This is a genomic window from Viridibacillus sp. d25.2 (assembly GCF_055456015.2).
This window is the reverse complement of sequence record NZ_CM196652.1, coordinates 4,267,274-4,324,944: the sequence shown is the minus strand read 5'-3', so window position 1 is coordinate 4,324,944 and position 57,671 is coordinate 4,267,274. Positions and strand designations below refer to the sequence as shown.

56 protein-coding genes, 1 other RNA gene, 1 pseudogene and 1 riboswitch (2 of these 59 running past the window's edge) are annotated in these 57,671 nt (G+C 35.7%); of the genes and pseudogenes, 39 read left to right on the top strand and 19 right to left on the bottom strand.

Annotated elements, in window-relative coordinates; translation table 11 throughout:
• Positions 1–337 carry the final stretch of a 3-hydroxyacyl-CoA dehydrogenase gene (locus tag ACZLO7_RS21140; RefSeq protein WP_464941295.1) on the top strand. The gene continues 560 nt to the left of window position 1, outside the view, so 337 of the gene's 897 nt are visible here — the last part of the coding sequence; its start codon lies beyond the left edge, outside the window; the stop codon is at positions 335–337.
• Between the two features lie 616 nt (positions 338–953).
• Here the strand turns inward: ACZLO7_RS21140 and ACZLO7_RS21135 are convergent.
• Positions 954–1,424: a hypothetical protein gene (locus ACZLO7_RS21135; RefSeq protein ID WP_464941296.1), complete on the bottom strand. Its 471-nt coding sequence runs from the start codon at positions 1,422–1,424 to the stop codon at positions 954–956.
• Positions 1,425–1,439: 15 nt separating this feature from the next.
• Entirely contained in the window at positions 1,440–1,826 is a 387-nt protein-coding gene (locus ACZLO7_RS21130) for a S8 family serine peptidase (RefSeq protein ID WP_464941297.1), read from the bottom strand.
• An 809-nt stretch (positions 1,827–2,635) separates the two neighbouring features.
• Here ACZLO7_RS21130 and ltrA point away from each other — a divergent pair.
• Positions 2,636–4,396: a group II intron reverse transcriptase/maturase gene (gene ltrA, locus ACZLO7_RS21125; protein ID WP_464941439.1), complete on the top strand. Its 1,761-nt coding sequence runs from the start codon at positions 2,636–2,638 to the stop codon at positions 4,394–4,396.
• Positions 4,397–4,633: 237 nt separating this feature from the next.
• On the opposite strand, the gene ACZLO7_RS21120 is transcribed toward ltrA, so the two are convergent.
• On the bottom strand, positions 4,634–5,080 hold the full coding sequence (locus ACZLO7_RS21120; RefSeq protein ID WP_464941446.1) for a helix-turn-helix domain-containing protein: 447 nt from the start codon (positions 5,078–5,080) through the stop codon (positions 4,634–4,636).
• Positions 5,081–5,592: 512 nt separating this feature from the next.
• On the opposite strand from ACZLO7_RS21120, the gene ACZLO7_RS21115 reads away from it, so the two are divergent.
• On the top strand, positions 5,593–6,249 hold the full coding sequence (locus ACZLO7_RS21115; protein ID WP_464941445.1) for a Type 1 glutamine amidotransferase-like domain-containing protein: 657 nt from the start codon (positions 5,593–5,595) through the stop codon (positions 6,247–6,249).
• A 251-nt stretch (positions 6,250–6,500) separates the two neighbouring features.
• Here ACZLO7_RS21115 and ACZLO7_RS21110 read toward each other — a convergent pair whose 3' ends face one another.
• Positions 6,501–7,736: an IS110 family RNA-guided transposase gene (locus ACZLO7_RS21110; protein ID WP_511261372.1), complete on the bottom strand. Its 1,236-nt coding sequence runs from the start codon at positions 7,734–7,736 to the stop codon at positions 6,501–6,503.
• 411 nt (positions 7,737–8,147) lie between these two features.
• On the opposite strand from ACZLO7_RS21110, the gene ACZLO7_RS21105 reads away from it, so the two are divergent.
• Positions 8,148–8,345, top strand: a complete 198-nt coding sequence (locus ACZLO7_RS21105) for a hypothetical protein (RefSeq protein WP_038185160.1) — start codon at positions 8,148–8,150, stop codon at positions 8,343–8,345.
• Between the two features lie 846 nt (positions 8,346–9,191).
• Here the strand turns inward: ACZLO7_RS21105 and ACZLO7_RS21100 are convergent.
• Positions 9,192–9,353 (bottom strand): helix-turn-helix domain-containing protein, encoded by a 162-nt coding sequence (locus ACZLO7_RS21100; RefSeq protein WP_464940907.1) that lies wholly within the window; start codon positions 9,351–9,353, stop codon positions 9,192–9,194.
• Positions 9,354–9,821: 468 nt separating this feature from the next.
• Positions 9,822–10,017, bottom strand: a non-coding RNA gene (ssrS, locus tag ACZLO7_RS21095) — 6S RNA.
• 115 nt (positions 10,018–10,132) lie between these two features.
• Here ssrS and ACZLO7_RS21090 point away from each other — a divergent pair.
• From ACZLO7_RS21090 to ACZLO7_RS21040, 11 genes are all read left to right on the top strand, one after another.
• Complete coding sequence (locus ACZLO7_RS21090; RefSeq protein WP_464940908.1) at positions 10,133–11,011, top strand: LysR family transcriptional regulator; 879 nt, start codon at positions 10,133–10,135, stop codon at positions 11,009–11,011.
• A 169-nt stretch (positions 11,012–11,180) separates the two neighbouring features.
• Positions 11,181–12,509 (top strand): LLM class flavin-dependent oxidoreductase, encoded by a 1,329-nt coding sequence (locus tag ACZLO7_RS21085; protein ID WP_464940909.1) that lies wholly within the window; start codon positions 11,181–11,183, stop codon positions 12,507–12,509.
• Positions 12,510–12,589: 80 nt separating this feature from the next.
• Complete coding sequence (locus tag ACZLO7_RS21080) at positions 12,590–13,342, top strand: amino acid ABC transporter ATP-binding protein (RefSeq protein ID WP_464940910.1); 753 nt, start codon at positions 12,590–12,592, stop codon at positions 13,340–13,342.
• 23 nt (positions 13,343–13,365) lie between these two features.
• On the top strand, positions 13,366–14,382 hold the full coding sequence (locus ACZLO7_RS21075) for an LLM class flavin-dependent oxidoreductase (RefSeq protein WP_464940911.1): 1,017 nt from the start codon (positions 13,366–13,368) through the stop codon (positions 14,380–14,382).
• A 42-nt stretch (positions 14,383–14,424) separates the two neighbouring features.
• Positions 14,425–14,712: a glutaredoxin family protein gene (locus ACZLO7_RS21070; RefSeq protein ID WP_464940912.1), complete on the top strand. Its 288-nt coding sequence runs from the start codon at positions 14,425–14,427 to the stop codon at positions 14,710–14,712.
• Between the two features lie 32 nt (positions 14,713–14,744).
• Positions 14,745–15,554, top strand: coding sequence for a transporter substrate-binding domain-containing protein (locus ACZLO7_RS21065; protein ID WP_464940913.1), 810 nt, complete (start codon positions 14,745–14,747; stop codon positions 15,552–15,554).
• Positions 15,555–15,582: 28 nt separating this feature from the next.
• Positions 15,583–16,287: an amino acid ABC transporter permease gene (locus tag ACZLO7_RS21060; RefSeq protein WP_464940914.1), complete on the top strand. Its 705-nt coding sequence runs from the start codon at positions 15,583–15,585 to the stop codon at positions 16,285–16,287.
• Positions 16,288–16,304: 17 nt separating this feature from the next.
• Positions 16,305–17,012 (top strand): amino acid ABC transporter permease, encoded by a 708-nt coding sequence (locus ACZLO7_RS21055; protein WP_464940915.1) that lies wholly within the window; start codon positions 16,305–16,307, stop codon positions 17,010–17,012.
• A gap of 24 nt (positions 17,013–17,036) precedes the next feature.
• Positions 17,037–17,552 (top strand): GNAT family N-acetyltransferase, encoded by a 516-nt coding sequence (locus ACZLO7_RS21050; protein WP_464940916.1) that lies wholly within the window; start codon positions 17,037–17,039, stop codon positions 17,550–17,552.
• 15 nt (positions 17,553–17,567) lie between these two features.
• The gene (locus ACZLO7_RS21045) at positions 17,568–18,167 is read left to right on the top strand and encodes a nitroreductase family protein (protein WP_464940917.1); all 600 of its coding nucleotides are present in this window, start codon (positions 17,568–17,570) and stop codon (positions 18,165–18,167) included.
• Positions 18,168–18,279: 112 nt separating this feature from the next.
• Positions 18,280–18,780 carry a flavin reductase family protein gene (locus tag ACZLO7_RS21040; RefSeq protein ID WP_464940918.1) on the top strand — a complete coding sequence of 167 codons (501 nt, stop codon included), beginning with the start codon at positions 18,280–18,282 and terminating at the stop codon, positions 18,778–18,780.
• A gap of 98 nt (positions 18,781–18,878) precedes the next feature.
• On the opposite strand, the gene ACZLO7_RS21035 is transcribed toward ACZLO7_RS21040, so the two are convergent.
• Positions 18,879–19,508, bottom strand: a complete 630-nt coding sequence (locus ACZLO7_RS21035; RefSeq protein WP_464940939.1) for a YfbR-like 5'-deoxynucleotidase — start codon at positions 19,506–19,508, stop codon at positions 18,879–18,881.
• A 321-nt stretch (positions 19,509–19,829) separates the two neighbouring features.
• Here ACZLO7_RS21035 and ACZLO7_RS21030 point away from each other — a divergent pair, with 321 nt between their 5' ends.
• The 8 genes from ACZLO7_RS21030 to ACZLO7_RS20995 all read left to right on the top strand — a co-directional run bounded on the left by ACZLO7_RS21030 (position 19,830) and on the right by ACZLO7_RS20995 (position 29,070).
• Positions 19,830–20,267, top strand: a complete 438-nt coding sequence (locus ACZLO7_RS21030) for a hypothetical protein (RefSeq protein ID WP_464940919.1) — start codon at positions 19,830–19,832, stop codon at positions 20,265–20,267.
• 428 nt (positions 20,268–20,695) lie between these two features.
• Entirely contained in the window at positions 20,696–21,175 is a 480-nt protein-coding gene (locus ACZLO7_RS21025; RefSeq protein WP_464940920.1) for a PaaI family thioesterase, read from the top strand.
• A gap of 146 nt (positions 21,176–21,321) precedes the next feature.
• Complete coding sequence (locus ACZLO7_RS21020) at positions 21,322–21,693, top strand: helix-turn-helix domain-containing protein (RefSeq protein ID WP_464940921.1); 372 nt, start codon at positions 21,322–21,324, stop codon at positions 21,691–21,693.
• A gap of 577 nt (positions 21,694–22,270) precedes the next feature.
• Complete coding sequence (locus tag ACZLO7_RS21015; protein ID WP_464940922.1) at positions 22,271–23,029, top strand: 3D domain-containing protein; 759 nt, start codon at positions 22,271–22,273, stop codon at positions 23,027–23,029.
• Positions 23,030–23,181: 152 nt separating this feature from the next.
• Positions 23,182–23,736, top strand: coding sequence for a superoxide dismutase family protein (locus tag ACZLO7_RS21010; RefSeq protein ID WP_464940923.1), 555 nt, complete (start codon positions 23,182–23,184; stop codon positions 23,734–23,736).
• Between the two features lie 104 nt (positions 23,737–23,840).
• Positions 23,841–26,420 carry a bifunctional lysylphosphatidylglycerol flippase/synthetase MprF gene (gene mprF, locus ACZLO7_RS21005; protein ID WP_464940924.1) on the top strand — a complete coding sequence of 860 codons (2,580 nt, stop codon included), beginning with the start codon at positions 23,841–23,843 and terminating at the stop codon, positions 26,418–26,420.
• Positions 26,421–26,681: 261 nt separating this feature from the next.
• Positions 26,682–27,437: an ABC transporter ATP-binding protein gene (locus ACZLO7_RS21000; RefSeq protein ID WP_464940940.1), complete on the top strand. Its 756-nt coding sequence runs from the start codon at positions 26,682–26,684 to the stop codon at positions 27,435–27,437.
• Entirely contained in the window at positions 27,430–29,070 is a 1,641-nt protein-coding gene (locus tag ACZLO7_RS20995; RefSeq protein ID WP_464940925.1) for a hypothetical protein, read from the top strand. Before ACZLO7_RS21000 ends, ACZLO7_RS20995 begins: the two co-directional genes overlap by 8 nt.
• Positions 29,071–29,083: 13 nt before the next feature.
• Here the strand turns inward: ACZLO7_RS20995 and ACZLO7_RS20990 are convergent, their stop codons facing one another.
• Entirely contained in the window at positions 29,084–29,374 is a 291-nt protein-coding gene (locus ACZLO7_RS20990; RefSeq protein WP_464940926.1) for a hypothetical protein, read from the bottom strand.
• A gap of 177 nt (positions 29,375–29,551) precedes the next feature.
• On the opposite strand from ACZLO7_RS20990, the gene ACZLO7_RS20985 reads away from it, so the two are divergent.
• From ACZLO7_RS20985 to nhaC, 3 genes are all read left to right on the top strand, one after another.
• The gene (locus tag ACZLO7_RS20985) at positions 29,552–29,692 is read left to right on the top strand and encodes a hypothetical protein (RefSeq protein ID WP_464940927.1); all 141 of its coding nucleotides are present in this window, start codon (positions 29,552–29,554) and stop codon (positions 29,690–29,692) included.
• 512 nt (positions 29,693–30,204) lie between these two features.
• Entirely contained in the window at positions 30,205–31,305 is a 1,101-nt protein-coding gene (locus ACZLO7_RS20980; protein ID WP_464940928.1) for an amidohydrolase, read from the top strand.
• A gap of 211 nt (positions 31,306–31,516) precedes the next feature.
• Positions 31,517–32,968 (top strand): Na+/H+ antiporter NhaC, encoded by a 1,452-nt coding sequence (gene nhaC, locus ACZLO7_RS20975; RefSeq protein WP_464940929.1) that lies wholly within the window; start codon positions 31,517–31,519, stop codon positions 32,966–32,968.
• A 43-nt stretch (positions 32,969–33,011) separates the two neighbouring features.
• Here the strand turns inward: nhaC and ACZLO7_RS20970 are convergent, their stop codons facing one another.
• Positions 33,012–34,256 (bottom strand): hypothetical protein, encoded by a 1,245-nt coding sequence (locus tag ACZLO7_RS20970; RefSeq protein ID WP_464940930.1) that lies wholly within the window; start codon positions 34,254–34,256, stop codon positions 33,012–33,014.
• A 96-nt stretch (positions 34,257–34,352) separates the two neighbouring features.
• Here ACZLO7_RS20970 and ACZLO7_RS20965 point away from each other — a divergent pair, with 96 nt between their 5' ends.
• From ACZLO7_RS20965 to rbsK, 4 genes are all read left to right on the top strand, one after another.
• A complete protein-coding gene (locus ACZLO7_RS20965; RefSeq protein ID WP_464940931.1) occupies positions 34,353–35,462 on the top strand; it encodes a mandelate racemase/muconate lactonizing enzyme family protein in 1,110 nt (369 codons plus the stop codon).
• 19 nt (positions 35,463–35,481) lie between these two features.
• Positions 35,482–36,165: a GNAT family N-acetyltransferase gene (locus ACZLO7_RS20960; RefSeq protein WP_464940932.1), complete on the top strand. Its 684-nt coding sequence runs from the start codon at positions 35,482–35,484 to the stop codon at positions 36,163–36,165.
• Between the two features lie 172 nt (positions 36,166–36,337).
• Positions 36,338–37,297 carry a nucleoside hydrolase gene (locus tag ACZLO7_RS20955; RefSeq protein ID WP_511261371.1) on the top strand — a complete coding sequence of 320 codons (960 nt, stop codon included), beginning with the start codon at positions 36,338–36,340 and terminating at the stop codon, positions 37,295–37,297.
• Positions 37,298–37,509: 212 nt separating this feature from the next.
• Positions 37,510–38,403, top strand: a complete 894-nt coding sequence (gene rbsK, locus ACZLO7_RS20950; RefSeq protein WP_464940934.1) for a ribokinase — start codon at positions 37,510–37,512, stop codon at positions 38,401–38,403.
• A gap of 137 nt (positions 38,404–38,540) precedes the next feature.
• On the opposite strand, the gene ACZLO7_RS20945 is transcribed toward rbsK, so the two are convergent.
• The 3 genes from ACZLO7_RS20945 to ACZLO7_RS20935 form a co-directional block, all read right to left on the bottom strand.
• Entirely contained in the window at positions 38,541–38,789 is a 249-nt protein-coding gene (locus ACZLO7_RS20945) for a YczO family protein (RefSeq protein WP_464940935.1), read from the bottom strand.
• Positions 38,790–38,836: 47 nt separating this feature from the next.
• The gene (locus ACZLO7_RS20940) at positions 38,837–40,126 is read right to left on the bottom strand and encodes an Nramp family divalent metal transporter (RefSeq protein ID WP_464940936.1); all 1,290 of its coding nucleotides are present in this window, start codon (positions 40,124–40,126) and stop codon (positions 38,837–38,839) included.
• 169 nt (positions 40,127–40,295) lie between these two features.
• On the bottom strand, positions 40,296–41,006 hold the full coding sequence (locus ACZLO7_RS20935; protein ID WP_464940937.1) for a Fe-S oxidoreductase: 711 nt from the start codon (positions 41,004–41,006) through the stop codon (positions 40,296–40,298).
• 725 nt (positions 41,007–41,731) lie between these two features.
• Between ACZLO7_RS20935 and ACZLO7_RS20930 the strand changes: the two are divergent.
• Together ACZLO7_RS20930 and ACZLO7_RS20925 are read left to right on the top strand one after the other, a co-directional pair.
• Positions 41,732–41,851: pseudogene (locus tag ACZLO7_RS20930) on the top strand (cyanophycinase); the annotation flags it as partial.
• Positions 41,852–42,792: 941 nt separating this feature from the next.
• On the top strand, positions 42,793–43,701 hold the full coding sequence (locus tag ACZLO7_RS20925) for a PhzF family isomerase (protein ID WP_464940938.1): 909 nt from the start codon (positions 42,793–42,795) through the stop codon (positions 43,699–43,701).
• A 285-nt stretch (positions 43,702–43,986) separates the two neighbouring features.
• Here ACZLO7_RS20925 and ACZLO7_RS20920 read toward each other — a convergent pair whose 3' ends face one another.
• From ACZLO7_RS20920 to ACZLO7_RS20905, 4 genes are all read right to left on the bottom strand, one after another.
• Positions 43,987–45,222, bottom strand: coding sequence for an IS110 family RNA-guided transposase (locus tag ACZLO7_RS20920; protein ID WP_511261350.1), 1,236 nt, complete (start codon positions 45,220–45,222; stop codon positions 43,987–43,989).
• Between the two features lie 537 nt (positions 45,223–45,759).
• A complete protein-coding gene (locus ACZLO7_RS20915) occupies positions 45,760–46,749 on the bottom strand; it encodes a DMT family transporter (protein ID WP_464939883.1) in 990 nt (329 codons plus the stop codon).
• 25 nt (positions 46,750–46,774) lie between these two features.
• On the bottom strand, positions 46,775–48,001 hold the full coding sequence (pepT, locus tag ACZLO7_RS20910; protein ID WP_464939884.1) for a peptidase T: 1,227 nt from the start codon (positions 47,999–48,001) through the stop codon (positions 46,775–46,777).
• Between the two features lie 35 nt (positions 48,002–48,036).
• Entirely contained in the window at positions 48,037–48,687 is a 651-nt protein-coding gene (locus ACZLO7_RS20905) for a lysoplasmalogenase (protein ID WP_464939885.1), read from the bottom strand.
• Between the two features lie 125 nt (positions 48,688–48,812).
• Here ACZLO7_RS20905 and ACZLO7_RS20900 point away from each other — a divergent pair, with 125 nt between their 5' ends.
• Positions 48,813–50,498 carry a threonine/serine exporter family protein gene (locus ACZLO7_RS20900; protein WP_464939886.1) on the top strand — a complete coding sequence of 562 codons (1,686 nt, stop codon included), beginning with the start codon at positions 48,813–48,815 and terminating at the stop codon, positions 50,496–50,498.
• Between the two features lie 154 nt (positions 50,499–50,652).
• Here ACZLO7_RS20900 and ACZLO7_RS20895 read toward each other — a convergent pair whose 3' ends face one another.
• Positions 50,653–51,384, bottom strand: a complete 732-nt coding sequence (locus ACZLO7_RS20895; RefSeq protein WP_464939887.1) for an NADPH-dependent oxidoreductase — start codon at positions 51,382–51,384, stop codon at positions 50,653–50,655.
• Positions 51,385–51,577: 193 nt separating this feature from the next.
• A riboswitch (SAM riboswitch) is annotated at positions 51,578–51,691 on the top strand.
• Between the two features lie 116 nt (positions 51,692–51,807).
• Between ACZLO7_RS20895 and ACZLO7_RS20890 the strand changes: the two genes are divergently transcribed.
• Positions 51,808–53,103, top strand: coding sequence for an O-acetylhomoserine aminocarboxypropyltransferase/cysteine synthase family protein (locus ACZLO7_RS20890; protein ID WP_464939937.1), 1,296 nt, complete (start codon positions 51,808–51,810; stop codon positions 53,101–53,103).
• A gap of 556 nt (positions 53,104–53,659) precedes the next feature.
• Positions 53,660–54,643, top strand: a complete 984-nt coding sequence (locus ACZLO7_RS20885) for a homoserine dehydrogenase family protein (protein WP_464939888.1) — start codon at positions 53,660–53,662, stop codon at positions 54,641–54,643.
• Between the two features lie 143 nt (positions 54,644–54,786).
• Here the strand turns inward: ACZLO7_RS20885 and ACZLO7_RS20880 are convergent, their stop codons facing one another.
• Positions 54,787–55,017: a DNA-binding protein gene (locus tag ACZLO7_RS20880; RefSeq protein WP_427752300.1), complete on the bottom strand. Its 231-nt coding sequence runs from the start codon at positions 55,015–55,017 to the stop codon at positions 54,787–54,789.
• Positions 55,018–55,124: 107 nt separating this feature from the next.
• Between ACZLO7_RS20880 and ACZLO7_RS20875 the strand changes: the two genes are divergently transcribed.
• Positions 55,125–56,009 (top strand): DMT family transporter, encoded by an 885-nt coding sequence (locus tag ACZLO7_RS20875; RefSeq protein ID WP_464939889.1) that lies wholly within the window; start codon positions 55,125–55,127, stop codon positions 56,007–56,009.
• Positions 56,010–56,110: 101 nt separating this feature from the next.
• Here the strand turns inward: ACZLO7_RS20875 and ACZLO7_RS20870 are convergent, their stop codons facing one another.
• Positions 56,111–56,275 (bottom strand): hypothetical protein, encoded by a 165-nt coding sequence (locus tag ACZLO7_RS20870; RefSeq protein WP_464939890.1) that lies wholly within the window; start codon positions 56,273–56,275, stop codon positions 56,111–56,113.
• Positions 56,276–56,417: 142 nt separating this feature from the next.
• Here ACZLO7_RS20870 and ACZLO7_RS20865 point away from each other — a divergent pair, with 142 nt between their 5' ends.
• The 3 genes in view from ACZLO7_RS20865 to ACZLO7_RS20855 are tightly spaced (at most 2 nt apart) and all read left to right on the top strand, a layout consistent with a single transcriptional unit that may run on beyond the window.
• Positions 56,418–57,110: a response regulator transcription factor gene (locus ACZLO7_RS20865; protein WP_464939891.1), complete on the top strand. Its 693-nt coding sequence runs from the start codon at positions 56,418–56,420 to the stop codon at positions 57,108–57,110.
• Entirely contained in the window at positions 57,088–57,261 is a 174-nt protein-coding gene (locus ACZLO7_RS20860; RefSeq protein ID WP_464939892.1) for a hypothetical protein, read from the top strand. The genes ACZLO7_RS20865 and ACZLO7_RS20860 overlap by 23 nt, the downstream gene beginning before the upstream one ends.
• 2 nt (positions 57,262–57,263) lie before the next feature.
• Positions 57,264–57,671, top strand: the 5' portion of a protein-coding gene (locus tag ACZLO7_RS20855) for a HAMP domain-containing sensor histidine kinase (protein ID WP_464939893.1). The gene runs 1,860 nt beyond the window's last position; 408 of the gene's 2,268 nt are visible here — the first part of the coding sequence; the start codon lies at positions 57,264–57,266; its stop codon lies beyond the right edge, outside the window.

Genomic DNA, 57,671 nt, shown 5'->3' with positions numbered 1-57,671 from the left:
AGGCTACATTTTGAACTCATTACTTGTACCTTTATTAGATGCAGCTGAAATGCTACTAGTCAAAGAGGTTTCCGATCCAGAAACAATCGATAAAACATGGATGATTGGTACAGGTGCTCCACTTGGACCATTCGCTATTTTAGATATTGTAGGTATTAACACGGCTTATAACATTGTAGAAGCAAAAGCTGCTACAGGTGATGAAAACTTAAAAAAATTGGCTGAGCTCTTGAAAACTGAGTATATTGACAAAGGAAAATTAGGACAAGCGACTGGTGAGGGTTTTTACAAATACCCTAATCCAAATTTTGCGAAACCTGATTTTCTTAAGGGCTAATATTTAACGGGAAAATAAAAAGCTATGCATTCAGTATTTTTTACTGAGAGCATAGCTTTTTTGATTGGTAGAATCAAGGTTACCCAAACAAGCCTGAAAGTTCCATCATTCAGGTTGCTCGAACAATTGGAATGTATTAAGTCCAATAATAGTTCCTCTTTGCACTAAATTAAAAATATAGAAAAATATATATATAGAAGACCGTTGATTTCCGCTACGGTGGACGCTTTCCGCGGGCGGGCGCCAAGCCGCTTCGTCGCTACGCTTCTGCAGGGTCTTGGACTGTCCCGCTTTTCCCGCAGGAGTCGCCACCTTCGCTCCAATCAACTACACATGCTATATAAATAAATCTTTTGAAGAGATGAAAAATAATGGCGAAGTTCAAAATGGTATAAAAGAGGATCTTAAGTAACCAAAATATATAAAAATAACAACAGACTTTAAAGGGATGAGCATTCTGAATGCTTTCGTCGACAAATAGAAAAAAACACTGACAATTTTGTCAGTGCTTTTACTATATGTTGTGTTATTAAAGTTAAAAACATAAGCCGCGTATGCCGTAATTTTTTAATATTGAAAGTTTTAAACCACTAAACATAGCTTGGAAAATTAGTTATTAAGTAATGATTTCACTTTGAATTTTATTATATATAGGTGTGTATAAATCGACATCTGCTTCAGTAGATAGCGAAACTATTAAACTATACCGCATACGGTTTTCAACTTTTCCTAACCATTTTCTTTCCCGCCACCAACCAACAGCAGGGAATATACCGATTAGATTACTAGTAGCTAATTCAGCTGCAGTTCCTTCCCAAGTATCGAAATGAATTGAACCAACATTTCTTTGTTGACCTAATAACCATTTGACATTACTACCTGTTGCAGTTTCTCCCTCATCTTCAGAGGTTACAGCTTTGTTAATACTTCGTAAGAATTCATTTTCGGTTTTTGAACCGTTTAATTCAAATCGGAGAAGACTTGATGGATATCTATATTGATTTTTCCATCCTTTTTCACCGGGACCTGGCTCGATAAAATAAGATAACGTCACCTTAAGCTTAACATTAGTTTCACCTAAATCCAATAATTGCTGCTGTGGTCAAGGGAGCTTATGATTATGCATTTCATTTGTTGTAGGTTTTCCTCTAACATTTTTATAAGGTTGTAATTCAGATTCAATTACCAAATTCACACTATTATCAACTGAATTTAAAGCACGGTTTAGATTCGGTACCCCATAACCACAGCTTCTTAAGAGGTTTCTATAGTCTGTTTTACTACCTGTGGTTAAAAATTGTCTCTTCATCGTAGCAGTCCACTCGGCAGAATGCAACATGAGAGCTCGTACAGTTTCAGGCCATAACTGTGGATATTTATTGTAGATTTTAGCAGCCATCCATGAGGCGTGTGCCGTAACTTCACTTGTTGCATTTATATAGTGTAATTGCCGCGTGAAAATATCATGGTAAGTTGTTAATGTTAACAAACTTGCCGAATGTTTATTACAATCTATATATAAAGATTGTGAAGAAATGTACTTAAACTAACGGGGCAGCGCGACAAGTTTTGTTATAAGCACTAATGTGTGAAAAAACAAAGGATTCCTTGGGGAATCCTAACTTTATAACTGAGGATAGAAATGATAAAACCATGTATTTTGAAACTATCCCATTAAGATTCCTGCATGCGTCATAAGGGACAGATTATGGGGTCTGAAGCTCAGGTGAAGTCGGCAGAACAAAGGCTGAAGCCACTCCTCACGGAAAAGGTATGCCAATGGATATGCCGGATGGCTGAAAAACTAAATATGGTGAGAATTTTCTTGTGGAAAAGAACAGACGAACTTCCGGATGTACGGGTCTAAAGTTAGAGCATAAGGAAACTTGTGTACCATCCAACGATGGAGTGAGTGACGTGGAGTAAAAATTGCTTCTATGAAACACGTTATACCGAACAATGGCGGTATCCAGCTCACAGGCTTACAGGAAGCACCTAAGTTTAGAAGAAATATAGCTAGGTTATAAGGGACTTGGAAAATAAGGAACGTTGTCTCAAGGGCTGTCACCCGAAACGGTTGCTATAAGCGATATGGCGAAATGCATTTGTCCTTATGAGGGTAGGGGTACGACCAGTGAGACCTCTGTAATGGAGTTGGAGGAACAGCCCCAAGTCTAGCGATAAGTAATAATTATTTTTCAACTGTGCATTGCACCGGTCGGGTAAGAACGTGGGAACATCACTTCAAAGAGGAATGATGCCACAGTGCAAGCTCTACGATATTGGGATTATTACGGGATGACAGACACCTTTACAGACTTACATCAACGAGCCAAAAATAAAGAATCATTCCATCTGCTATACGACATCATCACGTCGAGGAACAATATTTTATTAGCGTATCGAACAATCAAGTCAAATAAAGGGTCGAAGACCCCTGGAACAGATGGTAAAACTATTGTAGACATAGAGAAACGATCAGAGAACGATTTAGTAGAAGAAATACAAAGTAAGCTGAAAAATTATCGTCCAAAGAAAGTCAGACGTAAACTAATCGAAAAAGATAATGGCAAGATGCGACCATTAGGTATTCCATGCATTCTGGATAGAATCATACAACTGTGCTTTAAACAAGTGTTAGAGCCTATTGCAGAGGCTCATTTCTATAATCATAGCTATGGGTTTAGACCTTTACGGTCTACTCATCATGCGATGGCAAGAATTCAATTTCTAGTTAATCGGTCGAAACTCCACTACGTTGTAGATGTGGATATAAAAGGGTTCTTTGATAATATCAATCATACCTTGCTTATTAAGCAGTTATGGAATTTAGGTATTCGGGATAGACAGGTCCTTGCCTGTATATCCAAAATGCTAAAGGCTGAAGTGGATGGAGAAGGTATTCCGACAAAGGGTTCTCCACAAGGTGGCCTACTTTCACCGTTATTGTCTAATATTGTACTAAATGAATTGGACCAGTGGATTGCGGACCAATGGGAACTATTTCCCCTCCATAAATCACTTAAAACTAGAGGTCAACTTCTTGCAAAGAATCGAACTCACTTAAAAGAAGGCTACATAGTTAGGTATGCTGATGACTTTAAAATCATCTGTCGAGACTGGAAAACTGCCGAAAAGTGGTATCATGCAGTTAAATTATTTTTAAAAGAACGTTTAAAACTTGATATTTCACCAGAAAAATCGAAGATTATTAATCTGCGCAAGAATGAGTCTGCGTTTCTTGGTTTCACAATACGTGCCAATCGTAAAGGAATAAAGCGAGTTGCACATACGTTTGTCAAAGCTGAAAAGATGCAGAAAATTAAGGCGGATGCAAAGAAACGAATAGAAATACTCCGAACATCGCCAACTACTCAAAATGCTATGCGCTTTAATAGTTTTGTCTTAGGGTTACACAATTATTTTAGCAGAGCTACTCACGTCAACTTAGCGTTCTCACGACTTGCCTATGAAATAGGTGCATCTATGTACAATCGTCTTAAACCCGTTGGTAAATATGAACATCCTAACAATCCTCCACCTGTGTATAAAAAGTTCTATGGCTTAGGCTCTAAAACTTATAAAATCGCCGGGATATACCTCTTTCCTCTCGGAATCATCAAAACTAAAAATGTGATTGGCTTTACTCAAAGTATAACCCCATTTACCGAAGAAGGTCGAGTGCAAATATCCACACGGTTGAGTAAAGATATAAGACAGGAAATAGTATTGTTAATGGAATCAAAAATATCGACACGGAGTGTCGAATATATGGATAATCGGATTAGTAGATACAGTATGAAAAAAGGAAAATGTGAAATAACTGGCATGTTCCTACAAGCACAAAATGTCTACTGTCACCATTATATACCTAAGTATCTTGGTGGAAGCGACAAATTCAATAATCTACGTATTCTCCAAAGAGAGATACATGAATTAATCCATATGACCGACAAAATTAAGGCGAATACACTCATAAAAACTTTGGGCATCACTGAATCGATGTTAGAAAAAATCAATAAATATCGAGAAAAATGTGAGCTAGAAATAATCAAATAACCCAAATCAACAAGAGTAACTTGAAACTTATAATTAATAATACCATCGCTAGATGGAACGCGGTATGCTTGGAAACTGGCACGTTCCGTGTGGAGTAGGGGAAAAGCTGGAGATAACTTCAAATGCTTACCTATTACTAACGTTTTGTTGAAGAAGATATATACTGAAAAAAGTCCCTTCAGATAGTTTGAGGGGACTTTCCTATATAATTAGTGTATAAATCTAAATCCAAAATGATTATCTATATTTTTTGCCTAGAGATTCGCTGCCAATCGCTCCAATGATAGTCATAAAAAACGGTCCAATTTGAAATAACAGAGAATCCTGTAAGAACACAATATTTAAATCAAATAACTTATTACCTATTAAGATTAATATCTTAGCTAGTATGATTAAAAATCCAATCATTAGAAGAATATCAAAAAACAATTTCCACCTTGGATAGACTAATTTTTGGCTATCTTTTATGAGTTTCTCTTTCAAAGAATTATCCTCCTTTACTAATTCATCAAGTGTAATATCAAATATTTCACTTATCTTAATTAACAATTCAATACTAGGGTAACTTTCTCCACGTTCCCATTTGGAAATAGCTTGTCTACTAATATTAAGTTTTTCTCCAAGCTGTTGTTGTGACATATTATGCTTTTGACGTTCTTCTTTTATTTTTGAAGAAAAATACATATGATCAACTCCTATCCTCAGTATATTTATTTGCATTAAAAAACTAAAGAACCGCATCGTTGCAAAGGTGTAAACTATTAGTTTCCCCTTGGAAACAGCGTTTGTTTTTGTTTATAGACCTTCATTCACCTGTTAATTATTACAAAAAAGAAGGATTTAGTGGTCTTTACTTAAATGAAGAAAAGTCTTTTTATGTCGCTAAACTGGCAGTTTAGTCAATGTCTTTTATGGGGTTTTCTTAATTATAAGAGTTCTTTTTGTTATTTCGCTAAGAGCAACATCCTTTTAGTAACTGAAAGGAATTCTAGAGTTTGTGAAATAATGCACTTAAGCTAACGGGTGCTTTGCTTCAATAAGAAGTAGAGCCTGTTTCTTATTGAACTAACGGAGCAGGATAGTTGAAGAGTGTTGTTTAAATTGTGTTTAACAATCGGGCATATTGAGAGTGACAAGAAAACAGAATGAGTGACGCAAGGAATAAATGTTATTTACACTTTGCTGAGGGGGTACTTATGAAAATTCACTATTATTTAGGTTGGTTTGATAATTTTTTTCCAGAAGATCTGGGTGGGGTGTTACAGGAGGATATAACTGATAGAAAATCGCTGGCTATGATTAGCTCGAATCCTTCTATTTATGAAGATGATGGCGCTACTGAACGCTCGTGGCTCGATCAGGCTGGTATTATGTTTGATGAGTATCATTTAATTAATTACCGCGTACAGAAGGAAGATGCCCAAACGATAATTCAAAATGCTTCCGTCATTTTCTTGTTGGGTGGTAATATTCTTAATCAAAATGGTTTTTTGATGGAATATGAATTATCGGATTCGATTAAAAAAAACAGGGCCGTTGTGATGGGAGCAAGCGCTGGAGCAATCAACATGTCCGCTAAATGGTTATGCTCGAAAAACTTTGGAGATGAAGTTGAAATGAGCTCTGTTTACGACGGAATCGGTCTTGACAATTTTTCCGTCCTGTCTCATTTTGACCTTGAAAATAACATTGCACTGGTTCAAAGCGAACTATCTCCCCTATCGGAAGAAATAAATATTTATGCGTCAAACAAAGATTGCGCTGTACGTGTAAAAGGAGACAAAATCGACGTTTTTGGCAATGTTTATTTAATTTCCAACTCAAAGATTCAGAAATTGGATGAGACGCTCTAGTTGTAGCAAAACGCTATGGCTTAATTGAATTAATTTCTTTATGCACCGTCTCTATTTTAAATTAAGTGAAGGAGAACTGGCGCGAGTGTTGAATATGCGTCTATTTTTTCTACTTCAACTAAACCAGCTAATAGAATGTCAAGTAAAACATTTTTAATCGAAAAACACTTCATGTTATACTAAAAAGCACAAGATAAATAACCCTCCGAATTTAATTTGGAAGGATTTTGTTTTATTTTAAAATACTGTAACTAAATAGTTTCTTGGAACGGTGTTTTCGTTTTTAAAATCGCATAAATCCAGTGTAAAAGCTTATTAGCACAGGCAATAATAGCTACTTTATACGGTTTACCTTCTTCGCGTTTTAAATCGTAGAAGGCTCGTAATCGTTTATTTCGTGCAAGGGTTTCATCTGTTGTTTTCTTTTTACGGCTATCTCGAATTGAACAACGGACGGCTGTGTAAAGCATGTGGCGAAGTCTAGCTGAGCCGCGTTTGGTAATGTGATTTTTCGTGCCTTTAAAGCGCCCTGATTCAAACACACTTGGGTCTAGTCCCGCAAAGGCTACTAACTTTTTTGGATGATTAAACCGGTCAATCTCCCCAATTTCTGAAAGTATCGTGGACGCGATTTTTTCACCTATACCGGGAAGCGATTGGATTAATTCATATTCTTCGAGTTGTGCCGCCAATTGATTAATCTCACGCTCTAACGTAGAAAGCTGTTGTCGGTACGCTTGAAGTAAATCAATATACATATTCAGACTGACGAGAAGGCTTTGATAAAGCGTTGACTGAAATGGGTTACGTTCCGCAGCGGCGATTAATAACTCAGCTCTTTCATACGCCCAATTAAATGAACGCGCTTTACAATGCTTATCAATAAATTGTGCAAGCTTATCTACACCTGCTTTTAAGGCAGACTCCGATGTAGGGAAGGACTGTAAAGTCCTTAATGAAATCTCAGCGTATAAATCACCAAAAACGCCTTTATACTCTGGAAATACTTGATCTAATACAGCTTGAAATTGAAGCTTTGTTTGAACCATAATTCCTGTCATATTTTCGTGTTGCCTTGTTAGATGCCGAAGGTTTAAAAGCTGAATACCACGCTTTTTCTGAGGCTCTAAATCCTCTTTGTAATACAGTTCACCTAAGTGATAGGCATCAATGGCATCTGTTTTAGTTTTTCGTAAGTTAGAGCTTTTTGCTCGATAAGATACCAGTGGATTTACGATTATGACAATGTACTCTCTTGCCTCTAAAAACTGTACAACTGGGGCATGATAGTGACCTGTCGCTTCTAAAACAATAGGTGGTTTCATCCCTGTTTGATTCTCTACATCTAATAAATAAGAGTGTAACTCTTCCAATCCTTCCACCGTATGGTCCACTTTCACACTGCTTTTATAGGGAATTTTTTTATCCAAGAACATTTGAACCTGACTTTCACCTTTTGCGACATCCAGACCTACTACTGGATTCATAGTTTATCTCCTCCTCATGTAGTGTATTGACCGGTAACCTCTATCTAGCTTGTTATTCATATCTTCGCTTGTTATACGGGATCACTATGTCCCAACCAGCCTAATCATGTGTTAACAAGTAGAGGGCGAACAGTTTAGTTGTCGGGATCAAGTCCCACGGGTGCTTCCGTTCTACCCCGGCTACTATCAATCTATAAATTGAATAAAAAATAGTCAACCAGATTTCTCTGGCTGACCTTATAATACGAACGGGGTGCTTTACTTGAAGATCATTGAGTTGCATATGCAGCTCTTTTTTCTTTATTGAATTAACGGGGCGTATAGAGGGATTAACGACGGAAAAACATTTCTGAATGAAGTTTTTGAAACTTGGTTTTACTTATAAACGTATATAGATTGGAGGTGAAATTTATGGAAAAGAAAATAGGTATTTCTCTGTCTGTTTTACTACTCGGTTTCGTTGTAAGTTATATCTTAACATCAGCATTCGCGCATTACGGGATTAATACATCATCGTTAATAACTGGATTGCTTATTGTCTGTGTTACTGTTTCTCTGATTTCATTGTTTGAAAAGATTTTTCCCGGGAGACCAGAAGAAGCAAATTAATAACATAATCTATTAAACCTAAGGGAGTAGTTATACGAAGGACTGTTCCCTAAGATTTGTTGCACAGTTTGACCACAGTCTTCCGCAATAGGTGCGATTGTTGAATTAGCGTTGCTGTTCTTATTTAACTAACGGAGTGCTTTAGTGGAAGATCTTTGAGCTTTTCAGAAGGCTGCTCTTTTTTCTTATTCAACTAAAGAGGCAGTTTAGTGCAACAAGGAGTACCTTCAAAATTATGGGGATATACAACGCTAAGTTAAGAAATGGGACCAAACGACGCTTTGGGAATTTAAAACATTTAAAACCTAATAAAATCCATTTTTTAAAGGTTCTTTTGATACACAATTAAACGAAAATACATCAAAGGGAAGACAACTATTTTCAGTATTTAACGGTATTTCTTCGGAAGCTGCGGACGCTAATGCAAGTTGGACACAACTAGGCTATGAGGAGTCTTTAATTGATGGTAATACTGTATATAAAATTGCGGTGGGAGGAAAATACTCGCAAAGTGGTATTATTGCTTCACATATCATAGAGATGGAATTTCATTGTGATATATATGGAGGAATTAGTTAGAAACCCTAAGTTACTATAACAGAATTTTATCGTTGTATAAATTATACAAAATAAATTCAAGAACATTCCCAAATGAAAATTTTGGGACGAAATTAAACACTTAAAACGTTGTCATACCAATACTCTCACGATCTCCAAAGAAAACTACCACTTTACAACTAATACTAAATGAATTATTAAGAAAATGCCCACCAGATATTATAGGTGGGCATTATTTTTTATTCATATGTAAATTATGTTTTTAATGATTTTACTTTTACGTCTTTATCAGTTAGCTAACCAATCCATAATTACCGGGCGATAGAATAAAATACATCCTCTAACTCTTTTGAAAGGGATTTCTCCCGTGCTACACATAGTATAAATAGTCATTTTAGATACACCAATTAGTTCAGCAACTTCTTCGACTGTCAGTATCATTCTCTCCATTCTAAACTCTCCTCTCTCCTTAAATACGCTAACGTAAACAATGATTTTTTCGTTATTCCAATTGATTAGGAACCTATATAAAAGATAAGGTTTAAACGTTTTTCCTTAGAGCGTTATAAAATAATAAATTTTATCATTGTTTCTTTTCCTTTATATTGTATTCTGCATTTTAGAAACTTCGCTAATCTAGGATACTTTGACTTTTTGGAACACTTTTCAAACTAGGAAGTGTGTACGAGAGTATTACTTGAAGGGGGAAACAATGGATATAAAAGAAGTGACACTTTTCAAATGATTGGAATTATCCAATATACAGAGGTTTTGCACTGATAGGATCTGTTCGTAAATTACGTAAAAGTAATTTGGAAATTTGCACCAGATTTGCAACATCGGAGAAATATGCACAAAAAAAAACACCTACCAAAAGGTAAGTGCTTAAACGTTGAAAAACGTTGATATAATGCAATTTAATAAGCCGCGTATGCCGTAATTTTTTAATATTGAAAGTTTTAAACCACCACTCCTCAAAGTGGGTGTTCGCAGAGGTTTTCGTGTTTGTCCGCATTAACAATGGAATGCGGCATGCCAGTCCTTCCTCAATTAAAACTCCCTTTTACAGCTTAAAGGTTAAAACTTAATATGATTACGAACAATGCAGCTTGTATTCATATAATACTGCAAAATTGATAGAACTGCAAGAATGATGATTGCATAGCAATTGCTTTCTTTTTCAAGTACACTAAAGACTGAAAAATCGAATAATAAGAGGAGGTAAATAGATGAATATTGATCATTTAGAAGCCTTTATGTATGTCGTACATTTGCAAAGTTTTCATAAAGCATCTAAGGCTTTATTTTTATCACAGCCTACGGTCACGGCACGGATTAAAACATTGGAACGTGAATTGAATACGGAATTATTTGAAAGGCAAGGAAGAGGAGTAATACTAACTCAGAAAGGGAAAGATTTTATTCCTTACGCACAGCAAATAATTCAAACATTTAATGATGGAAAACAGCAAATGAAGCATCGGAAGAGCGAAGATGAAATTGTGATTGGGGCAAATATAATTACTTCTCAATACTTTATTCCATTTGCTTTATCTTTTTGGAAAACGCAAAATCCTGAGCGTCGCTTTAAATTTGTTTCGGCTACAAATGATGTGCTACTAGAAAAATTATTGAATAAGCAAATTGATATGGCTTTTATGAAGCAGTTAACAAGTGAAGGTATTCAGCAAGATAGTATGCTTGATAATTCTGTAAGACTAATTGTTAGTCCGGGACATCCGTTATTAGATGAGCAAATGATAACCGCAACAGCACTTGCAGACGAACCAATGGTGTTTTTTGAGTGTGGTGCTTTTGATTGGAACTTGGTTTATAAATTATTTGAGGTAGAACAGGTAGAACCGCGTATTGAATTTAAAGTAGACCATTTAGAAGTAGCAAAATCACTCATAAAAAATAAACACTGCATTGGTTTTTTACCTTATTTATGCGTGAAGGATGAGCTTGCAAGAGGAGAATTAGTAGAAATAGATACTGCTCATTTGTTGTTGATTAAGCAACATGTCTATTTAACATATTTTCAAAGTGAAGCGGTAGAACTACTTCGTAAGGATATAAATCGCTCTATACATGCGTTTTTAGAATGAAAAATAGATTGATAGAAATTTTTAATCAATTATTAATTTTTCCTATCATTATTGCCCTTGTCAGCACTATAATAAAAATGTTAGTATTATCCACAATTAGAAAACGTATAATTCCTATAAATTAACTAGTAATTAAAATTATGCGGAATTGAAAATGGGAGGTATTAGTATGGCTGAAAAACGACAAATCAAATTTGGTGCAATTATTCATGGTGTTGGTGGTAATATTTCAGGCTGGCGTCATCCAAAAGTATTAACAAATTCAAGTGTAAATTTGGATTTTTATACGCAACAGGCACACAAGGCGGAGGAAGGAAAGTTCGATTTAGTATTTATAGCAGATGGTCTATACATTAATGAAAAATCAATTCCGCATTTCTTGAATCGTTTTGAACCTATAACTATTTTGTCAGCGCTAGCTACAGTTACTTCAAAAATAGGTCTCGTTGGTACAGTCTCTACTTCTTATAGCGAACCGTTTACAATTGCGCGTCAATTTGCATCACTTGATCATTTAAGCAATGGTCGTGCAGGTTGGAACGTTGTAACAACTCCATTAGAAAATACAGCGTTAAATTATAATAAGACTGTTGCTGAGCATCCTGACCATGCAAAACGTTATCGAATTGCTGAGGAATATTTAGAAGTTGCAACAGGTCTTTGGGATTCTTGGGATGATGATGCATTTGTTGGGGATAAAGAGAATGATCAATTTTTTGACCCATCTAGGTTACACCAGCTTAATCATCAAGGAGAATTTTTCTCTGTACAAGGACCACTGAATATAGGGCGTACAAAGCAAGGGCAGCCAGTAATTTTCCAAGCAGGCTCTTCAACAGCAGGAAAACGTTTGGCAGCTAAAGATGCCGACGCTATTTTTACAATGTCTAAAACATTGCAGGAAGCACAAGAATTTTATCAGGACGTAAAAGAGCAAGTTATAGCTTTTGGACGTAATCCGGAAGAAGTTGTTATTTTGCCAGGAATTTCTCCAATTATCGGAGATACGGAAGAGGAAGCAGAAAGAAAATATGAAGAATTAGCAAATTTAGTATCAATTGAACGGGCACTTGCTTACTTAGGACGTTACTTTGACCATCACGATTTTTCACAATATCCACTAGATGAAGTATTCCCTGAGTTAGGAGAAATAGGTGCAAATAGCTTCCGCAGTCATACAGAACGCATTAAAAGAGAAGCTAAAGAGCAGAGATTAACATTGCGTCAAATAGCTTTACGTGAAGCAACTCCTCGTACACAATTTATCGGTACGCCTGACAAAATTGCGGATTTAGTACAGTTATGGTTTGAGGAGTGCGGGGCAGATGGCTTTATTATTGCAGCCACATTCCCAGGAGCATTGGATGATTTTGTAGATAAAGTGGTACCGATTTTACAACAGCGTGGCATTTATCGTGAGGATTATGAAGCTGATACTTTGAGAGGGAATTTAGGGTTGCCATTCAAACAAAGCCGCTATATTAAGCAAACAGTATAAATTTTTTTAAGTTAAATACCTAGTTATTCAATGTGAATAATAATGATTGTTCGGAGAAAAGTCTTGAGAGGAGGTATTAGATGATTGAGATAAAAGAGTTACGCAAAAATTTTGGACATAATGAAGTGCTAAAAGGAATTAATATCAAAGTAGATAAGGGTGAGATTATTTCAATTTTAGGGCCAAGTGGATCTGGTAAGACAACACTTTTGAGATGTCTAAATTATTTAGAAAGTCCAGATGGAGGCACTATTACAATCGACGATATTTCTATTAATACAAGTAAAGTAAATAAAAAGGAAATAAATAATTTGCGAAAAAAATCTGCAATGGTTTTTCAAAGCTATAACTTATTCCAACATAAAACGGCTTTGCAAAATGTGATGGAAGGCTTAGTTGTTGTTCAAAAAAGAAACGTTAAAGAAGCGAAAAAAATTGCATTAGAGGTTCTACAAAAAGTAGGACTAAAAAGTAAAATAGATTCTTATCCTAGTCAATTATCTGGAGGGCAACAGCAACGTGTCGGAATTGCTAGGGCACTCGCATTAAACCCTGATGTTATTCTATTTGATGAGCCTACATCGGCTCTAGATCCGGAGTTAGTAGGAGAAGTATTAGATGTAATAGCTAAAATCGCCAAAGAAGGAAAAACGATGATTATTGTGACACATGAAATGAACTTTGCTAGGGAAATATCTGACAAAATTATTTTTATGGATAATGGTGTTGTGGTAGAAGAGGGAGCACCAGAGAATATATTTGTTGAGCAGAAGGAAGAACGTACAAGACAGTTCTTGAAAAGAATGACACCGGAATTGGATTATTCGATATAGGTGGAAAAGAGGGGGCTAAAACAATGAGTTATAAAATTGGAATTCTAGATCAAAGTCCAGTCATTGAAGGAGTATCTAATTATGACGTTTTGCAACAGACAGTGAAATTAGCACAACTGGCTGAAGAGTGGGGGTATGAGCGATTTTGGGTATCAGAACATCATAATTCAGTAGATGTTGCAGGCTCATCTCCAGAAGTGTTGGTATCCTACTTATTAGCTAAAACGAAAAAAATTCGAATTGGCTCTGGTGGTGTGATGCTTCAACATTATAGCCCATTTAAAGTAGCAGAAAATTTCCAAGTGTTGTCTACTCTAGAACCTGGACGTGTAGATTTAGGAATAGGCAAAGCACCAGGCGGGTTACCTTTATCAACGAAAGCCTTACAGTATGGCACTGTCAATAATGGTGAAGATTTTGATGAACGTTTAATATTCTTACAGCAAATATTGGATAACAAGGTTCCCGTAACACACCCATTAGCAGGAATTCAAGCAACTCCAATTCCGCCTGAAAAACAAGAATTATATTTATTAGGTGCTAGTATAAACAGTGCGAAGTTGGCTGCAGAGTTAGGGATTACATTTGTTTTTGCACGCTTTATTAATAGTGATGACACCATTATTGCTGGGGCGGCAAAAGTCTATCGTGAAAATAGTACGAATGGAAAATTCATTGTTGCTGTAGCAACAATTGCGGCACCAACTTCACAAGAAGCAAGAAAATTAGCAGAACACCAAAAAATCATTAAAGTACATCTAGCTAGTGGACGCATTTTGACTTTAACTTCGCACGAGGCAGCAGAAAAATTCGGCCAAGAGTCAGGTGAGGAATATGAAGTGAAGGAGTATGCAGCGAGTATAATTGCTGGCACAGCTGTTGAAGTGAAATGTACGCTGGATCAACTGCATGAACTATACAGTATAGATGAATTCATTTTACATACACCTATACCTAAAAGTGATGAGCGCTTAAAATCCTTTGAATTATTAAGTCCCAAATCTTTGGCAAAAATTGTACGTAAAGAAATCTCTATTTAATAGAGTATAAATAAAAAATAGTTTATTTTGGAGGTTTAAAACATGGCACAAAATATATCAATTATCGTTTGGTCAAAGGAAGGCTGTAGCTATTGTCATGAAGTGAAAAGATATTTAGCTGAGCAAGAGTTAATTTATAAAACAGTAGATATTACAAATAACGATCATTTACGAGATATTTTAGAGGCAAAATACGGTGTACGTCACGTACCTGTTGTGGAGCTTGGTCAAGGGAATGTGTATAGCGGAGTAACGGAAGTTGGAATAGAACATTTACAACTAGCACTAGATGAGTTTATAGTTGCGAATAAAAACCAAGTAAACAAATAGTAATAAAAAGAATTATTAGGGAGGTATAAATTATGAGGAGAGTATGGCTATTGGGACTGATATCTGTAATAGCTTTATTGAGTGCCTGCTCGTCAAAAGCAGAGTCAGTGGATAATCAAAAGGGAAGTTCAAAAAAGGTTCAAAAAATCATTGTTGGTACGGGTACTCAGTTTCCAAATATCTGTTTTATAAATGAAAAAGGTGAGCTAACGGGGTACGATATCGAAATCGTGAAAGCGATAGATGAAAAGCTACCGGAATATGAATTTGAATTTAAGACGATGGAATTTTCAAATTTATTATTAAGTTTAGAAACAAAAAAAATCGATCTTATCGCGCATCAAATGGAAGTGAATAAAGAAAGAGAAGAGAAATTCCTATTTAACAAGGAGCCTTATAATGTTTTTCCATTAAAAGTGACTATTCATCAAGATAATAATGATATTAAATCGATTGATGACTTAGCAGGGAAAAATATTAGTGTTACACCAACAAGTAATTCATCTGTATTTATAGAAGAATACAATAAAAAGCATAATTTAGGAGCAAAAATTAATTACGCGACTAATACAACCGATATTATCAATCAACTTAAAACAAGACGTATAGATGCTATTATTTCTACTCCATTTGCATCTAAATTTTACAATGAACAAGCAGATGCGCAACAAAAAGTAGTTGGGGATACATTACTTAATTCTAAAGTGTTTTTCTTGCTTAATAAGGACGAAACAACACTATCAGATAAAGTTGATGAGGCTCTTCAAGAGTTGAAAAAAGAGGGTGTTGTAAGCAAATTGAGCAAAAAATGGCTAGGGGCAGATTATTCAGTTGAATTTTAAATAATATTTTGGAAGGAAGAGAGTGTGGATGGGGAAAGTATTTGATCCGGTATTAATTATTGAATTTATCCCAACGTTAATAAAATACTTGGGAATTACTCTAGAAATTTTAGTTTATTCTACAATACTGGGAACTTTAATTGGCATAGTAGCTGCTATACCAAAATTGCTCCATATTCCTGTTTTAAAACAAATGATCACTTTATATATTTCATTTGTTAGAGGTACACCTATACTCATTCAGTTATTCCTTGTCTACTATGGGTTACCAGCAATATTAATGTTGTGGAACATAGATATTACAAGAATGGATGCACTCTACTTCGTTATTATTACTTATTCACTAAGCAATGGAGCTATTTTTGCAGAGGTATTTCGCAGTGCTATTTCAGCCATCGATTATGGTCAAACGGAGGCAGCCTATTCAATTGGTATGACGCGTATTCAAAATTTCTTTAGAATTATATTTCCACAAGCAATCAGAATCGCATTTCCTAATATTTCAAATTCAATAATTGGTTCTTTAAAGGATACTTCTCTAGCTTTTACAATTGGTGTAATGGATATGATGGGGAGGGGCGAGACGTTAATTGCTTCTACTGCACATGCTTTAGAAGTATACATTTCCTTAGCTATTGTGTATTACATTGTTGTAGTAGTTTTAGAAAAAGTATTTAAAATTTCCGAGAAGTATTTAAACCGTTATCAACCAAATGAAACGGCTACTATTTAAGAAGGGGGTAGAGTCGTATGACAATTGACTTTCCTTTTATCTGGATTGCATTCAAGGAACTTTTAAAAGCCGCTCCGTTAACTCTTATACTTACATTCATACCTGTTATTATTGGGTTTCTAATCGGTATATCTGTTGCGATGATTAGGGCATATAATTTGAAGTATTTAAGTCGAATAGTTAATGGCTATGTTTCTTTTTTTAGAGGTACCCCTGCAATTATGCATATTATGTTAATTTATTTTGGTGTACCGCTATTACTAGATATCATTATTGAATATTTACATTTGCCTATACAATCAAATTCTATACCTATTGCCTTGTTTGTCATAATTGCTTTGTCGTTAACAGCTGGATCTTATTTATCTGAGATTATTCGTTCAGGAATATCTAGTGTATCACAGGGACAAATAGAAGCAGCCTATGCAATAGGAATGAATACGTTTCAAGTAGTGAAAAGAATAATATTACCACAAGCATTAGCTCAGTCTATTCCTAATTTTACAAACTTAGTAATCGGCTTTTTACATACCACATCAATTGCTTTTCTTGTATCTCAAAAAGAGATTACAGGAGCTGCTAATATAATTGCCTCCAAAAATCTGAAGTTTTTAGAAGCCTTCATAGCAGCTGGTCTTTTATATTGGATTATTACTGCAATTATTGAAGCCGTATCTTACGTCGTAGAGAAAAAGGCAAAAGCCTATACCAATAGTGCACTATAGATATCTAGAAAGGGGCAATGAAAAATGGGGAGTATTATTACTATAGATTTATTGTTAGAACATGAAAAAGATGCAACACGTAAAGTTTTAGTGGAAAGCTATGAACAATATAAAGATAGTTATGAAAATGAGAAAGTATGGAATACGTATATTGGGGAGATTAGATCTTCATTAGACAACCCTAATCTTGATCGTATATTAGTTGCGAAAAGCAACGATAATATTCTAGGAACATTACAAATTTTTTCTTCATCTAAAGAAGCCTATGGACTGCCAGAATTAGAAATCCATACACCGATTGTACGTTTGCTAGCAGTACATCCTTCTGCCAGAGGAAAAGGTGTGGCAAAGGAATTATTAAGAGTAAGTATAGCGTATGCTAAACAAAAAGGGGCCAATTCTCTTTATTTGCATACGACAGATAAAATGTCAGATGCGATTAGATTGTACGAATGGCTTGGTTTTCAAAGAGATCAATCCAAAGAGTTTTATAAATTTAATACATTAGTGAAATGTTACAGATTTGATATAACGGAGTAGGGGGAGGCTTTCAAAGTGACACGAGATTTCTATACAGCAGTAAAAGAAAGACGATCTATATATGGCATTACAGATGAGTTCGTGATTTCAGACGAACGTATTGAGAAGATTGTCCAATTAGCTGTAGCTAACACTCCAACGGCTTTTAATTCCCAAACAGGTCGAGTTATTGTGTTATTAGGAAATAGTAATAAAGATTTCTGGAAAGTTGCATTTGAATCGATAAAAACTGAATTAGATAAAGGGCAAATAGGAAAAATAGAGGGGAAATTTAAAACATTTGCTAGCGGATATGGAACAGTACTGTTTTTTGAAGATTATGAGGTAGTAACTTCGATGCAAGAGAAGTTCCCACTACTTCATGAACAATTTACTGAATGGTCGCATCAAGCTTCAGGGATATTACAATACTTAATATGGACATCTTTAGAGTATGAAGGGTTTGGTGCTAGCTTACAACACTATATTCCGACATTTTCATCTAATATTAGGCAGCAATGGGGAATACAACAGGGATGGAAATTAATTGCCCAATTACCGTTTGGAAAGCCAATTGTAGCACCGAAGGAAAAAGAAATACAATCGCTCGACCAACGTATTGTTATTATAAAATAATTTTTGTTTTAAGAAATTTCTCATCATACTCTTGACCGAACCCGTTCGTCTAAAATAAACATATAATAGAGACATCATTATAAAAAGGAATTGAAAAATAGGAGTGGATAATATGTCTGAGCAGCAGCAAGCCTTTCGTAAAGCTTTAGGTAACTATCCTACAGGAGTTACAGTAGTGACAACTTTCAATGAGAACCAGGAACCTATCGGATTAACGGTGAATTCATTTGCATCTGTTTCCCTAGATCCGTTACTTATTTTATGGTCAATTGATAAAAAATCAAAATCATATAATGAATTTATGAAAACGAAAAAATTTGCTGTAAATATTTTAGCTAGTGATCAACAAGATTTGTGCAACCTATTTTCTAGTAAAGTCGAAAATCGTTTCAGTCAATGTAAATGGCAAAAGTCTGTACAAAGATTGCCCATTTTGGATGATACATTATCGGCGTTGGAGTGTGAAACGGTCCAGCAAGTTGATGCAGGTGATCATACTGTTATAATCGGGCACGTCATCAATATTGTAAATACAGAGAAGGAGCCATTGCTCTATCACCGGCGTAATGTAGGGGCAATTCCCGAAGAGTTTTATAAAATAGAAGCAAAGTAAAGGGCAAACTGTGAATTCCTAAGGTGTTTTGGGATTTACAGTTTTTTTATAAAATCAAGGTAAAATAAAAAAGCTCTTCGCCTTTTTATTTCCAAGGCTTAGGCTTTATTGATAATTTCATGGGTTAAATCGTAGATATCAATTTGCGTTTCTTCTGCGATTACGTCTGCTAACATAATATCTTTAAAGTATGCAACACTCGTTTGAAGTGGGATACGCAAGAGTTTTTCTAACGCTGTTTGATACATATAGACAAACTCTAAATCAGTATTACCTCTTTTTAGTTCTGCAAATGCTTCGTAGAATTGGTCAAGTTTATCTGCGAATTCAAGTAGGCGACCTTCTGTTGTAGCATCTTTTCCTTCCTTCATACGGTCGAAGAATATGGCCTGGAACTCTTCTGGAATTTCTGAGACAATAAATTTTTCCATCATTTTTTCTTCAACATGGGCTAACATTTGTTTGAGCTCGGGTGATGCATGTTTGACGGGTGTTTTGATATCACCAATGAAAACTTCTGCGAAATCATGGTTAATCGTTTTTTCGTATAGCGATTTCCAATCGATTTTTGCACCATTCATTTCCTCTAAGGTGCCGAAGAACATTGCGTATTGAGATACTTTCCAAGAGTGAGCTGCTACATTATGTTCCTCAAATTTGAAACGTCCGGGACAGCGAATAATTCGCTCTAAGTCGTTTAAGCTTGTAAAAAATTTATGAATACCTATAAAAATCCTCTCCTCTATATTAAGTATATACTGATCTGAAACCTTTTATGCGTTGTTTTCACCTACATATGTATCATACTACAGAAATAGAACGAAATAGTATAATTCACGATATCTTAATAAGTAATTTACAGTAGCTTAATACTACTGCAAGTGTACATTATTAAATAGAAGAAAGGCTGTTTTTTTACCTATTATTGAAGATTTAAGGGACTGAAATCTTTTGTTCATAATTCGGACATTGCACTCTAATGCCTTTTCAATTATCGTGAATATAGAAAGAAAATCGAAAAATAAATATTATTTTAAGGACTTAATCAAATGACTTATTCATTAATTGTTTTTGTACATGTAATTAGTGCCATTTTGTCGATAGGACCATTTTTTGTATTGTTACCAATATTAAAGAAAATGCGTACGACGCAAAATCACCATGCATTGGAAGCATATGTTGAAACGTTTTCAGCTGCCATTCGTATCGTGAAGCATGCAGGGCATGTTCTTGTAACAACTGGTCTGCTTGCTATGTGGCTTGGTGGTTGGAATTTACTTACATCATGGATAGTCATGACATTCGCCGTAATGATTAGCTCAATTGTCTTTTTAGCGAGTGCTTTCAAGCCAACCATTCGTACATTCAATACCCCAGAATTTAATCAGCAGGAATTTATCAATAAATTAGTGAAGTCTGTTTGGATTTATATAGTGCTGCTACTCATTATGTTGTGGTTTATGGTTGCAAAGCCAATACTATGGTAATAGAAATACGAAAGCTATCTATCATCAAATTTGATGAATAGATAGCCTTTTTTTATTATTAGAAATTTTAATGCTTGGGCCTCGGGGATTACTGCGGGTGAAGCTATAGCAAACTCACGGCTCTAGGTATGGGCCTACCTCCACTTACCTTACAACCAATTGTTGAAAACGCAGTGAAACACGGCATTCAAAATATGAGTGAAGACTGCCAAATCTTTGTAGGTTAAAAGGTCAATTCATCAACTAGATGAAGTGGTTTTTTGCTTTTGAATTAAATCGCATTCATTTTGTAAACTAATTATTATTCTAATAAACATAAAAATTTTCTCTTTAAAGCAGAAAAGTTGTTAAAAAGAAAAGGTTTAAGAATGTAGTTGTCGAATTGTATAGGAGTGGGATTATTTTGCAATAAGGGGGATGAATTGTGTATGAATAAGGTAGAAAAAATAGCTATTCAGGATGAATATCCAGATGAATTTGCTTGGTGCTATGGTTGTGGAAGATTGAATACTGACGGTCATCATATTCGCACAGTTTGGGAAGGTGAGGAAACCGTTACTTATTATGAATCGGGTGATAAATTCACTGCTATACCAGGATTCGTATATGGCGGATTTTTAGCTTCACTAATTGACTGTCATGGTACTGGATCAGCAGCATTGGCACTGCATCGAAAAAATGGGCATGAGCCAGGTGATAGTGTGGAACCACCTAGATTTGTTACCGCGTCATTACATGTGGATTACTTGAAACCGACGCCACAAGGGGTACAGCTAAAAGCTGTTGGTAAGGTAGAAGAAATTCACCCAAAGAAATTCAAAATTCATGTGAAATTATATGCTGGGGATGAGCATGTAGTAAATGGAGTAGTAGTAGCGGCTTATATGCCAGCTAGTTTTGTTAAATAATCATTTAATTTCAATATATATTTCCCACTAATATTAGTCATCAAAGTTAGTTTCCAACACTAAATTTCAATAGTACAAATACGAAAACTAAATAATAAAAGTAACTCAAAACCACAAAAGGAAACACATTTAAAGGAGTGAAAAAAATGTTTGATGCACAAGCTTTTGGAATGAAATTGAAGGAACTACGAGAGTTAAATGATTATTCGATGTTGTCATTAGGTAGGGAAATCGGCACATCTGCAAGCCGTATTAAAAGTTGGGAGATGGGAGAAAGTGTTCCATCTGCAAGCTGGATTGTAAAATTGAGTGGAGTGCTACAAGTATCGGCTGATGAATTACTTTTAAATGTAATGGAAGAGTCAGTTGAACAAAAAGAAGACAAAGACAAATTTAAAAAACGTAAAGTATTGCTACGAGATATTCATTTGTTATTGCCAGAACTTAATAAACAGGACTTATTAGAACTTTATACTTTGGCTGAATTAAAGGCAATGCAAAAAGAGGTTACTTCATAATTTATTAAATGTTTGCGATCATCAGGCACGATAACTAGTCCAAGATCGTATTGTATTTATTTATCACCTTCCATGAATCTTAATGGGAGGTTTTTTTTATGAAAAAAATGGAATAAACGTACTTTAAAACTAATTATTTATTTTAAAATAGAAATTCGTTTAAATTTTTTTACCTAAAAACGGATAATATCCTCTTGTTGTGTGTTTATTCTAAAAATAAACATGTTTTTTTGTAATATTTGAGCGCTTTTCCTTCTACTTTTACCCTCTATTTAATCAAAACACCCTCATTTTTCACGAAAAATAAAAAAAATATCAGACAATTTCTTTACTTTTTTTAGCAGAATACTTTTTAGAATTAGATATTTGAAATTATACTCCAATGTTCATTCTAGCAGTCATGGCAACCCTCTTGAATACTTCACAAATTTTTTTAACAGAAAAATGTATAAAATGACAGAAAATTGCCAACTATTGTAACAGGATTGATACCCCCCCTACATCTTTTAGAAATATTCATGAAATGTGGGGATGTTAGAGTTATTCGTGTTAGTGAAAAGGAGGTCGTTTTTTAACGATGAGAAAACAATTGATTGCACTAGCAGCAGGTTTTTTGATATTAGGATCTGCGACGGTGACAGCACAAGCTGCATCTGTTAGCTATATTGTAGAAAAAGGTGATACACTATGGTCTATTGCACAGGACAACGACGTTACAGTTGAAGACTTACAAGTATCTAACCTGCTAGATTCTTCTTTAATCTTCCCAGAACAACAACTAGAATTAGAATCTAAATCTGATGAAAAATCAGATGACACATATACTATTAAAAAAGGTGATACACTTACAAAAATCTCCGAAGAAAAGGAGGTTACTATAGCGGATTTGATGAAATGGAATGATTTATCAAGTGATTTAATCTTTGCAGGAGATAAACTCGCTTTATCTGCTACAGCAACTTCAGACATAACAAGAGTTAAACAAGCACAGCAAGCAAAATCAACATCTGCACAAACAACAACATCAACGCCGCCTCAACAAGGAGGTAAAACGATGACTGTACGTGCGACAGCGTATACGGCCTATTGTACAGGGTGTTCTGGTGTGACAGCTACTGGATATGATTTACGTGCAAATCCAGGAGCGAAAGTTATTGCAGTTGATCCTTCTGTTATCCCATTAGGATCAAGAGTTTGGGTAGAAGGTTATGGAGAGGCGATCGCTTCTGATACGGGGGGCGCTATTAAAGGAAACCGTATTGATGTTTTTATCCCAGATAATAATAAAGTTTATCAATGGGGCGTACGTAATGTCACAATCAAAGTTTTAGACTAAACTGCATAGTAATATAAAACGGTACCTCTCATGTCGAAAGTAGTTCGTCGTGAGGGGTGTTTTTTTATTTTTGTAAAAAATCGAGGGATTTGGCAATTATCATACATAAATTTCGACATATTACCCATGCTATATAAAAGGAGTGGTATTTAATGAGTGGAAAAAAATCGCAATGGATGCTATTAAGTATGACATTATTGCTTGGTGCTTGTTCGGCAAATAAAGAAGCTTCTCAGCCAGTAACTGCAGTTCCGGCTGAATCGGCACATGCAATGTTTATTAATAGTGAAGGAAAATCTATTGGTGAAGCAGTTTTAACTGAAACAGAAGAAGGTGTTAACATCGGACTTGCTTTACAAGGGTTAGAACCTGGTGAGAAGGCGATTCATATTCATGCAGTTGGAAAATGTGATCCACCCACATTCGAGTCGGCAGGTGCACACTTTAACCCAACACATAAGCAACATGGCTATCTTAATCCAAAAGGGTACCATTTAGGTGATTTGCCAAATTTACAAATAGATAAAGATGGTACAGTTGATTTGGAATTTTCGACTAAGGCTTTTACTTTGAAAAAGGGAGATAGTCGTTCCATTCTAGATGGAGATGGTAGTGCTTTTGTTATACATGAATCATCCGACGACTATAAAACAGATCCATCAGGGAATTCTGGTAAGCGAATTGCGTGTGGAGTTATCAAAAAATAGTCGATTTGTGAAAAAAATACGAATTTAAGCAACGAATTCAGCATTTTTTGCGTCACAACTGTATAGTAGTATTATACAAAGTTGATGTAAATAGGTGGTTGCGAATGAAACTAAACAAATCGACAATTTTTCAATGGCTGAAAATCATTCTTCCAGTACTATTAATGATTTTCGCTATTCATGAGATAGGAAAGATTCTTGGGAATGTTAATGGGCAAGAAATTGTTCGAGAGCTAAAGAATTTAGATGTCCGTACTTTAGTATTAATGGCAGCTGTTCCTTTAGCACTGGTATTCCCAATGTTTTTCTATGACTATTTCATTGTAAGGAAATTAAAGCTTAAAAGGCCGTTAAAACGTTTGATGAAAGAATCGTTAATTATTAACTCGTTCTCTAATCTAATTGGTTTTGGTGGCTTAATTGGTGTGCTATTGCGAACACATTATTTTAAGAAAAAAGAAGTGGATAGTAGCACATTTTTCAAGATAATTGCATCAGTAACCTTATTTTATTTAGCAGGTCTTTCATTCTTTGCTTGGGTGTTACCCATCTTCTATTGGGATTTTCCATTATTAAATGAACGGAAAATTTTAGTTGTTGCTGTTTCAATTATTGGTTTATATGTGCCCTTTTTAATTATCAAGGCAATTGTTCAATTAGCTAAAAAAACGACAACACCTCGTCATGTATTAGGTGATGTGGGCTTACTAGCTGTATCAATTTTAGAATGGTTAGGTGCATTTGCATTTATATACTTAATCAGTTATATGCTAGAAGTACCAATTAGTTTTGAAAAATTAATGCCGATTTTCATTATTGCTTCATGTGCAGGTATTGTGAGCATGATTCCAGGTGGTCTTGGATCTTTTGATCTTGTATTCATCTGGGGAACCCAAAGCTTAAATATACCTGAAGAATCTGTGTTATTGATGCTGTTATTTTACCGCGTCGGATATTATATTATTCCTTTTTTAGCAGGGCTTGCTTTGTTCCTACGTGATTTATGGGGCAAATTAAATGCTGGATTTAATAGTGTCCCCAATATTATTTTAGAACGAGCTAGTCATATTACTGCTACTGTCCTTGTGTTTTTATCTGGCCTTTTGCTTTTGATATCTTCGGCGGCTCCCGGAGCTATTGAACGAATTAAGTATGCAAAAGATGTATTATCTTTGCCAATAGTTAATGTATCTCACCAGGTAGCTGTAGCGACTGGATTTATATTACTAGCGTTATCGAATGGAATTTCATACAAGGATCGGCGCACATATCAATTCACATTATTCGTCTTATTATTTGCTGCAGCGTTGTTTATTTTAAAAGGTATTCAATATGAGCAGGCACTATTTATGATATTTGTAGCTGGACTATTATTTGTATCGAGAGATCGTTTCTATCGTGAAAGTTATATCGTTACGTGGGGCCGCTCAATTGTAAATGTTTCTATTATTTTGGTTATCACGGCTTTATATATAGGTATGGGTATTTGGGCGAAACCATCTGCAAAATATCCTATCCCAGAAAGTATGAGACCATACTTTATTACAGATTCAGGTGATTTATTTTGGAGTGCCTTTATCGCTTTGATTGTTGTGACCATAGTTGTGTTAATAGAAATTTGGTTAAGAAAGGTCACACAATTTAAAAAAATACCTTCAGCTCAACATGAAAAAGAAATATTTTTACATCTCAATAAATATGGTGGTAAAGAGTTATCACATCTCATTTTCTTGCATGATAAATACATTTTCTGGAATAAGGAGAAAACAGTCTTATTCCCTTATCAAGAAAGTGCTGATAAGTTAGTTGTTCTTGGAGACTTGGTTGGAGAAAAAGCAGATTTTGCGAAAGCGATTGAGGAGTTTGTTGCTCACGCTGATTATTATGGTTATACGCCAGTCTTTTATGAAGTGAGCGATCAGTTTGTACCTTATCTACATGGCTTCGGTTATAATTTCTTTAAATTAGGAGAAGAAGGCTTTATAGATATAGAGAATCTTGTATATTCCAAGGAAGAAGCGAAGACCGTTAGTAAGCTTACAAATAGTTTAGAGCAGAAAGGTTATTCTTTTGAAATCATACAACCACCTTTCCAAAAAGATTTGCTGACAGAATTACGTACCTTATCAGATGAATGGCTGGACAATCGGAAAGAAAAGGGATTCTCACTCGGCTATTTCAATGAAGATTATTTACAATTTGCACCACTCGCTATTGTGAAAAATGGTGAAGCGCAAGTTGTCGCATTCTCAAATATCATCCAGTTATACGACGAAGAACTGACCATTTCGATTGATCTAATGCGCTCGAAAAAGGCGGATTTGCCATCAGGCATTATCGACTATTTATTTCTCAATATTTTCATCTGGGCCAAGAGTGAGAATTTCAAACTTTTAAATGTTGGAATGACTCCACTTTCGCATATTGGTGTATCCAAGTATGCTACGTTAACGGAGAAAATTGCTGCAGAAATTATTTTTAATGGACAGGAATATTATAATTTCCAAGATGTTCAACATTTTAAAGAAAAATTTGCAAATACTTGGAAGCCAAAATATTTGGCTTATCGAAAACGAGCTTATTTGCCTTTTACAATGTTACAAATTATGATATTAATAGGTGACAATAAATACGCTACAATGAGAGAGCAAGTATCAGAAATTAAAAACTCTCGTAATCGATAAAGAATCATAAAACCTTAGAGTCATTTATACGATTCTAAGGTTTATTTTAACTTCTTTCAGCGGGTGTCCAAACACCCGCTGAAAGAAGTTAAAGCCTCCGGCGGATGTCACGGAATCGGAAAGGAGTTCTTTATGCAAGCACAAAGCCGATTCCGGACACAATTATGCTGAGGCATAGTTGATTTAAAGAAATGCGAAAATTCTTACAAAGGAGTGGTTTTGTTGATAGGTGAACCCATTTTACGATTACAAAATGTTGAGATGACTTTTGGTACTAAACAAGTCTTAAATGGTATTAATTTGGAAGTAGGTAAGGGAGAGATTATAGGGTATATCGGGCCAAATGGTGCTGGTAAAAGTACGACGGTAAAGTTAATGCTTGGACTAATAGAAGGCTACACAGGAAAAATTGAAATTTTCGGTAATGATATTGCTGATGGAGATTATACATATAAAAAACGTATAGGTTATGTACCCGAAACCGCAGAGCTATATGATCATTTAACGGCAGCAGAGTATTTGATATTTACTGGAGAAATGTATGGATTAGGACGTGAGGAGGCAGAGAAAAAGGCTTATGAGTTGATGTTTCAGTTTGGCTTAGAGAATGCCTTTCATCAACGCCTAACCTCTTTTTCAAAGGGGATGCGTCAAAAGGTGCTAATCATTTCGAGTGTATTGCATAACCCAGATTTACTGTTTTATGATGAACCTTTAAGCGGGTTAGATGCAAATAGTGTACTTGTTGTGAAAGAGATTTTAGCAAAGCTTGCTGAGGAGGGAAAGACTGTTTTTTATTCTTCCCATATAATGGAGGTTGTTGAGAAGATTAGTGATCGAATTGTGCTTTTAGTTAATGGTTTAGTAGTAGCAGATGGTAGTTTCGAAGAGTTACAACAGCAAGGCAAGGAGGGGACACTAGAGGAAATATTCAATCAGATGACAGGATTTAATCAACAGGTTGAAATTGCTGAGCGTTTTATCGAGATTGTGAAAGAAGGTCGAGTACATGAATGATTTTAAATCGTTAAAGGTACTCGATGTATTTCGGGGTGTTTTTGAGAAATTCGATATCGATTATCCTATTATGAGGAAACTTATCCAATTGAAACTGACGATGGATAGTCGTCGAATACCTGCTATTTTCAATGGACAAAAGCAGAAAAAAGAAGGCAATCAATTTATTAAATCACTCTGGGTATATCTTCTCTATGGACTTATATTGTTAACCCCGTTTTTATTTTTGAAAAATCAATATATGTTCGCATCGAGTATATTATTTACTATGCTAATGTTTATAACAATTACGACGATGGTGTCTGATTTTTCAGCGGTGCTGTTAGATGTACGTGACAAAAATATATTACAACCAAAACCAGTCAGTAATCGTACCTTGAATGCAGCAAAATTTATGCATATTGTGATTTATTTAGCGTTACTTGAAGGTGCATTTGTCATTGCTCCACTTGCTGTTGGTATATATAGATTTGGACCTCTTTACGGGCTCATCTTTATCGTTAGTATTGTTTTTGTTAGTTGTTTTATCGTTGTCATTACTGCTTTTACATATTTATTTATCCTGCGTTTCTTTAGTGGTGAAAAACTGAAGGATCTTATTAATTATGTGCAAATTTTTTTAGCTGTTGCAGTTATGCTTAGTTATCAAGTAATGGCACATTCATTTGAGTTAACTCAATTAAACTTGCAGTATACGTTTACTTGGTGGCATATTTTTTTACCGCCTCTTTGGTATAGTGCTTTCTTTGAAGTATTACTAAATCAAGATTACTCGATAAATATGCTTATATTGATGGTATGTGGTATTGTTATTCCTTTGTTGATGTTGCGGCAATATATTAAATTGATGCCAGTATTTGAGCGAAGCCTCTCAAAATTGTTGAGTGATTCTGTACGTACAAAAGGTAAGTCCCACAAATTTGAAGAATGGACTTCGAAGATTTTATGCCGTAATTCTCAGGAACGTACCTTTTATCGATTTGCATCACTAATGATTCGACAGGAACGAGAATTTAAATTGAAGGCATATCCACAAATAGGTTTTGCTATTGTTTTTCCATTTGTCATGTTTTTTAATGAGGTACGAATCTATTCTTTAAAAGAAGCCATGGCAAATGAAAATGTGTACCCTTTGTATTTTAGCGCACTCATGATTCCGACTGTTGTCCATTTATTAAAGTTTTCGGGGTCATATAAAGGTAGTTGGATTTTTAGAGCAGCGCCAGTTAGTAATGCGAAAATGTTTTATAGTAGTACACTAAAGGCAGCAATTATAAAGCTGTTCTTACCGACATTCTCCATCTTAAGTATTGTATTTATTGCCATGTTTTCATGGGCTATAATTCCAGATTTAATCATTATTTTATTAGTTGCGATTATGATGACATTGCTTTCATATGTACTTTTGAACGGAGAAACCTATCCATTTTCAAATTCACATGAGTCAACACAAGATAATAATACGTTGAAAATTTTTGTAGCAATGTTTGTCATTGGTGCATTTGTTTTAGTCCATTATTTAATCGCTATGATTCCATATGCTAAATTAATATATATGCTTATACTAATAATTGCAGTTGTTATTGGATGGCGTATTGTTTTCGGAGAAAAGAAAAATCACGGTCACTCTTAGAGCGACCGTGATTTTATTTTGTTTCTTTAAATGAGATTGGCGTAGGTTCTATAGTTAAATCTGGTTGGATAGGTTTAAATTCTAATAATGCATCTTTGGATAGTGAAGATGATGAACGAACTTGTTCAATTTCTAAACGAAGTTTTTCTGTTTCAGCTATGAAACTTTGTTGTTTAAGCTTTTCAAGCTCAATTTCATCTTGTAGTATACTGTGTTTTATTCTCAAGCGGTCGTTGAAAGATTTTGATGAAATAGCAACAATTGGAATTAGCAATGCGATAATGGGTACTATAAAAGGGCTCATGAGCAATCTCCTTTAAGTGTATAATGTTTACATTATTATACTGTAAATTGTTGGATTTTGATTCACATTTATTAAATGACAGAAAATTTAAATTAATTAGGTTGTAACGCTTGATTTTGTGTGTGGAAAATTGTAATATAAAAAAACCATAAAATTATTTTATTAAGGAGGATGCTAATGAAAGCTTCTAGATTTGAAACGTACTTGGTAGATCAGGATTTTGAGATTCAAAGAAAAGAAGAAAAACATGAAGAGACTTGCCCTTGCCCTGAGAATGATTTTGAGCAATATCCTGAAGGTTTTTTCACTGAGTTATAGGTATTGAACAGCCGCATTTAGCCCTTTCATTATATGGGGTAGGTGTGAAGCGGAAAGAATGAAAAATCCAGAAAAACGGTAAAATTAGTTAATTGGAGTGCAGGCGGCGACTCCTTGGGGAACTAGCGAACATCTTGAGACCCCGCAGGAGCGTTAGCGACGAGGAGGCTCAAGGTTCGCCCCCAGGAAAGCGTCCGCCGGAACGGAAATTAACGGCATCGAAGAAAAAGCCATGGCAGAAACGATTAATCGTTTCCGCCATGGCTAAAATTCATTTTATGGACTTTTTCGGTGCCCTCCATTTAAAGGCTGTTTTTTTGTAATGAGAAGGGACCTGGGGGTTATTAATAATTTTTGAGTCATCTTAATAGCTCCAGAAATGGTATTAAACCTTTTAAATTTTAGTTCATTTTCTATCAAAATTTTAACTGGAAATAATAATAGAACTGAAAACATTGGATGGAAATTTATTCTTCTTTACAGTATGATGTGATTCAGATGGGGTGTTTAACATGACAATTGATGAGCAAATAGTAAATTGGTTTGAATATTTTCATGCCAATCCTGAAATAAGCTGGGAAGAACATGAAACAACAAAAAAAATTGCATCTATTTTAGATGAGCTGAACGTTTCCTATAGACTTTTAGGTGATGTATCTGGTTTACTAGCGGAAATTGGTGAAGGGGAAGAAATTGTAGCAGTACGTGCAGATATTGATGCTTTATGGCAAGAAGTTGATGGTGAATGGTGTGCAAACCATTCATGTGGCCATGACGCCAATATATCGATGGTGTTAGGTGCGCTACTACATTTGAAAGAGCAAACATTAAGACACCGTATTCGTTTTATATTCCAACCCGCTGAAGAAAAAGGAAACGGTGCTGTTGCTGCTTTTGATAGAGGGGCGGTAGAAGATGTAACCCATTTATTTGGTGTTCATTTACGTCCTATTGAAGAACTTAAATTAGGGCAAGTATCTCCGGCTATTCACCACGGCGCGGCTGTATTTTTAGAGGGGAGTATTCATGGAACAGATGCTCATGGTGCACGACCACATCAAGGTCAAAATGCTATTGATGTTGTAGTAGCTATTCAACAAATGGTAAAAAGTATATATATATCGCCGTTTGAACCACACTCAGCAAAACTTACGAAAATTGTAGCAGATGGTGGAAGTATCAACATTATTCCAGGTGGCGCAAATTTTACTATGGATGTGCGTGCACAGAAAAACGGTGTATTAAAAGAGATACAATCACATGTTGACCATGGGTTAGAAGCAATCAAGCAACAATTTAATGTAGATATTACTTGGAACTGGGTGGATTTAACACCAGGTGCAGAAGTATCTCTGGAGGCTGTGGAAATTGCACAAGAGGCTATTATTGAAGTGCTAGGTAAAGAACATTTAGCGCCACCAGTCATAACACCTGGTAGTGATGATTTCCATTTTTATACGGTTTTGAAGCCGGAATTGAAAGCGACAATGATCGGTATTGGCGCTAATTTAGCACCAGGATTACATCATCCTAAAATGACTTTCGAAAAAGAGTCATTACTAGACGCTGCCAAAGTATTAGCGAATGTACTTTCAAAAACTCTAGTGAAATAATTTAAGAACCTATGCGAAGTAAATCTTTGCATAGGTTCTTTATTTTTTAGGAATATTAGTTAGGTGAATTTTTCTAGTTTATGTGCAGGAAATGCTAGCGCTTTCAAAAAAAGGTTTGACTCAAAAAGAAGTGGCTATTACTATTATTATAATAGTGTTTATTTATAGACTATTCTAAACAATTCATATTTTCACAAAGGGGTTTTGGGGGATGAAAAAGGAGATTAGTGCAGGTTGGGCTGGTTTAACATTTTTGATTATGATTATTACGATGTTAGTAACAGTCGTGGTGTTAGATCAAAGTCCACATGTGCCGTTGATTGTGGGGACAATTGTGGCGGCGATTATTGCATGGAAGCATGGCTATAAATGGATAGAAATTGAAGGCATGATGTATAAGGGGATACGTCTTGCATTACCTGCAATTGTAATAATTATGTTAGTCGGACTAACGATCGGTGCCTGGATTGGTGGCGGAGTCGTAGCAACGATGATTTTCTACGGGTTGAAAATTATTTCACCGGCATGGTTTTTAGTGACGATTATGATTATCTGTTCAATTGTATCACTGGCTATAGGTAGTTCATGGTCGACAATGGCTACAATTGGTGTAGCTGGAATGGGTATTGGTTTGAGTATGGGGATTCCTGCTCCAATGATTGCGGGCGCAGTTATCTCTGGCTCTTATTTTGGTGATAAAATGTCTCCACTTTCTGATACTACGAACTTGGCTGCAGGTTTAACAGAAACAAATTTGTTTGATCATATTAAGCATATGTTTTATACAACAATTCCTGCATTAATTATTTCGTTAGTTGTTTTTGGTATTCTAGGTCGTCAATTTGCATCATCTTCAATGAATATGGAAAAAATTGAAGGAACGTTAAGTGTTTTACAAGAAAGCTTTGTCATTACTCCGTGGTTACTATTAGTACCTGTTATTGTTATAGCATTAGTAGCGAAAAAAGTACCAGCTATTCCTGCTTTAATTGTTGGGATATTACTAGGGTTTATCGCTCAAATTTTCGTGCAGGGCGGAGCACCAGCAGACGCAGTGAATGCTTTGCAAGAAGGATTTAAACTAGAAACTGACAATGCAATGGTCTATGAATTATTTAATCGTGGTGGTTTAGATTCAATGATGTTCACTGTCTCAATGACTTTAGTTGCGATGACTTTTGGCGGTGTATTGGAGTACTCTGGTATGCTTCAATCAATGATGAATATTATTGTGAAAGCAGCAAAATCAACGGGTAGCTTGGTAGCTGCAACTATTGCTTCTTGTATTACAACGAATGCAACTTGTTCTGAGCAATATATATCGATTGTTGTACCTTCTCGTATGTTCGTTAAAGTTTATAAAGATAGAGGATTGCACTCTAAAAACTTATCACGTACTTTAGAAGATGGCGGTACATTAACTTCGGTGTTCTTCCCATGGAATACATGCGGTGTATTTATATTAGCGACACTTGGTGTAAGCGCTTTAGAGTACGCTCCGTATGCGATATTGAATTTTACAGTGCCAATTCTTTCAATTATTTATGGGTATATTGGGTTTTCAATAGTTAAGTTAACGCCGGAAGAACAGGCATTAAATAAGAGTAATGAAGCAAAGTTAATAGAGGAAGAAGATATAAATAGTGTACCTGCACTAGATTAATAGGCAAAAGCCTTCTAGAATTTTGAATGTCTAGAAGGCTTTTTTAATGATATGTGGAGAAATTCAGTTCATATAAACTACTTGGTCGACCTTGCTGATATGTCATTTCTTCTCCAACAATTTTGGCGTAGTTATGTTCAACAAGTTTTTTTAAGATCCGCTCTGTTGTTCGTCGTGTTACTTGTAAATGTTCAGATAAATCCTGAGCTGTAAATTGTAACGACCGTCTTGATTTACTAAAGGTCATAATTTTCGAGATGTTAAGAGGGCTAAGTTTTGTTTCTTTTGCCATAAGGACGATGTAAGGGTCTGTAGCTTGTAATGATAGTGTTGTGTTTGAGTTAGGGAACGGTCCTTGTAGTTCTTTGTTTTCAGTTAATATATAAATAGCATTAGGTGATGCATACTGCAACGCTTGCTGGGCATTTTTTTGTGCTTCTAAAATAGATTCACCGTAACCAAAGACGAGCTTCGCAAACTTCTCTGGTGCAATAAAGAAAGACTCCAGTTTGTTTTGGGTAAGTGCATTTTGTAAGTGTCCATAGGTTGTGAATAATTCAAACCTGGAAGCGTCTACTTGTTGATACGAAGAATGGATAATAGAAGTTAATTGTTCAACAGTTTGTAATGGATTGTATGAAGCTTCATGGAATTCTATAATCCCTGCAACGGCTTTTGCAGATTCAAATTTTGTTAATTGTGATAAAGATATAGATTCGTTTAGACGATGGATAATTGAACTTTTTGGATCAAGCATACGTATTACAGGAATGCCTAAAACCATTAATTCATCATAAATAGCGTGTATACTAGTTATGACTAAATCAATTTGTTTTGTTTGCCAAAGGGCGATATGATTTGTAAGTAATTGCTTAGTTGGTGTTGTTAATTCAATTTCTTGGACAAACGGTAATGGGCCGTCATACTGGATATCTTGTAAGACATTCTGTATAAAAGTAGAGCTCATTACATCAATAGAAAGTCGATCAATTGTGACATCATGTTTTGAAATAGCTGAAAGAATAGTTGTTGATATCATCGTTTCATCTTGTTTTATATATGTCCAAGGTATTGGCCATTGTTGTAATAAGTGTTTAGCATACAAATAAGGCAATGTACCTGCCAACAATAATACATCGCAAGGTTTCACTTGTTTCATTAAGTTAGGTGTTTCTTCTGGTGAATTGTAAATATAAAAATCTAATTGTATATGTGGTACTTCATGTGAGATAATATTGAGACGATTCATAAATGCCTTTGAACAAATGACTGCTATTTTTGTTGACATAGAATATGACTCCTTTGTTATATTTTTTTTATCAATTAACGACTATTTAACGACAACTATAACAGCTTGTAATTAAAAAGAAAAGAGTGAATGTAAATGAAAATTACTGAAATTGAAATTTTTGCAATTGAACTACCTTTAATTGAACCATTTATTATTAGCTATGACACATATCCATCAATGCCCTCTATTATCGTGAAAATGACGACAGATGAAGGCATTGTCGGTTACGGTGAGTCTGTACCTGATGAACACGTAACAGGGGAGACTTGGGAAAGTACTTATGCTGTATTAAAAAACCAACTTGCTCCATTAATGATTGGACAAAATCCAATGGCGTTCGAAAAAATTCACGCATTAATGGATAATGCAGTTTATCAAGTACCTGCAGCAAAAGCGGCGATTGATATTGCTTGTTTCGATATAGCAGGTAAAAAATTGAATGTACCGGTTTATCAGCTAATTGGTGGACGCTATCATGAAAAGTTCCCTGTAACACATGTTTTAAGTATAGGTACACCTGAAAAGATGGCAAATGAAGCACAAGAACGTGTGGAACAAGGCTATCGCTCATTCAAAATGAAGGTTGGAACAGAAGTCATGAAGGATGTAGAACGTATTCAAGCAGTGCGTGATCGTGTTGGTTTTGATATCGCAATCCGTGTAGATGTCAATCAAGGGTGGAAAAATAGTGCCACAACTTTACGAGGCTTACGAGCATTACGTGACGTTGATTTGGATTGGTTAGAGCAGCCTGTTGTTGCAGATGATATAGATGCGATGGTAGAAATAAAATCTAAAACAGACATACCTTTAATGATTGACGAAGGCTTACATGGGGTAAAAGAAATGCGTGAAATTATCGCTAAACGTGCCGCTGATAAAGTTAATATTAAACTGATGAAATGCGGTGGTATTTACCCAGCTATGAAACTAGCAGTAATGGCTGAAATGGCAGGAATTGAATGTCAAATTGGATCAATGGTAGAATCATCAGTTGGTTCTGCGGCTGGTTTCCATGTTGCCTTCTCAAAAGAAATTATGACAAGTGTTGAGTTAACAGGACCATTGAAATTCTCAAAAGATGTGGGTAACTTGAAATATGATGTACCATTCATTTGTTTAAATGGACGTCCAGGATTAGGTATTGATGTAGATGAGGCTGTCCTACAAGAACTTTGCCACTACTCGCATGTAGTGAAATAACAATTGGAGGAGGGCTTGAATGAAAAGTATATATAAAGGTCATTTAGGTGAAGTACCATTTGATATACGCATATTAGCAATGGAACATTTACCAATCATACTACAATTACAAACTATTGTGTATAATGCTTTACCAGATCAATCCGTTTTACAGCCTCTATCACAAGAAGAATTTGAATATATTCTTCTTGGCAACGGCTTAATGATTGGAGCATTTGTAGGAGAAAATCTTATTGCATTCCGCGCATTACTTGAGCCTGAAATTGACGATGAGCATCTTGGGCGTGATTGTGGAGTAAAAGAATCTCAATTACCACGTGTTTTATACCAAGAAATATCAAATGTTTCGCCTGATTATCGTGGATTTGGACTCCAACAGACATTAGCTAAAGTTATTATGAATCAGGTAGATGTAAAACGCTTTGACTATATTTGTGCGACAGTAAAGCCATTTAATATCCCAAGTTTAAAAGACAAATTTTCTCAAGGTATGGTAGTTGTAGCTTTGAAAATAAAATATGGTGGCAAGCTCCGTTATGTATTTTTCAAAAAAACAGTTGAAGAGATTTTGTCATTCACTGAGTCATGTAAAGTATTAATGAGCAGTACCAAAATGCAACAACAGCTATTGAAGGAAGGCTGGCTCGGTGTACAAATTTTTATGGAAAATGATGAATGGTTTGTAGAGTATAAAAAACTGTAATAAGTATAAGCCTCTTTCAATAAGGAAAGTGGCTTTTTGTTGAAAATATTTATAAATATAGACAAGAAAGTAAAACTTTTATGATACAAGTTGTAAAAAAGGTTACAATATTTATTAAAGTAAATATAGAACTACGAGATAATAGTAGTAACTGTATAGAGGAGTGAATCTATTGATAAAAATTCCTATAATATTAGACTGTGATCCTGGTATCGATGACACAATGATGCTAACACTTGCTTTTGCAAGACCCGAATTAGATATTCGTTTAGTAACAACTGAGGCTGGAAACGTATCACAAGATAAAACTACATATAATGCACTAAGTTTTTTAACTTATATTAAACAAGATGTTGAAGTCGCTAGAGGTCTAGATGCTCCTATGTTCCGTAAATTAGAAGTGGCTGAAGACATTCATGGCGAGGGTGGATTAGGCAATGTGAAATGGGCAGAGCCAACGTTACAAGCAAGTGAACGTTCAGCTATAAATGCAATGCGTGAAACGCTATTAGCTAGTGATGAGCCAATAATAATTGTGGCAACAGGTCCATTAACGAATGTAGCAGCATTATTATTTGCACACCCAGAAGTAAAACCGAAAATAAAATTGATTTCATGGATGGGCGGAGCAGCAGTAGGTGGTAATATGTCAGCAACTGCTGAATTTAATGCTTATGTTGACCCACATGCGGTAGAATTAGTTTTCCGTTCAGGTTTACCGATTGTAATGAGTGGTCTAGATGTAACGCATAAAGCATATATCACCCTTGATGAAATGGAACGATTAAGTAAGTCAGGAACTCCGTTTGCTGAAAAAGTTTCTGATATGATGAAGTTTTATACATTCACGCAATCACAAACACCATTCCATGCGCCAAATTTTGAGAATCAAATTCGCGTGCATGATGTGTGTGCAGTTGCTTACCTTGTAGCTCCATACTTATTTCAAGGCGGAGACTATTTTGTGGAAGTAGAGATGGAAGGACGTTTAACAGCTGGTTCAACAATTGTTGATTATGTAGGTAAAACAGGTAAGGCACCAAATGTAAAAGTACTACATACAGTTAATCGTGAAGGATTTATCGAATTATTCTTTAATGCTGTTAACACGATTGGTAAACAACTATCTTAAGTAAGAAGTATCTAAAAACTACTTAGTATCTATTTGGATATTGAGTAGTTTTATTATTTTGCGCCAATAAAAATAGTAATGTAATTTTGTATATCCAATATATAATTTAATAGCAAAGCATCGTGAATTGATAGAAATAAGTATGAATTTGAACTTTAAGTAATTGTAGTGTTTTCAAAAAACGAAATGCCAAAAAGGAGCCAAAATAGATTATGACAAAGAATATTATAGTAGCAGGTAGTATTAATATTGACCTTGTATATGAAGTACCTCGTATAGTAAAAGAAGGGGAAACTATTCATAGCACGAGTCATGCTATGTTTTTTGGGGGGAAAGGGGCTAATCAGGCAGTCACTGCGGGACAATTAGGTGCAGATGTTCGATTTATTGGTAGTGTTGGAGCGGATGACCACGGTGTTCGTGCAAAAGAAAATATGGAACAAAAAAATGTGAATACTGCAGCGGTTTCTTTACAAGGAGCGACTGGACAAGCAATTATTCAGTTATCAGATGAAGGGGAGAATTCAATAGTGTTATTCCCTGGTGCAAATTTTCTTGTGACACCAGAGCAAATCCAAAAATCTAAAGTCATATTCGAAAAATGTGATATTTTATTATTACAATTAGAAATACCGATGGAAGCTGTTGAAAAGGCGGCAGAGCTCGCTTTTACAAAAGGAGCGGAAATTATTTTAAATCCAGCACCTGCTCGGGATATTCCAGACTCCCTATTGCGAATGGTTTCGATATTAACACCCAATGAAACAGAACTTGAGTTATTAACAGGAATAACAGCAGATTCAGAAGAAAACTTGAGTAAGGCATGTTCAATAATGCTAGACAAAGGTGTTCAGGTAGTAGTCGTTACTTTAGGAAGTAAAGGAGCATTTTATATGACTTCCGAAGAAAGTGGATTTGTAGCAGCTGAAATAGCAGTAGCAGTTGATACAACAGGAGCAGGAGATTCCTTTAATGGAGCTCTAGCGGTAGCATTATGTAATGGAGATTTACTTACAGATGCTATTACATACGCTTCAAAAGTAGCTGCATTTGTTGTAACTGAAATGGGGGCTCAGCCAGAGATCCCGAAAAAATTCGGTAGGTAATTTGTTTTTTATGTATAGGATGTATTTAAATGTTAACTTTTGTCCACCTGAATACATTGAAGACGATGTGTCTCTAAACTTAAAAAAGCTGTGCAATGCACAGCTTTTTTATAATTTACTACCTTGTAAAATAGACTTTAAGCTTCGGTATCCTTTTTCGAACGCGAGTATTTCCTCTTCGTAGAGGAAGAAGATTTTGTTCCATGATGATTGTCTTCATCCTTCACTGTATCATTTAGCTCTTCAACAGGAATGGCGTCAACAGTTTGCATATCTTCATGCAAATCGAACAAGCTAATTGAATCTGTAGCAACAACATCAGGATTATCTAGATACGGCAAATCAGTGAAAATCTTTTTATCTGCAGGAATTTCAGGTCTCTCCATTTCATCACACTCCCTTATAAAAAGAAGTGTGCTCGAACTAGTTAAGATTATGCACCAAATGCCATTTGATAAAGTAAATATAAATTCAAGAAAATTACGATTGTAGCGACTATCCAACCAACAATTGTTGTAACTTTGTAGTTTACAAGCTCGCCCATAATTTGCTTATTACTTGTAAAGATGATTAAAGGAACGAGTGCAAAAGCGATACCAAATGATAAAATAACTTGGCTTAATACCAATGCATAAGTCGCATTCACACCAAATGCAATAATAGCAAGAGGAGGCAGCATCGTAATCGCTCGACGTAAATAAATTGGGATTTTCTTTCGAATAAATCCTTGCATTACGATATCACCAGCCATTGTACCAACTGAAGAGCTTGCTAGACCAGCAATCAATAATCCGAGACCAAAAGAAATACCAGCCATTGGTCCGAGATATTGTGTTAAGCCCTCAAAAGCCACATCAAGATCCTCAACAGCAATACCTTTTTTAAAGAACACTGCAGCCGCGATAATTAACATACTCATATTAATTGCACCTGCAATTACCATAGCAATTATAATGTCGATTAATTCAAAATGGAAAATTTTCCTTTTCTCTTCATTGGTACGTCCGATGACACGGCTTTGTGTTAATGCCGAATGTAAATAAATTGCATGAGGCATAACGGTTGCACCTAAAATACCTGTTGCAAGTAAGATGGAATCTATTCCCTCAAATCGTGGTGTGAACACCCCTAAAATGACACCGCCCACATCTGGCTTAGCCATAAATGTTTGAAAGGCGAATGCTGCCACGACGATTAGAACCATTCCGGATATACCTGCTTCAAACGCACGATATCCACGACGTTGTAACTCTAATATAGCAAATGAACCAGCCGCTGTAATAAGAGCTGCAGGGAGCATTGGAATACCAAATATTAAATATAATCCTAGAGCAGCACCAATAAATTCAGCTAAATCGGTTGCCATTATGACGAGCTCAGCTTGTATCCATAAAAATATTGATGTTTTTTTAGAAAAGTTTTCACGAGCAACTTCCGGTAAATTCTGTCCGGTAGCAATCCCTAATTTTGCAGAAAGGGATTGGATAAGGACAGCCATTAAGTTAGAAACTGCAATCACCCATAATAGTAAATAACCATATTCAGAGCCTGCAGTAATATTTGTGGCAAAATTGCCTGGGTCTATATAAGCGACAGCAGCGATAAAGGCTGGGCCTAGAAAGGGTAAAATGCGTCTAAAGCCTTTCACATCGCCTCTTAATACATCCTCGGCGGTAGGACCTTCGAAGCGTTTGTAGACAGTTTTCTCTCTAGCTTGCGTCATAGTTTCCCTCGCTCTCAAAAATGTTGTGTAAACAATAAAGTTTCCCGAAGGAAACTTTAGGTTTCTAAATTATAATCCTCAATTTGGAAATTGTAAAGAAAAAAATATTATAATTCTTATCAAAAACATCATTAAATTTCAGGGTTTCTTATAGTAAAGAAAGAAAGTCTTATTTTAAAGGGCAGAAACCACATTGTAACCATCCTTGTATGTCTTTTGAGAAACAACATGTTTTACGAACAGGAGTATTGACTAATTTAGATGGATGTTGACTGCCTGTATACTTTGCAAATAGAGAGCGTTTTAAGAATTTAGACCATACTTTATCATCCTCTAAAATATCTAAAACAATACGTGCTTGATCTTCAGTTCCGGGGTTAGAAAGGAGCGTATGGAAATGCCAAAGCATATAACCGAATATGTTTTCCCACAACATTAACGGGGAAACAGATGTAATTTTACGTAACTGCTGAATAATTTCATGACATTGTGTTAGTAAAATATGCGCAATTACTTCCTCTCGTTCTGAATCATCAACAACTCGCCAATCATCTTCTTTTATAAATGTGCAAAGTGCTGATCTACCAAATTCTTCACGTGCTCCAAAATGAATAGAAGAAACATTACCATCCCAAACTTCGTCATATGTACTTAGCATGTAGAATTGCATAGCGACGAACATGCCAAAACGTTTTGTGAAATATGAAATAGCAATTGTTTCCGATCTTACATCACTAATAGCATACATAAGGTTTATAAAATCAGGAAGAAATGAATCATCATGCAATTGATCAAGTTGGAAGAGTACCGTTGATGGCTTATCCGTATATACACTGTATGAATTTAGCTGTTGTCTTTGATCTTTAGATAAAGTCCCCATTTAATCACCTCTTACAAACTACTATACAATAAAATTTTAAAGACTTATTGAATTAATATTTAGACTTTCAAAGTTACAATGCCTAAAGAATAAAATTTAAGTGAATTTTCTATAAAATGCTTGACTATTTATATGATAATGATTATCATTATCATATAAAGAAAACCTCCTTTACAACATAGCAAGTAGAGAAGGATTATAATTAGCTACTTTTCTCCAAAATTTAGCTAAACACTACAATGTGTTCTTAAACCCCCCTCAAAAGTTTAGGAATATATCGATAAAACTGGAACGGTAAACCTTTAAAGGTTTACCGTTTTTTGTTGATCGTATTCTTGCGCTATATATAGGTAGTAATCATTCAATGTTAAAAAATGATTTCTAAAATGAAAATAAAATACCTCCTTAATTACAAAATACAGTCGGGCAATCCAGACAAATAAATATAAGAAAACGCTTGGAGAATATCCTAGCGTTTTGTGTGCTAAATTATTTGCTAAACTTATTAATATCCAAGTGCGATTACGTTTACGGAAGGGTCTGCTTTTTTATTTTCTCCAGATCATCTGAACTACTTAGTTGCATAAGTGGCTCCCTGAGCTTGTAATAGCCAAAAAGAATCGTGTGTGTGGGTTAATAAGTGACGAATGGTTACACCTTCATACGCGGATAAATGAGATTCTTCAACAAACCGTCGAATCGGATCATCAATAGAAAAGTAGCCAAATATTTATGCATCGAACAAAGATTGCGCTGTACGTGTAAAGGGAGACAAAATCGACGTTTTAGGCAGTGTTTTTTTAATTTCCCACTCAAAGATTCAGAAATTGGATGAGACGCTCTAGTTGAAGTGATGGCTATGGCTTAATTGAATTAGTGAAGGAGAACTAGGTAAAATAGGATCGTCCGGAAAGCATAGATGTGCAGAACGGCCTACTGCAATCGGGCGCGAGTGTTATTGCAATAGGATTCTAAGTTTTATAAACTAATGTTAGAATAGTTTAACAATTTATATAATGGGGTGTGAATGTTGAAAAAGTATATGTGTGTAGGAATTTTAATTGGAGCTATCGCTTTAGCGGGATGTAGTGTAAATGAAGAATCAGAAAAAAAGTAACGGAGGGTATGACCCATGGATAAGCAGTAGAGGTTGGGGCTTTATCTGATACCAATAAAGAAAAATTTGTATCAGTAACTCCATTAGAATTAACCCAAAAACAAAAAGAAAAGTATCATAAGCAATATGTTGAAATAGTAGAAAAGATAAATGCAGAGGAAGGTACAAATCAACTTGAAGTTGTACCAATTGACGAATTTAAAACAGAAGATTGGGTTGAACCAGAGAAATTTAAACAGTTAGCAGTCGATAGGGCACATTGGGAATTTACCTCTAAAGTCTTTGGTGGCGACCCAGTTGAATGAGTGTAATAAGTTGAAAAGCCTTAATAAGACGAATTTACAATAACGAGTTTATGAAACATTGTACTTAAGCTAACGCGGCAGTTTAGTTGAAGATACGGAATTCGTAATAATGAGGACGTGAACTCAGTTTCTAATAGAGATGCAAGCTTTAAGTTATATAGAGTTACAAAAGAATTTTAATTATGGTCTTCAGTTTTATTCCTATTTAGATATTTGTTTATCTAACAAAAGGGTACATTCCGATGTAATCGTTGCTACATTTTTATATGAACCCCACCAAGCTCCTTATAGAAGCAACGGGGGAACTTTAATAAAATATAGTATAAAGGACCAGGAATTCAATATATAAAAGGTGGGAAATGAGATGGTAAGAAAGTATCGATTATATCAAATTGATTCATTTACGAAAGTAAAATTATCAGGTAATCCGGCTGGTGTAATAACAAATGCAGATGGTTTATCTTCGGGTGAGATGCAGAGGATTGCTAGAGAGCTTAACAATTCGGAAACGGCATTTATCTTTAAATCAGACAATAGCAAATCTGATGTACATATTCGTTTTTTTACGCCTACTCATGAGGTTCCTATCTGTGGACATGCGACGATCGCTGCCCACTATGCTCGTGCAGTTGAAAATAGTTTAAATACAGTTAAAGTTTATCATAAAACTGGTGCCGGCATTTTACCAGTCGATGTGATTAATGAAGGTAATGATTACAAAATTATTATGACGCAGGGTAGTATAAGTTTTGAAACTGTGATTGAAGGTGTAGCTTTAGAGAACATATTTACAGCTTTCAATATTAGTGAAAATGATTTACTAGAAGATTGTCCAGTACAAATCGTTTCTACCGGGCATTCTAAGGTGATGATTGGAATTAAAAATTCGGAACTTCTCAACCAATTAAACCCTAATATGGATTTACTCACAAAAGTCAGTGGATTAATTAATTGCAATGGTTTCTATGTTTTTACGATGAATGCTCCCGACTCTGATATTTTAATTCATGGAAGAATGTTTGCTCCTGCAATTGGTATTAACGAAGACCCTGTTACAGGTAATGCGAACGGTCCTTTAGGCGCTTACTTGATACATCATAGACTTGTCAAACATGATAATACTTTATTTAGTTTTAAAGCAGTGCAGGGCGAAGCTATAAAACGGGCGGGTATTATTGATGTTCAAGTGAAAATTTGTAATCAGGAACCAGAGGAAGTAAGAATTGCAGGAAATGCTGTAATCGTATTTAAGTCCGAGTTATTACTTGATTAGCAATTCACATGTAAAGATTTGAATCGTAAATGGAGGTCTTTATTAATACGAATTTCAGTCATATAAACTGTAAATCATAATAAAGTTATTTCTATGACGGTGAATTTTGTATTATTTTTAATGGGGGGATTTGTGAAATAATACACTCAAACTAAACCAGCTAATAGAATGTCAAGAAAAACATTGATAATCAAAAAACACTTCATGTTATACTAAAAATGCGAAAGACAAATAACCCTCCTCATTCAGTGTGGAAGGTTTTTGTTTTATTTGAAAATGCTGTTATTAAATAGTTTCTTGGAATGGTGCTTTCGTTTTTAAAATCGCATAAATCCAGTGTAAAAGCTTATTAGCACAAGCAATAATGGCTACTTTATACGGCTTTCCTTCCTCACGTTTTAAATCGTAGAAGGCTCGTAATCGTTTGTTTCGGGCAATAGTTTCATCTGTTGTTTTCTTTTTACGGCTATCTCGAATGGAACAGCGAACGGCTGTATAAAGCATATGGCGAAGCCTAGCTGAGCCGCGTTTGGTAATGTGATTTTTCGTGCCTTTAAAGCGACCTGATTCAAACACACTGGGATCTAATCCCGCAAAAGCTACTAACTTTTTTGGATGATTAAACCGCTCAATTTCCCCAATTTCTGAAAGTATCGTGGCCGCGATTTTTTCACCTACACCGGGAAGTGATTGGATTAATTCATATTCTTCGAGTTGTGCCGCCAATTGATCAATCTCACGCTCTAACGTAGAAAGTTGTTGGCGGTAAGCTTGAAGTAAATCAATATACATATTCATACTGACGAGAAGGCTTTGATAAAGCGTTGACTGAAATGGGTTGCATTCTGCAGCTACTATTAATACTTCAGCTCTTTCATGCGCCCAATTAAATGAACGTGCTTTACAGTGCTTATCAATAAATTGTGCAATCTCTTCTACGCCTGCGTCTAGTACTAATTCAGATGTAGGGTAGGACTGTAAAGTCCTTAATGAAATCTCTGCGTACAAATCACCAAAAACACCTTTATACTCAGGGAAAACTTGATCTAATACAGCTTGAAATTGTAGCTTTGTTTGAACCATAATTCCCGTCATATTTTCGTGATGCCTTGTCAGATGCCGAAGGTTTAAAAGGCGAATACCACGTTTTTTCTGAGGCTCTAAATCCTCTTTGTAATACAGTTCGCCTAAGTGATAGGCATCAATTACATCTGTTTTAGTTTTTCGTAAACTAGAGCTTTTAGCTCGGTATGAAACGAGCGGATTGACGATAATGACAATATATTCTCTAGCTTCTAAAAATTGTACAACTGGAGCATGATAGTGACCTGTTGATTCCAATACAACAGGTGGTTTTAACCCTGTTTGACGCTCTAAATCTAGTAAATAAGAGTGTAACTCTTCAAGTCCTCCCACCGTATGTTCAATCTTCACACTGCTTTTATAGGGCATTTTTTTATCCAAAAACATTTGAACCTGACTTTCACCTTTTGCGACATCCAGACCAACTACTGGATTCATAGTTTATCTCCTCCTCATGTAGTGTATTGACCGGTAACCTCTATCTAGCTTGTTATTCATATCTTCGCTTGTTATACGGGATCACTATGTCCCAACCAGCCTAATCATGTGTTAACAAGTAGAGGGCGAACAGTTTAGTTGTCGGGATCAAGTCCCACGGGTGCTTCCGTTCTACCCCGGCTACTATCAATCTATAAATTGAATAAAAAATAGTCAACCAGATTCTCTGGCTGACCTTATAATACGAACGGGGTGCTTTAATCCAAAAAGAATGAACGCTCTTTTTTTGGTGAAGTTATTGAACTAACGCCATGGGATAGTTCAATAACTTCCTTAGACTTTGTCCTACAAATCAAAAGTTTAAATTTGTATATGCTTAACTTTTACTTAATATCTTTTTTGTTAAATCAATTAGATTTTGTCCTGCAAGTTTTTTATTGGACTTTTCTATTAGATAGTTATTAACGGGGGCTTTAGTTTAATAAAAAGGAAAGAGCGTTACATATTAGTTATATCAAATATGTAGCGCCCTTTTATTTATTTGTCTTTTTTTAAAAAATTTTGGTCTTGATAATAATCCACAGTGGGCGGTTGTTTTTTCTTTATAAGCATTGTGTAATAGCTATGTAAAAACATTCCGATAATGATAACAGCTAAGCCAAATAGAGCAAGTGGTTCTGGTAATGGAATACCTAGGATAATCATCTCTCCAGCTATAACAAACACAATTTCAGTTGATTGTGTCGCTTCAACGGCTGCAAGTTTACCTTGGTTATCACGGACGCGATCTGTTGCGATAAAGAAAAGAATAGTCGCAATAACACCGGAGCTAATCCCAACAAGAAGTGAATTAATCACTTGGCTAGTAGAGGGCAATCCGACTGTTAGTAGAGCAAAAACAGCTAATATAATCCAAGCTGGGAGCGAAGCGACGGTCATGCCAAGAACCCTTTGGAAGGTATCTAAGCGACCATCGCACACATCCATCATCTTACGATTGCCAAGTGGGTAAGCAAACGCTGCTACAATAACCGGCAGGATGCCTAGCATCAAGCTTTCAGCAGAAACTGTTTTAGCACTTGGGATTTGAATTAATATAATTCCAACTAAAATAGTACACGATATAAGCAAAGACACGATAGGAATCTTCTGTCGTATTTTTTTTTCGCCAAGTTTTATGACGAAAAGCGGTGCTAATAATACGCCGGCAACAATCGTAAATTGCCATGTTCCGGATACGAGCCAACCAGGTCCATAGGCAGCGGCGAATGTTAGCGGTGCATAAAATAGGACGAATCCAACAAAGCTCCATAATAACCAAGCTTTAGGCTGTCTTTTCATTTCCTTTGTCATTGGTTGTACGCCTTTACGGTACATCACAATAACTAGTAAAAAGGGAAGCATGAAAAAGTAACGTAATGATGAGCTCCATAGCCAACTACCACCATCTAACTCCATTACGCGATTTAAAATAAAAGTTACAGCAAAAAATAATGATGCTAAAACACCTAAAGCAATTTCTTTCAAACTTTCACCTACCTATTAATTCACATTATGCTCGTTGCTCAAACAATTGGACAATTTCAATGATAACTTCAGTCGCTTTGACCATTGTTTCAGCAGAAACATACTCGAATTTACCATGCATATTTTCGCCACCAGCGAAGATATTAGGAGTTGGCATTCCCATATAAGAAAGTTGAGAACCATCTGTACCTCCACGAACTGGTAAAATTAAAGGTTTGATATCTAAATTTTCCATTGCTTCATATGCTACGTCAATAATGTGTTTTTCTGGTTCGATTTTTTCGGCCATATTAAAGTATTGATCTGCTACTTCAACAGTAATGGCATTTTCACCGAACTCAGCTTTAATTTTGGCTTCAGCTTCTTTAAACAATTGTTTTCTTGATTCAAATTCTTCTCGATCAAAGTATCGAATTATATAAGAAAGTCTTGCTTCTTCAATATGTGCGTTGAAGTTCATTAAGTGAATGAAGCCTTCATGACCAGCAGTTTTTTCAGGTACTTCATCTTCAGGCATATAAGATTGGAATTTAATAGCCATTGTAATAGCATTGACCATTTTATCTTTGGCAGAACCTGGGTGTACACTTACGCCGTAAGTTTTTACTTTTACTCCAGCTGCATTGAAACTTTCATATTGTAATTCACCTAAAGGGCCACCATCCATTGTATAAGCAAAATCAGCATTAAATGCGTCAACATCAAATTTATGTGGTCCACGGCCGATTTCTTCATCAGGTGTGAAAGCAACTCGAATTTTTCCGTGTTTAATATCAGGGTTAGTAATTAAATACTCCATAGCTGTCATAATTTCAACAATACCAGCTTTATCATCAGCACCAAGTAATGTAGTACCATCAGTCGTGATCAAAGTTTGACCTACATAGTTAGCAAGTTCTGGCGAATTTTTTGGAGATAGGATTGTGTTTGCATTTAGTTGAATATCTCCACCATCGTAATTGTCGTGACGTTGTGGCTTAACGTTTGTACCAGTGTAGTCAGTGGCAGTATCAACGTGTGCTAGAAAACCGATTGTTGGTAATTGTTTATCTGAATTAGCTGGTAGTGTTGCAAATAGGTATCCATTTTCATCAAGTGAAATTTCAGTCATACCAATTTCGGCTAATTCTTTCTCCAGTACACGAAGTAGATCCCACTGTTTCTCAGTTGATGGAGTTGTTTCACTTTCAGCATCAGACTGTGTATCGATTTGCGCATAGCGTACTAGTCGTTCAATTACTGTTTCTTTCATTTTGGAATATCCCCCTTATTGTAAAAGCATTGTCACTATTCTAACACTTTCTTTCGGATGACGGAATAATAAGAAATACTAATAGCAAATAATAGCTGAGCACCGTAATAGCTCACCATAATAAGTGCATGAGAAAATGGTATATCTGTAATGAACATATTAATCGATAATATTGAATCAGAAAAAATAAATGACAGTGCCCCAATAATAGCAAATTTCGTGTTTGTCTGAATTGCTGTCCAGCCCATAGTTAAAATAACAGTGATGTACGCGACAACTGCAATGGCTAAAATAAGGTCCCCAGATTTAAAGACAGTCCCAGCAATCCAAAAAATCATAAATCCCCCATATAGTAATAGAAGACTAGCTGCAGGTTTAGCAATAACTCTCTCTTTTAATTGAATAAATGCGACGATATAGCAGATATGACCAATTAAAAAACTGGATAACCCAATTAAAAACCACTGAAGCGTTGCGTCGCCAATCATACAAAAGAGCAAACCAAGAAGTAACCAATTCTTTAACCTTGTATTAGGTGGTGCTTTTTGAAGCGAAGCTAACCAAATAATGAGTAGCATGGGAACTACTTTAAAGCTAAGTTTCACAATAACTGGCTCAGCAGGTATTAAGAAAATATAAATGATACCAAATAAGACGATTAGGCTTATAAGAATCTTTTGTTTCATGTACTTACCTCCTTTTATTAAAGAGTATTCTTGCTGATAACCAATAAAACCTTTCTAATAAAAAAATATAACTGAAACTTTCTAGAGGTTGTATCGTAAAATAGATATGTGAAAGGATGATTAAAATGATTGCTACATTGATAATGTCGGCCATAGTTGCAGCAGTAGCTGGACTGTTAATTGTACCGATAACAAGTAAGACAAAAGATGGGGATTTGAAAACCAAATTTAAAATTCAATTTTTTATTTCCGTATTCATAGTTGCTTTTATAGCTACAGCTACAATTTACTATGTTCTAATAATTGATCAAAACTGGACGCTTTTATGGCCAGCGATGATTGTTTTAACAGCACTTGGAGCATGGTCTGCAAGTGGGATGGAGCGTAATTTAAAAGCCATTCTATTTTTAGGAAGCTTAGGTTTTGGTGTATATATTTTGACGGCACCTCTATTTAATGCGAATGATAAATTCTCATCAGCTGAAATGACACAAAAAGTTGAATTGAAAGCATTTGATGAAACAAAAAAACCTGCAAGCGTACCACCAAAATTCGCACGTAATAAGATGAAAAAAGCATTTAGCCAAGTACCGAATACAAGCTACTATGAATTAGGTAGCTTACAAATTCAAAAGGTAAACGGTGAATTTGTATACATCGCTCCTGTTGAATTCTCAGGCTTCTTTAAATGGACGAAGGGGAAAGTAACACCGGGTTATTTTAAAATGAGTGCGACAGACTCTTCTGATAATCCAAAATTCATCAAATCAGAAATGAAATATACAACCTCTTCTTTCTTAAACTACAATATTGAGCGTCATATTCGTTTAGAAAATCCGACGAAAATATTCTACGGTGAGCCGCAGCTTGAAGTAGATGATGACGGTAAACCGTATTATATTCGTTCATATGGTAAATTTATTACGGCTCGTAACGGCTTTGACGCAGAGGGAGTTGTCATGGTCGATGCTGAAACTGGTAAATCCCAAACATTTGCATTAAAAGATGTCCCAGCATTTATCGATGGTGCAATTTCTCCTGAAGCAGTTAGTCTTCAAAATAGCTATTTCGGTAACTATATTCATGGTTTCTGGAATAGTAAATTTGGTAAAAAAGATGTGAAATTACCTTCAGATGAAGGAACTGAAGCAAATGTTAGCCCGATATTTGATGAGAATGGCGATATGTACTACTTCACAGACTTTACAAGTCCAAAAGAAGGTGTCGATTCGATGCTTGGCTATTCACTTACAAATGGTCGCACAGGAGAGGCAACATATTACACTGGAAACCAAGAAGAATCTTACATGGATTCTCAAGGTGCATTACAAATAATCGAAAAGAAATTCATCGAGAAAAAATGGCAAGGTCAAATGCCAATCATCTATAACTTCTATGGTGAAGCAAGCTGGTTAACACCAGTTCTTGATTCAAATGGTTTCTTACAAAACTATTTCATCGTCTCAGCTGCTAATCCTGAGCTTTCAGTTTCAGGTACAACTCCAAATGAGGCATTAAGACAATATAAATCGATCTTAAGCCGTGGTGGCAGTTCTGTAAACGGTAGCTCGCAACAAGAACAAGCGACAATTAAAGGGAAAGTTGTTCGAGTTTATAAAGAGAAAAATGGCGATTTCACAACCGTATCGTTTATGTTAGATAACAAAGATAACTATAGTGTTAACTCAGAAGTTGTACCGCTAGCAATCTATCTAGAAGAAGGCGACAAAGTCGAAGTGAAATATATCAACTCTGGCGAAGTCTTCTTACCTGTAAAAGAGCTAGTAATAGAAGGATTAGTAAAAGAATAAAATTAAACCTGTCACTACATAGTGACAGGTTTTTTCATAGATTTATGATTAAGTGAAGTGAAAGAGATGATGCGTATTAAAAGGAATCGAATTAGGTCAACTACAAATTAAAAACCTCTGAAACTAGATGTCCCTAATTTCAGAGGTTCTTTTATTACTTCCAATTAAATCCTTTTTGTGCCAAAAATTCATTAATATGTGGTCGGCGTTGCTCTATTAAGAAGTCAGCCATTTGTTTTGTCCAGGTAGCCATTTTACGATTTGATCCACGACTAGCGTAGTAAGCTTCCATTGTTGCATCATATTCATCTAGCAATGTGTCATATTGTTCTACATCATAATTATTTTCATGTAGTACAGCTTCTACTGGTAAACGGGGTTTTGTTTCATTTCGCTTCGTAGGTACACCGATTGTCATAGCAAACAAGGGGAAAACGTATTCTGGAAGCCCGAATAATTCGCTTATTTCATTTGGATTATTACGCGCTCCACCAATATAACAAATACCATAGCCTTGGTCTTCAGCAGCAATAACGAAGTTTTGAGCGAAAAGTGCAACATCTGCAACACCTACAAGTACGTTTTCCGCAGAGTCAGCAATAATTTCTATACCATTTTTTTGACCAGCAACTTGCAGTCGTTTAAAATCTACACAAAATAAAAACGAAGCACCTGCTGTTCCAAATTGGAACTCATTATTTGAAAGTTCTCCAAGTTTTTTCTTCTTATCTTCATCCGTAACCCAAATGACGCTGTATGCTTGTACGAAATGCGAGCTTGCCGCCATTTGTGCTGTTTCAATTAAATCGATAACGACTTCTTTAGGAATAATTTCTCCTGTATATTTGCGTACAGAAGAGTGACTACGTAGTAATTCTTTTACCATAATTCGAAACCCCTTTGTGAAATAAAAATATTTACTTTCTTTAGGCTACCATAATTTAAAGTCTACTTAAATTAATTTCATATGAGTAAACAGAGTATCTATTAAAATAATTTTCAGAAAAAACAAATAAAAGTATTGACATCAGTTTGATATATCTTCTATACTTGTCAACAAGATGGAACTGAATCAAATACTCTTATCAAGAGCGGCGGAGGGATAGGCCCTGCGATGCCCAGCAACCGGTGAGTGATGAACTCACAATGGTGCTAATTCCTACAGATTTTTAATCGGATCTGACAGATAAGGGGAGGAAAAATTGCGTATGCAACCCTCTTCTTAGCGAAGAGGGTTTTTGTTTTTCCATAAAATCCTCATCACACCTCCGATTTGCCATCTTAAAAAAACATTTAGGAGGAATAAATGATGACTAACTTACGTCCAGAAACTTTATTATTACACGGTGGCCAAGTAGCAGATCCAACAACAGGTGCACGTGCAGTACCAATTTATCGTACAACTGCTTACGCTTTTAATAGTACGGAGCATGCTCAAAAACTATTTGCGCTTGAAGAACCCGGTAATATTTATTCTCGTATTATGAACCCAACTGTCGATGTATTCGAAAAACGCGTTGCACTTTTAGAAGGTGGAACAGCAGCAGTAGCACTATCTTCAGGAATGGCTGCTATTTCATTTTCAATTTTAAATATTGCTCGTGCTGGAGATCATATCGTTGCTTCGGGTAGTTTATATGGCGGTACATATAATTTATTAGCCAATACTTTACCGCGCTATGGCATTACAGCTTCATTTGTAGATGAAAGAGATCCTGAAAATTTCCGTTCAGCAATTCAAAAAAATACAAAAGCGATTTATGTGGAAACAATCGGTAATCCAAGTTTAACTGTAGTAGATATTGAAGCCTTGGCAAATATCGCGCATGAAAATGAGATTCCATTAATTGTTGATAATACATTCCCATCACCATATGGTTCAAATCCAATCGAGTTCGGAGCAGATATTGTAGTACACTCTGCAACAAAATGGATTGGTGGACACGGTACAGTTATCGGTGGAGTCGCTGTTGATGCTGGAAAATTTGGTTGGACACAAGGGAAATTCCCTGACTATACTGAGCCAGATGCATCTTATCATGGTATTCGCTATGGTGTTGATGCTGCAAGTGCTGCATTCGCAACTCGTCTGCGCGTTCAATTACTACGTGATTTTGGTCCAACATTAAGTCCTGACAATGCATTCCAATTAATTCAAGGTCTTGAAACGCTACATTTACGTGTACCACGTCACAATGAAAATGCACAAAAAGTTGCAGAATATCTACGTAGTCACGAAAATGTAGAGTGGGTTAGCTTCAATGGCTTTGAAGATAGCGCAGCTCATGAAAATGCAAAAAAATATTTAAAAAATGGCTTTGGCTCAGTTCTAACATTCGGTATTAAAGGTGGGCGTGAAGCCGGTCGTCAATTAATTGATAATATCGAGTTATTCTCCCATGTAGCTAATGTTGGTGATGCACGTTCGTTAATTATTCATCCAGCATCTACAACACACCAACAGTTAAGTGCGGAAGAATTAGTTGTAGCAGGAGTATCTGAAGAGCTTGTACGATTATCAATTGGTTTAGAAGCGATTGAAGATATTATTGCAGCTCTAGATAATGCTTTCGCAAAAGTAGATGAAGCGGTAGTAGCAAAATAAGATTTATATAAGAAGAAAAGATCAAGACAAGGGATGACGAGAGGCATTATGTCATCCTTTTTCCTGTTCAAAGTATAATATTTTATACTTTGAACATTTTGTCTCAAAATTTAAAATACAGTTAAGGTGTTATTACTAATGGATTCGTTTGACCTTTCTAGAAAAACAATTGTCCTCTCTGGAAAGATTTTTCTTGTAATCTTTTCATTAATAGTCTAAAATCATCAATAAGTAAAAAATTGAAACACAGTGTATTAGTGATAAATAGAATTGCTAAACACTATTTGAAGGACTATTTGTAAAGGGATTATGAGGCATACACGCTGTGAAGGGGTTTAATACAATAGTACAGCAACATAATTAGCAAATAGCGATATATCTTTTTCTCTGAATTAATTGGAAGTCAATATCATATGGTGTTGTGCTGAAGAACAAACATGATCTGATTACGCAATGAGTTTTAACATCTGATTTTGATATTCTCAAAACTAGATGGGGTTTGAACACAATTTGGAGATTGAGTGTAAGATTGCAATATTATTTTGGAGGCGATCGTATGGCAGCAGTAAAGGTAGCAATTCTAGGATTTGGTACTGTAGGGCAAGGAATTTATCATATCATAAATGAAAAGCGTGAACAGTTTAAGGAGACATTAGGAGTAGATATTGAAATTGCTAAAATTTTAGTGCGTGACGTGACTAAACCTCGTTCAAATGCACCGCAAGAGTTAATAACAGATAACTTTGAAGATATTTTAGCCATTCCAGATTTACAAGTTGTATTCGAAGCAATTGTTGGTGAAGAGCCAGCATTCAGATATTCAGCACTTGCAATCGAAAGTGGCTGTAACGTAATTACAGCTAACAAAGTAATGTTCTCTAAACACGGCCTATCTTTACAAGAAAAGGCGAAACAATATGGCGTACAAGTGGGCTATGAAGCAACAACTGCTGGTGGCGTTCCTGTCATCAAAACCATGCAAAATATCTTACGAGTAAATGATGTACACCATATTCAAGGAATCTTGAATGGTACATCAAACTATATCCTAACTCAAATGCGTAGTGAAGGCCTAGCATTCAATGATGTATTAAAAGATGCACAAAGCCTAGGATACGCTGAAGCGGATCCTTACAATGATATTTCTGGTCAAGATGCTTTCCGAAAACTTATGATTCTAAGTGCGTTAGCATTTGGTAAACAACCAAGATGGGAAGATGTTGATGTAATTGGTATTACTGAAATCACTTCCGAGCAAGTTGAAGAAGCTTCTGCAAAAGGCTTACGTTACCGCCATGTAGCAGATGTACAATTAGGCGTAGATGGAGAGTTAATCGCCAAAGTTGGGCCTGAGTTAGTTGGACCAGAACATCCACTTTACTCAATTGAAGGTGTTAATAACGCAGTAGCTCTTGATACAAACTACATTGGTACCCTAACTCTTGTAGGACCAGGAGCAGGTATGTTCCCAACTGCAAGCGTAATGGTTGAAGATTACGCAGACATGCTAGCTAAACAATCAGCGCCAGTTACAATCTAAATTTATATTGGAGCAGCATTCAGTTGCTAGCTTCTACATATGGTAAACACCAGTGGCTATTCAAAGACGCCACTGGTGTTTTTGTTATTAAGTGTATGGGGTTTTTAATAACCTAAAACAAAAAGACAGCTGTTGGCTGTCTTTTAGTCTTCATCTTTAATATCAATATCTTCTGGAATCGGCGTGTTCTTCCAAATTTCAATTTCTTCTTTGATACGTTCAAGTTGATCATGGTAACGCTCAAATTGGTCACTGCTGATTAAAAACTGTTCTCCATCGTGAACAGCATGAATGCGACCTTCTAGTATATAACGCAGCACTTGTTGCTCTGGCATTGAGATATCTTTCGCTGTATCTGCGACGGTTTTGTACATAGATCAATGCCTCCTTTTGCCTTCATTATAATAGAAGAAAACGTTTGCCTCAACTTTCAGAATTTATGGTATATTTATGGAAAGATATATAAGGAGTGAGCTATTAAGTGAGTATATTACCATATGCTTTTGTATTATTGGCAGCTGTTTTATGGGGGACAGTTGGTACAACACAGACATTTTTAACAGATGGTATTCATCCACTAACAGTTGCCATGATGCGATCAGCAGTTGGTGGAGGTACTTTACTCTTAATAGCTATTTTAATGAGGAAAATAAATTTCCGTCATTGGGCTTGGAAGTATACACTTTTTGCTGCACTATCGATGGCTCTATTCCAACCGTTATTTTTTTCATCGGTACGTTTGACTGGTGTTGCAATTGGAACAGTCGTAACGATTGGCAGTTCGCCAGTATTTGCAGGTTTAATTGATTGGCTTTATTTCAAAAATAAACCTACACGTACTTGGGGAATAGCTACATTACTTGCTATTGTAGGGTGTGTATTATTGTTTGTGAATAAAGGTGAGGCAACTGTGAATCCACTTGGTATTGCCATGGCACTGTGTGCTGGAACAGCTTTTGCAATTTATACACATGTGAGCAAGGCGTTGTTGGAAAAAGAAGATGCGCTGCCAGCAGTGGCGATGACATTCTCTATTAGTGCGTTATTATTGTGTCCAATCTCATTAGTATACGGAATTGAATGGGTTGGGCAAAGTGCAAACTGGCTACCACTAGCGTTCATGGGCGTATTCGGTACAAGCATCGCGTATTTGCTGTTTCTAACGGGCTTACAAAGAATATCATCATCCTCAGCAGTGACACTTTCACTCGGAGAACCATTAACGGCTGCTATTCTTGGCGTTTTTCTAGTTGGAGAGTATCTAAGCTTAACATCTTGGGGTGGCGTTGCGATGCTACTCGGTGGTATTTTAGTTATTACATTTGGCGGTCGTGCAAAAAAAACTAATGAAATTTTAGCTACTTAGTTTAGGCTAAGTAGCTTTTTTGTGAAGAAAATGAAGGGGAGATAAGATAGAAGTAAGCTAATTTAAGGATTATGGCTGAGAAATAGGACGTGAATATTCTGCTAAATAACAATCGTTGGAGTTAGTGCAACAATCAGTATAGATAGTGCAACAAACAACAAAGTTAGCGCAACAATCAATGGTGTTAGTGCAACAAACAACCGAGATAGTGCAACAATCAAAATTTTTAATCGGAACCTCTTCCGCTGAACGAGCGTCTTCAGCATTTAATGTAAACCTTAAGAATTTCTTCATTTTTATGATAAGGTGGTCTTAAGATTTGATGTGTATTATAAATGTTATAGAGATGCGAGATTAATGAGTGAGTAAAATAAATATTTAAATTTGTTGAGGGATGAGGTGCGAGATATGGCAGATTATACGGTGCTTGTGACGGATGATGATCAAGATATTCGTGATGGAATTGAGATTTATTTGAGAAACGAGGGGTACAACGTACTAAAGGCAGCTGATGGTCTTGAGGCGTTAGAGCTGCTCGCGGAAAATGAAGTGCATTTAATCATTCTAGATATTATGATGCCGAAAATGGACGGTATTACGGCGACATTTAAGATTCGCGAAGAGCGTAATATTCCTATTATTATGTTGAGTGCGAAGGCGGAGGACTCTGATAAAATACATGGGTTATCAGTTGGAGCTGATGATTATGTAACGAAACCGTTTCACCCGATGGAGCTTGTGGCTCGTGTGAAATCGCAAATGCGTCGCTATGTGAAACTTGGAACTTATAATGAGCAACAATCGAAAATTGCTGTGCAAGGAATCGTACTTGATCAAGAATCGAAAGAAGTTACACTTGATGGGGAGTCAGTGAAACTAACGCCAATTGAGTTTAAGATCACTGAACTACTGATGGCGCATGCTGGTCGGGTATTTTCAATTCAGGAGATTTATGAGCGCGTTTGGAACGAGCCTGCATACAATGCTGAAAATATAGTGGCTGTTCATATACGGAAAATAAGAGAAAAAATAGAAGTGGATCCAAAAAATCCACGTTACTTGAAGGTGGTGTGGGGAATTGGCTACAAAATCGAAAAATAATAATGCATTTCTATGGTCAATCTTCGCATTATTTATAGCGGTCATTAGCCTGACGTATTGCTTATCATTTATTGTAGATTTAGTAGATCTCAGCTTTGCAAGAACAACTAGAACATTTGCTCAGCTAACAAGATGGATGGGGGGAGCGTAATAATGAAGAATAATTCAAGAGGGCTCTTTAGTTTATTTTTAATGTCAATTGTTCTATTCAGTGTTTTTTCTTTAATACTGCAAGGACCAAAGTATATTGGAAAAGATTACTTTGATTCGGATAGCTTTCAATCTCAGTTGGATTACTTTACATCTGATATTGGACCTTTATTATTAAATCCTATTGATGCTGAAGAGGCTAAAAAGACAATTACAGTAACAGAGAATGAAATTGAAGAACATCGAAATAGATACGGTACTTTGAGCGAACAAGTTGAAAATATTAATGACCAGTACCAAGATCGTATTGCACAAGCAATTGATTCTAATGCAAAAAAAGTAAAAGAGACTCTAATAAAAGAAAGAGACTCTAAAATAGATGACATAACGAAGAACTTTGAAGATGATGAT

Bases quoted from the DNA above. Each gene is read 5' to 3' on its own strand.
- ltrA (WP_464941439.1), top strand. From the start codon at position 2,636: ATGACAGACACCTTTACAGACTTACATCAACGAGCCAAAAATAAAGAA.
- ACZLO7_RS21120 (WP_464941446.1), bottom strand. From the start codon at position 5,080: ATGTATTTTTCTTCAAAAATAAAAGAAGAACGTCAAAAGCATAATATG.
- ACZLO7_RS21115 (WP_464941445.1), top strand. From the start codon at position 5,593: ATGAAAATTCACTATTATTTAGGTTGGTTTGATAATTTTTTTCCAGAA.
- ACZLO7_RS21110 (WP_511261372.1), bottom strand. From the start codon at position 7,736: ATGAATCCAGTAGTAGGTCTGGATGTCGCAAAAGGTGAAAGTCAGGTT.
- ACZLO7_RS21105 (WP_038185160.1), top strand. From the start codon at position 8,148: ATGGAAAAGAAAATAGGTATTTCTCTGTCTGTTTTACTACTCGGTTTC.
- ACZLO7_RS21100 (WP_464940907.1), bottom strand. From the start codon at position 9,353: ATGGAGAGAATGATACTGACAGTCGAAGAAGTTGCTGAACTAATTGGT.
- ACZLO7_RS21090 (WP_464940908.1), top strand. From the start codon at position 10,133: ATGAATATTGATCATTTAGAAGCCTTTATGTATGTCGTACATTTGCAA.
- ACZLO7_RS21085 (WP_464940909.1), top strand. From the start codon at position 11,181: ATGGCTGAAAAACGACAAATCAAATTTGGTGCAATTATTCATGGTGTT.
- ACZLO7_RS21080 (WP_464940910.1), top strand. From the start codon at position 12,590: ATGATTGAGATAAAAGAGTTACGCAAAAATTTTGGACATAATGAAGTG.
- ACZLO7_RS21075 (WP_464940911.1), top strand. From the start codon at position 13,366: ATGAGTTATAAAATTGGAATTCTAGATCAAAGTCCAGTCATTGAAGGA.
- ACZLO7_RS21070 (WP_464940912.1), top strand. From the start codon at position 14,425: ATGGCACAAAATATATCAATTATCGTTTGGTCAAAGGAAGGCTGTAGC.
- ACZLO7_RS21065 (WP_464940913.1), top strand. From the start codon at position 14,745: ATGAGGAGAGTATGGCTATTGGGACTGATATCTGTAATAGCTTTATTG.
- ACZLO7_RS21060 (WP_464940914.1), top strand. From the start codon at position 15,583: ATGGGGAAAGTATTTGATCCGGTATTAATTATTGAATTTATCCCAACG.
- ACZLO7_RS21055 (WP_464940915.1), top strand. From the start codon at position 16,305: ATGACAATTGACTTTCCTTTTATCTGGATTGCATTCAAGGAACTTTTA.
- ACZLO7_RS21050 (WP_464940916.1), top strand. From the start codon at position 17,037: ATGGGGAGTATTATTACTATAGATTTATTGTTAGAACATGAAAAAGAT.
- ACZLO7_RS21040 (WP_464940918.1), top strand. From the start codon at position 18,280: ATGTCTGAGCAGCAGCAAGCCTTTCGTAAAGCTTTAGGTAACTATCCT.
- ACZLO7_RS21030 (WP_464940919.1), top strand. From the start codon at position 19,830: ATGACTTATTCATTAATTGTTTTTGTACATGTAATTAGTGCCATTTTG.
- ACZLO7_RS21025 (WP_464940920.1), top strand. From the start codon at position 20,696: ATGAATAAGGTAGAAAAAATAGCTATTCAGGATGAATATCCAGATGAA.
- ACZLO7_RS21020 (WP_464940921.1), top strand. From the start codon at position 21,322: ATGTTTGATGCACAAGCTTTTGGAATGAAATTGAAGGAACTACGAGAG.
- ACZLO7_RS21015 (WP_464940922.1), top strand. From the start codon at position 22,271: ATGAGAAAACAATTGATTGCACTAGCAGCAGGTTTTTTGATATTAGGA.
- ACZLO7_RS21010 (WP_464940923.1), top strand. From the start codon at position 23,182: ATGAGTGGAAAAAAATCGCAATGGATGCTATTAAGTATGACATTATTG.
- mprF (WP_464940924.1), top strand. From the start codon at position 23,841: ATGAAACTAAACAAATCGACAATTTTTCAATGGCTGAAAATCATTCTT.
- ACZLO7_RS21000 (WP_464940940.1), top strand. From the start codon at position 26,682: ATGACTTTTGGTACTAAACAAGTCTTAAATGGTATTAATTTGGAAGTA.
- ACZLO7_RS20995 (WP_464940925.1), top strand. From the start codon at position 27,430: ATGAATGATTTTAAATCGTTAAAGGTACTCGATGTATTTCGGGGTGTT.
- ACZLO7_RS20990 (WP_464940926.1), bottom strand. From the start codon at position 29,374: ATGAGCCCTTTTATAGTACCCATTATCGCATTGCTAATTCCAATTGTT.
- ACZLO7_RS20985 (WP_464940927.1), top strand. From the start codon at position 29,552: ATGAAAGCTTCTAGATTTGAAACGTACTTGGTAGATCAGGATTTTGAG.
- ACZLO7_RS20980 (WP_464940928.1), top strand. From the start codon at position 30,205: ATGACAATTGATGAGCAAATAGTAAATTGGTTTGAATATTTTCATGCC.
- nhaC (WP_464940929.1), top strand. From the start codon at position 31,517: ATGAAAAAGGAGATTAGTGCAGGTTGGGCTGGTTTAACATTTTTGATT.
- ACZLO7_RS20970 (WP_464940930.1), bottom strand. From the start codon at position 34,256: ATGTCAACAAAAATAGCAGTCATTTGTTCAAAGGCATTTATGAATCGT.
- ACZLO7_RS20965 (WP_464940931.1), top strand. From the start codon at position 34,353: ATGAAAATTACTGAAATTGAAATTTTTGCAATTGAACTACCTTTAATT.
- ACZLO7_RS20960 (WP_464940932.1), top strand. From the start codon at position 35,482: ATGAAAAGTATATATAAAGGTCATTTAGGTGAAGTACCATTTGATATA.
- rbsK (WP_464940934.1), top strand. From the start codon at position 37,510: ATGACAAAGAATATTATAGTAGCAGGTAGTATTAATATTGACCTTGTA.
- ACZLO7_RS20945 (WP_464940935.1), bottom strand. From the start codon at position 38,789: ATGGAGAGACCTGAAATTCCTGCAGATAAAAAGATTTTCACTGATTTG.
- ACZLO7_RS20940 (WP_464940936.1), bottom strand. From the start codon at position 40,126: ATGACGCAAGCTAGAGAGAAAACTGTCTACAAACGCTTCGAAGGTCCT.
- ACZLO7_RS20935 (WP_464940937.1), bottom strand. From the start codon at position 41,006: ATGGGGACTTTATCTAAAGATCAAAGACAACAGCTAAATTCATACAGT.
- ACZLO7_RS20925 (WP_464940938.1), top strand. From the start codon at position 42,793: ATGGTAAGAAAGTATCGATTATATCAAATTGATTCATTTACGAAAGTA.
- ACZLO7_RS20920 (WP_511261350.1), bottom strand. From the start codon at position 45,222: ATGAATCCAGTAGTTGGTCTGGATGTCGCAAAAGGTGAAAGTCAGGTT.
- pepT (WP_464939884.1), bottom strand. From the start codon at position 48,001: ATGAAAGAAACAGTAATTGAACGACTAGTACGCTATGCGCAAATCGAT.
- ACZLO7_RS20905 (WP_464939885.1), bottom strand. From the start codon at position 48,687: ATGAAACAAAAGATTCTTATAAGCCTAATCGTCTTATTTGGTATCATT.
- ACZLO7_RS20900 (WP_464939886.1), top strand. From the start codon at position 48,813: ATGATTGCTACATTGATAATGTCGGCCATAGTTGCAGCAGTAGCTGGA.
- ACZLO7_RS20895 (WP_464939887.1), bottom strand. From the start codon at position 51,384: ATGGTAAAAGAATTACTACGTAGTCACTCTTCTGTACGCAAATATACA.
- ACZLO7_RS20890 (WP_464939937.1), top strand. From the start codon at position 51,808: ATGACTAACTTACGTCCAGAAACTTTATTATTACACGGTGGCCAAGTA.
- ACZLO7_RS20885 (WP_464939888.1), top strand. From the start codon at position 53,660: ATGGCAGCAGTAAAGGTAGCAATTCTAGGATTTGGTACTGTAGGGCAA.
- ACZLO7_RS20880 (WP_427752300.1), bottom strand. From the start codon at position 55,017: ATGTACAAAACCGTCGCAGATACAGCGAAAGATATCTCAATGCCAGAG.
- ACZLO7_RS20870 (WP_464939890.1), bottom strand. From the start codon at position 56,275: ATGCTGAAGACGCTCGTTCAGCGGAAGAGGTTCCGATTAAAAATTTTG.
- ACZLO7_RS20865 (WP_464939891.1), top strand. From the start codon at position 56,418: ATGGCAGATTATACGGTGCTTGTGACGGATGATGATCAAGATATTCGT.